The sequence below is a fragment of the Streptomyces sp. NPDC047886 genome (assembly GCF_043204435.1).
GTDB lineage: Bacteria > Actinomycetota > Actinomycetes > Streptomycetales > Streptomycetaceae > Streptomyces.
In genome coordinates this window covers 1-57127 of record NZ_JBIDCF010000012.1, presented here as the reverse complement: position 1 = coordinate 57127, position 57127 = coordinate 1, and the positions used below count along the sequence as shown (strand labels likewise).

Here is a 57127-nt window from a genome sequence, read left to right as displayed (position 1 = left end):
GTCTTCTTCGCAGCGGTCTTCCGTGCCGGGGGCGGCGGCTCGGAGGGCGTCGAGCGGCGCGCCTTTCGAGCGGCTGTGTCCTGGGTAGCCCTGGTTCGCGGCCGGCCGCGCCTGCGGGGCGGGGCTTCCTCCTCAGGTTCCTCCTCTTCCTCTTCCTCTTCCTCGGGCTCGTGGGCGTCCTCAGCTTCGCCCTCTTCCTCCTCAGGCCCTTCTTCCTCCTCGTCGTATGCCTCAGGCTCCTCGTAGCCCTCCTCGTCCTCGCCTTCGGCTTCTTCTTCGTCCTCGTACTCCTCGGGTTCCTCCTGGTCCTCTTCGTCTTCCGTTGCGCCGAGGCTGCCCAGTTCGGCGGTCCGCTGGTGCAGCGAGCCGGCGAGGTCGGCGAGCTTGCGGTTGGCCGCAGCTCCCAGAGCCTTCTTGCCTGCCTCCAGGGCTTCTCCGCGAAGCTGGTCGCTTATCTCAGCGAACTGAGGCGTCTCCTTGAGCTTGGTGAGGCCCTGCGCCATGAGCTGGCTGGGCTCGAGACCGAAGCGTCGGCCGGCGAGGTAAGTCGCCGCGGTGAACGCGAGGCGGCCCTTTTTTGTCCGTCCGAGTACGTAGCCCCCGGCCACGGCGGCCGCGAGCGCGATTTTGGTCGTGTCCTGCATGAGCTGCTGTCCCTTCACCAGGGCGCTTGCGGGCTGTATGACGCTGCCCAGGAACACCGTCTGGGTGGGTCTGCGGATGTGCCGGCTGCTGTCTTGATGGCGCCGGTCGAAGTACGCCCCGCTCGGGTGGCCTGAATGCCGCCTACCGCTAATACGGAACATATTTCGCTATATGCTGACATTGTAGATTCTGCTAGCGGTATTCCCCCAGCGGAGCGTCCGATGGCCGCAGAACCGGCACGACCGCGCAGAGCCCGTCCCCGCCCGACCGAGGAAGATGTCGAGAGGCAGGACAGGGCCCCCGCACGCCGCGCCTCCGCCACCAAGCGGAAGGCCGGGGTTCCCGGCGCGGCTTCGGCGATGCGCTCCGCAGCCGGCCAGCTGGCCCAACTCCTGGGCCGAACCCCCGACTCCGTCTCCTCCCTCAAACCGACCGAGGACGGCTGGCAAGCACAGGTGGAAGTGGTGGAACTGGAGCGCATCCCCGACACGACCAGCGTGATGGCCAGCTACAAAGTCACCCTGGATCCGGAGGGACAGCTGGTCTCCTACGAACGGACCCGCCGCTACAACCGAGGCATGATCGACCGGCCGACCTGACACCAGATCGCCGGGAAAGGAGGCGCCATGACCATGGTGCCGCAGAGCGGCAGCAGCGTAAGCAGAGGCACAAGCAACTCGGGCAACCTCTACGACGTCCTGGAACTCATACTCGACCGCGGTCTGGTCATCGACGTCTTCGTCCGCATCTCCCTGGTAGGCATCGAACTCATCAAGATCGACGCGCGCATCGTGGTGGCCAGCGTGGACACCTACCTGCGCTTCGCGGAAGCGTGCAACCGCCTCGATCTCGAAGCAGGACGCAAGGCACCCGCCCAGCTCCCCGAAGTCGTCGGAACGATGATGGAAGGCGGCGCCCGCGGCAAGTCCAAGGGCGCGCTCAGCGGAGCGGTCGACGCCGTGACCGAATCCCTGACCGGGCGACCCTCCGAGCAGGAAGAACCGGAGGAGGAAGTCGAAGAGGAAGCCGCCCCCAGAAAGCGGCGTCCCGCCAGGCGCCCGGTACGTCGCGAGAGGGAGTGACCGATGGCGCTCTACGTATACGCGATCACCGGCAAGGACCACCCGCACCGGGGGCTGGGCGGCCTGACCGGAGTCGGCTCCCGTCCCGCACCCGTGCGCGTGGTCGCCGCCGGACCCCTGTGCGCAGTGGTCAGCGACATCTCCGAAGAGATCCGTCCCAAGCGCCGGGACCTCCAAGCACACCAGGAAGTGCAGGAGCGCCTCATGGCAGGCGCAGTGGTCCTACCGCTGCAGTTCGGCTACATCGCCCCCGACGAGCAGACCGTCCGGCAGGCCCTCGAAGAGAACCCGGACGGCTACCTGGCCACTCTCGAACGACTCGAAGGCTGCGCCGAATACCACGCAAGGGCGACCCAGGCGGACGAGGACGAGCTGCTGCGCCAGATCCTGCAGGACTCCCCCCAAGCGAGGGAGCTCAACGAGCGGATCCGATCCGGCGCGCAGGATCCGCAGCTGCCCCTCACGCTCGGCGAACTCGTCGCCCGCGAAGTCCAAGAACGTCAGGATGCACTGGCCGCCGGTCTGGTCCAAGCACTGACTCCCTACGCGCGCGAGCACGTCACTCATCCGCCCTCGCCCCCTGACTTCCTCAATCTGTCGCTGCTCGTACCGCACGAGCGCGAAGACGACTTCCTGGCAGCGCAGACCGGACTCGCCGCGCAGATCAAGGGTGGCGTCGACTTCCGGCTCACCGGCCCCTTGCCCCCCTACAGCTTCGTCCAGTGACCAGCTGCGATGCTTCGCACGCGGAAGGAGGAGACGAACCATGGGACTGCTGAGCCGCCTGCTCACCCTTCCCATCGCACCGGTAGGCGCCGTCGTTTGGGTCGCCCATCGGATCGCTGAGAAGGCCGAAGAGGAGTACTACGACCCGGCCCCGATCTGGCGCGAGCTCGCCGACCTCGAGCGGCGCCTGCTGCGCGGCGAGATCGACCAGGAGACCTTCGACCTCCGGGAGGACGAACTGGTCGACCGGCTGACAGAGATCGCAGAGTTCCGCCAGCAACTCCCCTGATGGGCAAGGGAGGCTTCCCTCGTGTCTGAGCCACTACCCGACCGCCTGGGGCCCTTCCCGTCCCGCGCCGCCCCGATGCCGTACGGACAAAGCACCTCCAGCCTCGCTGACATCCTGGAGCGAGTCCTGGACAAAGGCATCGTCATCGCAGGCGACATCCGCATCAACCTCCTCGACATCGAACTACTGACGATCAAACTCCGGATCCTGGTCGCCTCCGTCGACAAGGCGAAAGAGATGGGCATCGACTGGTGGGAGCACGACCCCTCGCTCTCCTCCCGGCACACAGGCAGCCCCCTCGAGCAGGAAAACCGCCGCCTGCGCGCCGAGCTGGAGGCCCTGCGCCGCGACCGCATCGACGGCCGGGAATTCCCACCCCGCACCACCCCCGAGGAACCCGATAGCGATACAGGCGGGGGAACCGCACGGGGGCGCCGCACATGAACACGAACGACGACACCCTCACCTACGTCTACGCCGCGGCCCCCTTTACGACGGGTCTCCGCGACGCCGCCGCCGGCCTCCGCGGGATCTACGGCTCACCCGTCCTCTTCCTCGCCGCCAGCCCTGGCGTCTCTCAGCCGTCCCTGGCCTTCGCCACCAGCCACGTTCCCCACCGTGACTTCAGCGAGCACGCACTGAAGAACCACTTCGAGGACCTGGAGTGGCTCGAGAGCGTCGCCCGCGCCCACCACGACGTCGTCCAGGCACTGTCTCTGCACGCCACCGTCCTGCCCCTGCGTATGGCCACCGTCTATCAGGACGACCACCGCGCCCGCCAAGCGCTGGCCGAGCAGCACAACGCATTCGCCGCCAGACTCGCCCAGCTCGCCGACCACACCGAATTCGGCGTGAAAATCTACCTCGCCCCCACCGCCGCACCGCTCGATACCGGACCTGCCACCGGCGCCGACGCCGCCACTCCCGGCAAGGCATACCTCCAACGCCGCAGGGCCCAGCACAACGCCCAGGAAGCCGTCTACAGCCAGGCGCAGAAGGCCGCCGCAGTCATCGACGCCATCACCTCCCGATACGCCTCACAGCGAGTGCGCCACCCCACCCAGAGCGGCACCCTGAGCGGTCCCGCCGAGAACGTCCTCAACGACGCCTACCTCGTCCCCGACGCGTACGCGGAGCAGTTTCAGGCCGCCATCGCCGAGGCCGCCGGAGTCTTCGAAGGCGTTCGTGTCGAGGTGACCGGTCCCTGGGCCCCCTACTCCTTCGCCATGCCGCCCGCCGAACGCCAGAACGCGGCCACCGGCGAGGAGCGCACCCCATGACCGTCGACAGGTACGGAGAGCAGCTTCCTGGGCGCCAGGTGGCACTCGTGGACCTACTCGACCGGCTGCTCAGCGGCGGCGTCGTCATCACCGGAGACATCGTTCTCTCCATCGCCGACATCGACCTCGTCCGGATCTCCCTGCGCGCGCTCATCGTGTCCGTCAGCTCCGAGACACGCCCAGCCATCGCGCCGCAGGAGGGCGGCCCCGGTGAGTGAAGAACGCGAACGCCCCCAGCGGCTGACTCGCCGCCCATCCTCGCCCCCAGCATCCGCTCTGGAGGGCGTCGGCGACACCATGTCCCAGGCGTTCCGGCTGCTCCAGGCACCCCCCACGCCACACGAGGCAACCCCACGCCCAGCTCACCGCATGTACACCGACCGGGACACGGTCGAAGAAGACCTCCTCAAACTCGTGCTCACCCTGGTTGAACTCCTGCGCCAGCTCATCGAGCGCCAGGCATTGCGCCGCGTGGACGCAGGAGACCTCACTGACGAACAGGAGGAGGAGCTGGGAGCCACACTCCTGGCCCTCCACGACCGCCTGGCTGACCTGTGCGCCCAGCACGGCTACGCACTGGAGGACCTCAACCTCGATCTCGGCCCGCTGGGCCCCCTACTGCCGCCCCGCACCTGACGCAAGCTCCCGGCCACACCGGCCCACCAGATGCGGCGCACCGCACCTACACCTCCCTGGCACGGCGGTAGTGCCGCCATCCCCGGCCTCCGCACTGCGCACCATCCCCGCTGCTCGCCTCGGCTACCTCTCATCGCTCGGGCCGTTTGGAGCAACTCCGCTGGCCGCCGGTGGCTGCCCTAGTGGACGGTGGCGGCAGCGCCTCTTCATACGACGACGGCGTCCCCGCCGCATGCAGTAGGGAGCCCCATGACGTCCGGACGCAACACAGTCCTGCGCAGCCTCCACGATGTCGGGCTCGCCGCTTGGTTCGGCGGCTCGCTGATGGGCGCGATCGGCCTCAACGGCGCAGTGAAACACCATCCCGGGCCGTGGAAAGAAAACGCGGCACTCGCCAGCTCCGGTTGGGCTAGGTGGACACCGGTCAGCGCTGCCGCGATCGGCATGCACCTGGTCGGCGCCGGCGGACTGCTCGGCGTCAACGCTGCCCGTGTCACCACCCAGCAAGGTGTCGCCGCCTCCACCTTGACCAAGACCGTCCTCACCGGCGCCGCTCTCGCCGTCACCGCCTACGCCCGGACGCTGGGCAAGAAGATCGAGTTGATCTCCGTCGGCCTCCCCCAAGACGCAGAAGACGCCGAGGGCCGCCCCTACGACACGGTCAAAGCCGAACGTCAGCTTTCCTACGCGCAGTGGGCGGTCCCCGCTCTCACGGGCGGCTTGCTGATCCTCAACGCCCTCCACGGCGAACAACAACGGCCCACCTCCCAACTCCGCGGGATGTGGCAGCGCGCCAGTCCGCTTACTCCTCACGTACCCCACGTGCAAGACATCCAGAATTGGTACCGCACACGCTGAGGCAGCCCCAGCCGGCCTCACGGGATCTACCTACACGCCAGCCATAGCGAGCCGGCCCGTGGGCGCCTCGGCGGGCGACCCACTGAGCTGTGAGGAACTCCATCGTCCGCCGCAGACCGAAGCAGAGGAGGAGCACCGTGCCCACTGCAAATGTTCACGCGGCCGGCGCGCTGCACCGGACACAGTGGCGGAGTTGCCGAGCCACGCTGCGCAGAAGCAAGCTGGAGCGCGAGGGGATGCCCGGCCTTGGCACGCACTACCGCCGGCTTTCAGAGGCACGTGACGAGTACGGAACCTGAATGCTCCGTCGAGTAGCCGAGTGCTGAGCAGGAAACGGCTCCGCAGGGGAAGCCGTTTCGTGTGGTTGAGCCCCCGGCGCGCTGGTCAGCCGTGGCGGTGCCGGTTGCGGGTGAAGAGGCGGTAGATGCCGAGGAGGATGAGGGAGCCGACGATGGCGGCGACCCAGGTGGAGAGTTCGAAAAAGCCGTCGACGGAGTCGACGCCGAATATGACCTTGCCGAGCCAGCCGCCGAGCAAGGCGCCCGCGATGCCGATGAGCATCGTAACGATGATGCCGCCCGGGTCCTTGCCCGGCATCAGCGCCTTGGCGATGAGACCCGCCAGCAGCCCGATGAGGATCCAAGCAATGATGCCCATGATGCCTTCCCGTCGCGTCGCGTAAATCCGGTGTTAGTTCAGCTTATTACGGCCGAGTGTCTCCAAACATCCGAAAGTCTGATCGTTCTTCGAGATGCGGGAGTGGTGAACTTGGGTCCCGCAGAGAATTTCCAAGAAAGGACCTCCGCGGTGTGGGCGCCCCCTTAGACGGCGCACCGATGCCTCCGGGAACCGCCCTTCGTGAAGACCTGCACGGATGGAGCGCCCCCGCGCTTCGGCCCGCTACGCGTACGGACCGCCTACCATCACCGCAGTCAGCCTGGCGGGCGGTCCCGCCGCTGGTGGAAACACGGTCAGCCAGACCGGCATCATCATCCCTATTGCCTTCGGTCCCGGCTGCACCCGGGATCGGACCGACCTGGCTTGCATCGCACCTCCTGCACCGTCACGGCTCCGCTCCACGAACGTCGCCGTCCGGGCTGTAAGCGCGCCGTGTACCAGCCAGGCAGATGGGCGGCCTCGTACGACTACGGCGGCTGGCATCCGCAGCGGGACCTTCCAGCTCCAGCTCGCCATGTACGGGGTCAGCGCTTGAAAATTCCCTTGCCCTTCTCTTTAAGGCCCCGGCCCCTGCCGCGGGCTTCCAAGGCGGCACCCTTGGCTGCGGTGGTTTCGTTGCCAAGGGCATGAGCTACCGTCCTCACGGCCTTCCCGACCACTTGCTCCGCCTTGGCTTTGACCTTCTCGCTGGCATTCATGTCCGCACCTTCCCGTATGTGATGAGGCTTCTACCCGCAGCCGGGGGAAATAGGCGCATCCAGCTGCGCGGGCGGGGCCCTGCTCGGTTCAGCGGATGACGACCAGCGTGGCGCTGGCGAGGGGCAGGGCTCCGGCCGGTGACCTGCCCCTTCCTCCTGGCCGAGGGAGAAATTACGGTCGACGACTGCCGTGGATCGCGCACACCCGTGGTACGGAACTGGAAACCCGTCTGGATCACTCGCTGGCGCTTCGGTGAGACGCCGCCGGTGGCGGCTCGGAGCGCACCCGGCACGAGCCTCGGGTGAGCCCGGCCAGCCGTTAGTCGTCATCGTTGTCTTCGTTGTCCTCGACGGCGTCGGGGTCGCGCAGGGGGCGCAGGCGGTGATGTTGAACAGGCAGCAGCCCAGGAAGCCGATGTGCCGGACCTTGAGCGGGGAGAAGCGTGCGACGTCCTCGTCCTTGATGTCGTAGCCCTCGGTACGAAGCCGGGTGACCGCGGCGTCGAGGTAGCGGGTGTTCCACAGGACCCCGGCGTTGAGGACCAGGCCGAGGGCGGCGAGCTGATCCTCCTGGCCCTCGCGATACGCCTGGCGGATCTGGCTCCGACCGCCGTGGCAGATCGCGTGGGCGAGGCGGTGGCGGGATTCCTGCACGGTGTGCCGCCAGTTCATCAGGCGCCGTCTCGCACGACAACGTGCCCCCCAAGCTGCTGCCCCCGCCGCCGACGTACCCCGACCCGGGGCCGGGCAAGCCGTGGGGCTGGGTGCTGGAGAAGCTGCCGCAGCGTGGTGGCCGCGGCCCTGCCGAGTCCGTGCGCGTCTCGGACTGCCCCGAGGCACCGGCCGGTGCTCCCGTGCTCAAGCTAGACCAGTCCCTCACGGCCGCCCAGCATCCCCGCACCCGGACGTGCACTCTGGGCCGCGCGGCCGCCGTTCTGGACCCGCTGCTGCGGGGGTTCGGCCACGACACCGACTGACGGCCCGGCCCGGACAACGGCGGGAGGGTGCACGAGGCACGCCCCCTCCGTACGGGGCTGAGGAGCGCCCACCGGGGTATCGAGCAGCTCGGCGCCTTCGAAGCAGGCGATGCCTGGTTCGCCCGCTTCGCGGAAGCCTCCGTCGCCGGCGACGTCCTGCTCGACGAGACGATCCAACGCCGCCTGACCGCCACGATGAACGTCCACCTGCGCACCGCGGGCCTCGAGCTCCGGGAGACAGGCACCGTCGGCGGCTATCCGCGCTTCGCCCTGGTCTCCGTACAGCTCGCTCACGCCCGTACGCCGAAGAACATCAGCTTCGCCACGTCCTCGAAGCCGGACATCCGGTTCCTGTCCGCCGTCGACAACGACATCGAGGTCGTCAACGGCGACGTCCTGATCTACGACCGCACCGTCACCGACGACGGCATCCGCTGGCGCGATCTGCAGTCCTGGTGGCAGGGCAGAGAGCATCTCGCCGACGCCGGCGAGGCCAAAAAGAGCCTCTACGCGCGGCTCCTCGCCAGCCTTCCCGCCACGGACGGTCCCCCGGCAGCCCGGCCGCGAGAACCACCTCGCCGGTGCAGGCGGGTGCCAGGCGGTGCGTTCCTGCTCGCGCGGCGAACGCCGCGCCACCCGCTGTGGCAGGAGGCTCTACGTCTTCCACCGGACCGTCGCCGCGGCCGCGATCCCCGTACGGCTTCGGCGGTGATCCGCCGGGCGCTTCCCCGGATGTCCGAGGAAGCGGAGGGGCCGGGGTTCGGCGGAGCAGCAGTCGGCTGCGGGCGACAAGAGGAGTCGGGCAAAGAGGGGACGTTCCGTCGAGGAAGCGGACCTCCCAGTGACGACGGGCACGATGTGAGAGCGGAAGCCCCCTGCGGATCGCCGTGATCCCGCGCCTGTCAGAGGGGCCGGTCGCGACGGGAGTCGTACGCCTGCCGGTGCCGACAGGCGCGCCCGACGGCCAGTCCGGCGGGTCCGTCGCCACGGCCGGCCCGGTCCCCTGGCAACAGCTCCGGAACCTGGCTTGCACAAAGCACCGAACTGCCCGCAGGGGCGCAGTGCTCCGCCGTACTCTTTCTGCTCATGGAGCGCTTAGATCCCGTCAACCCTCCTGCTGTCCGGCACGCGGTGACGCATGACGCGGTGGTGATCATCCCCGGAATCATGGGGAGTGAACTCGTGGAGGCCGCCACGGGACGCGTTCTTTGGGGGATGAAGGAGGCGCTCGCCTACGCCGCGCGCTGGCACCACAAGAGCGGGATGGCGGCTCTGGCCGTCACGGAGGACGAGCGGGCCGGGAAGGTCGGGCGGGTCACTGCACGGCGACTGCTCAAGTTCGCCTCCTGGTCTCCGCTGCTGGGCGGTATGGAGCCGTACACCAACCTGGTGCGGGGGGTCACGCCCGCCGTCGCCGACCCCGCCGCGATCTGCGAGTTCCCGTACGACTGGCGGCTGCCGGTCGCCTACAACGCCCGTCGGCTGGCCGAGGCCGTCGACCGGCACCTGACGGCCTGGACCGCGCATCCCGCGTACAAGGCGGTCCGGCGCCACGACCCCGGCAGACGGCCGGCCGAAGTGGTCCTCATCGCCCACTCCATGGGTGGACTGCTGGTCCGCGAACTGGCCCAGATCCCCGGGGCGGTCGAGCGCGTACGCGCCACACTCACCCTCGGAACGCCGTTCCACGGCGCGGTGAAGGCGACGGCGATCCTCAACTGCGGCCGCGGGACGCCCGTACCGCTGCCCCACCGGCAGCTGCGCGACCTGGCCCGTACCCTCCCGGGGCTGCACGACCTGCTCCCCGCCTACCGCTGTGTGGAGACCGACGACGACATGGTCCCGCTGACCGCCGCCGACGTGGCGGACCTCGGCGGCGACCCCGAACTCGCCGCGCACTCCCTCGACCGCCTCAGGGCACTCAGAGGCGCCGCGCTCCCGGGTCACCGGATGACCGTGGGGATCGCCCAGCACACCATGCAGAGCCTGCGGCTGGATTCCGGGGTCGTCACGCCTCAGGCGTACGTGTTCAAGCGGGACGAAGACGACGAGATCTGGCGGGACGGGATCGGGCGGCCCCTCACGGAGGACCTCGGCGGCGACGGCACCGTCTACCGGTACGCCGGGCACGCGGGCGGCGTCGAGGAGGTCACCCTCGCCCAGCAGCATGGCGCCCTGGCCACCTGCGGTGGCGCAATCGACCTGGCACGCGGGCTACTGACCGGGCTGCGCCGGCTTGAGGATCTCGGGCAGCGGCTCGGGCACGGCGAGACCGGCTTGGAGGTGCCCGATCTGGTTGCCGCAGGCGAGAAGTTCGACATCACGGTGACCGGCGAGGACAACCCCCGCCGGATGAGCTGCTCGGTCCAGGACACGGGCGCCGCCGACCGGATCGTCGCGAGCCCGCAGCTACCGCCGCGTCGCGACTCGTCGGGTGGGCTGCGGGCCCAGTGCCGGCTGCGGGACCCCGGCCTGTACCGGATCAAGGTGTCCGGCGGCAGGGAACCGGTCACCCGGCTCGTCCTGGCCGCCGCCGAGGACCCGGACTTCGGCAGCTGATCCATGCACGAGGGGGAGGAAGCGGGCACAAGGCCCGATACAGAGGGCTTCGACGTCTACACCGTGCCGCTCGGCGAGTACCTCAGCGAGGAGAAGATCGCCGCCGACGAGGAGGCCCACGCGATCGGCGCGATTCTCGAACCGCTCGGCGGTGCTCTCGTCCCCTGGGAGGTGAAGCCCGAGGAGCGCGACCTGAGCCGGGTCGTCACGCGGCTCAGAGAGTGGTCCACACCCGCCGTTCTCCGCAGCTCCCTTCTGCTGTGGGTCGGTCATGGCTGGTCGAACGGCAGGAAGGCCGCCCTGTACGTCCGGGGACACGCCACGGACACGGAGGACACCGATCTCCTGCCCGAGGTGTTCGCCCACCACGTCACCGAGGCGCGCCGACAGCGCTCGTCCGACGGCCTGTGGGACGTCGTCGTCGTCGAGGCCTGCGGCGCCGAGCGGTTCGTACGGAGGGCGCTCGCGGACCTCTCGAACGGGGAGGAGGTAGCGGCCCGCGGCCTGTTGCTCATCGGCTCCGGACGGGACGAGGGCGAGGGGCACCTGGGAACCTTCCGGCGGACACTGGAGCAAGTCCTCACCCACAGCTACAGCGATCACGACACGGTGATCCCCCTCCACGATCTGGGCGCGCGCCTCGACGAGACGCGTGCGCTCTTCGTGGCCCCGCTCAACCTGGGCGGTCTGCCGCCGCTACACCGCCCCACCACCTTTCCGGTGACCGCCTCGGTGGAGATCCACGCCCGGCTGCGGGAGGCGGTCGACGCGCTGCCGGAGGCCGATCGCGCCCACTTCGCCCGCAAGGGGCTCGGCTCTGAGTTCGGCGAGCTGTCCTGGGGGTTCGCCGGACGTGCGGAGGACCGCGCGACGATCGCCGGCTGGCTCGCGGAACACCGCTCGGGTCTGCTCGTGGTCACCGGCCGCGCCGGGTGCGGCAAGTCCGCACTGCTCGGCAACATCCTGCTCCACGCGAACGCACGGCTCGGGGAGCTGCTGCCGCTGCTCTCCAGGGCCGGTCTCGAGGCCGACCCTGGTGACATGGGCCCCGAACTGCCCGCCTTCGATCTCACGCTCCACCTGACCGGGGCCACCGCCCACGACGTCACAGTCCGGCTCGCGCAAGCCCTGGGCGTGCGGCAGCGCCCGGACATCCGTTCCCCCATCGACGAGTTCAACGAACTGCTCGCCGCGCTGCGCTCAGGCTCCGGCCACCGCGAGCGCCCGTACACCGTGCTGGTCGACGCCCTGGACGAGGCACAGGAGCCGCCGCTACTCGCCGGACTGCTACGCGAGCTCGGCACACTCCCGGGCATCCGGCTGCTCGTCGGGGCGCGCCCTTCGACGTACGAAGCGCCCGACCGCCCCCCGAGCGCCGGCCACGACCTCCTCGACGCCCTCGGCGCGGCCGAGGACCATGTTCATGTGCACTGGTTACGCCGAGACGCGCAGGCCCTGGACGACTACGTCACCAGAAGCCTGGAACAGGCACGGGCCTCCTTCCCCGGCCCGCCGGAGACCTTCACGGACGCCGTCGGCCGGGCCCGCTCACTGATTGTGGGCGGCACGAAGAGCGACACGGCCGACGGCACGGAGGACCGCGACTTCCTGTACGCAAGGCTCGCCGTGCACGAGATCCTTGCCGACCCCGGCCTGCTGCTCGCACACCGCGCCCGTGAGCTCGCCTCACTCCTGCGGGGCGACCACCGATCCCTGTTCGCCACCGCCGTCCGGCGCCTCGGCGCGCACCACGCGCGGACGGGGCGGTTACTGGAAGCGCTCGCCTTCGCGCAGGGCAGGGGACTGCCCCGGGCGGACCGGATCTGGGCCACCGCGGCCGCCGCGCTCGGAAGCGCCGGACAGGAGGCGTTCTCCCCGCAGGACATCGACGAGACCCTGAAGGCCGCGGCTCCGTACATCCTGCTCGACGGCGAGGACGGCCAGAGTGTTCACCGACTGGCGCACCGCACGTTCGCGGAGCACTTCACCGCGGGGACGGCCGCGAGCAACGTGGGCGAGCGCCGACGCCGTGTAGCGGAGGAGCTCGTACGCCTGGCGGACGAGGCCGCCGAGCAACCGCTCAATCCCTATATCGCCCGGCATCTGTCCGGCCACGCCGCGGCGGCGGGAGTACCGGGGTGGGCCGCGCTGGCCGACCGCCCCGCCGTGCTCGACCAGCTGTCGGTGGAGGCTGTCGCCACCGACGTGCTGCGCGCGGTGGGCGGGAGGCGCGGACTGCCGCCCTCAGTCCTCGGCGTGCTGGACGCCGCGCATCTGCTGCGGCATTGCGGACCGGCCGACCGCGTCGGGTTGCGGCAGTTCGGTACGGCCCGCGCGGCCGGAGTCGCACCCGTACGTGAGGATTCGGCCGCCGCCGACCGGGGCGCGGGCTGGCAGGTGTGCTGGGCCCGGCTGCGGCCACGGCCGCCGCGGCTGACCCTGGCGCGTCGGCCACTGCCGGTCCGCTCCCTCACGCCCGTGGCGGGACCGGGCGGAAACACGCTGCTCGCCGGGGTCGACGACAGCGGTGGCCTGCAGGTCTGGGACCCGGCGCGCGGGTACGCCGCCACGGCGGCCGAGCCGCACGCCCAAGGCCCGGTGACGGCAGTGACCTCGGTTCCCGGCACCACCCTGCTGGCGGCCTCCGGCCACGACAAGCGCATCCGGATCTGGGACGTCGTCTCGGGGCGGCCACGGCTCCGCCGGGTGGTCGAGAACGGTATGTGGCCGCACGCGCTGCACGGTTGCCGGCTACCGGCAGTTGTCGCCGACTCGGACTACGCGAAGGACTCGGGCGGCTCCGCCGCCGTTCCCCTGGTGGCCGTCGGAGAGTTCGGCGGGGGGATCCGGTTCATCGACCCGCTGAACGGGCAGGTGTGCAGACCCTGGTTCCGGAGCCACGACAGCGGACCGGTCTGGGCCCTCACCACCTTCCAGCACGACGACGGCACCCTGCTGGTGAGCGCGGCCGGCGACGGGATACGGGTCTGGGACGCGTGCACCGGTCACCGGATGGGCGAGCTCGTGCGACGGGCCAACGCGACGGCGCGCGCCGTGGTGGCCTTCGAACGGCCGGACGGCGGCGGCACATTGCTGGCCGGCGGCTGGGACGACGGCGGAGTGCGGGTGTGGGAGCCCATCACCGGAGAGCTGGTCACCGAGTTCCGGTCGGACGGCCCCGTGAACGCCCTCACCGTATTCGCCGCCGACGACGGCCACCGCCCGCTGCTCGCCGCCCTCGGCCGAAGCGGCGCGGTCCGCCTGTGGGACGCGTTCACCGGGCGGACGGAGGACCTCACCGACCGCTCCCCGCTCGCACCCGGCCCGCGGGCCCCCAGTGCCCAGGGCCTCGCCATCACCGCCTTCGAGGGCCCCGCCGGCGGCACCCTCCTGGCGTCCTCAGCGGACGACGGCACCGTCAGCGTCTGGAATCCGTACCTCCCGCAGAGGACCGGAACGATCCCCAGCCCGCGGTCCGGCACGCCAACCACCGCCATAGCCGCTGCCACGGTCACCGCCGATCCGGCCGCGGACCACATCGAACGACTGTCCGCCATCGGTGGGCCGAACGGCACCACGCTGCTGCTCGCCGAGGTCCGCGGGGGTCGCCTCGCCGCCTTCGACGCCATCACCGGTGCGCCTGCGGCCGTGCCTCGGGGCCACCACCCCGCGGGGCCGCCGACCGGCGCCACCCGGCTGAGCGGACCGGGTGGCCTGCCGCTGCGCGCCACGTACCGCAGGAGCGAGGAGATCCAGCTCACGGTGGAGGCCACCGACCGCCCGTACGGCGGGCTGCTGACCGGTCACCAGGACTGGGTCACCGACGTCGTGGAGTTCACCGCACCGGACGGGCGGCTCCTGCTCGCCTCCTGCGGCGACGGCGCCGACGGGACCGTGCGCTTCTGGGACCCCGATCCGGCGGGACGCCGGACACCGCTGTACACGCTCTCGCTGGAGGTCCCGTGCCTCAGCCTCGCAGCCCTCGGCGACGGCCGGATCGCGATCGGCACCAAAGAGGGACTGCTCGTCATACGCATGGAGTCCTGGCTGCTGACAGGACAGACGGAAGGGGGCCGTGATGTCCGGAGCGGGCAAGGACACTGACAGGTACGCCGAGCTGGTCGACAGGCTGTTCTGTCGCAAGGCTACGGCCTCGTACGGGCCTTACAAGAGACTTGGCGAACCGGTCGTGGTGCTGCAGGACCGGCTGATGCGCGTCCGTATGCAGACCCCGGACGACGAGTACGAGACCTTCGAGATGTCGCTCTTCGCCGACATCCACAAATTCGCGGGCGAGCTGTGGGAGCACGAGGTCCGCAGCCTCCTGCGGCTTCAGGCGCTCAACCACCCCGCCCTGCCCGAGATCACCGACGGCAGTTTCGACGCGACCGAGAGCATCGCGTTCACGATGACCAAGGAGAACGGCAGCCCACTGGACATCGACTGGGCCGTCTCGTGGGCCCAGGAACACCGGATCGCCGCGTTTGAGCAGTTCAGTGTCCTTGTAGACGCACTCAGCCAGCTGCACGGCTCGGGGATCCTGCATCGCAATCTCACCCTCGGTGCGCTGCGCGTCCACACGCCACCCCACAGCGACGCCGCCGAGCATCTGGCGCTGAGCCTGGAACGCTTCGAGATGAGCACGCTGATCGGCAACCTGCTGCGTGCCATGGGCAGTTCCACCCAGGCCGACGAGGCCCAGCAGAGCATCCGGCAGCTCTATCTGACGCCGCCCACGAACGTCGAGCCGGCCCGTCACCTCGCCTACCTGGCTCCCGAGACCCACGCCTCCCTCTTCGAGGGAGCCCCCTCGTCCCGCCGCGACTGGGACACGACCGACGTGTTCGGACTCGGCGTCCTCGGCTTCGAGCTGTTCTGCGGGCCGATCCAGAGCTGCGTCCCCGTCGAGTACGCGGCCGTCGCCGCCGCCCACGACTCCGGGCTGCGCACGGCATTGAACAAGCTGCACCGGGCGATGCGCACGCATCTGGCCAACCGGCCCGAACTCCCCGGCGCACTCACCCGGGTGCTCCGGAGGATGCTGGAGGCGACCCCCAAGTCCCGTATCACCTCGTACGAGGCGGCCCGCCGCATCGAGCAGGACTGGGAGGCGATCTGCGGCGTCTGGGAGGACAAGGACGAGAACCAGCGCCCCCATCTCGTCGCCTTCATGCCCGACGAGTCCGTGGAGACGATCTACAAACAGCGCAACTGGATCTCCCGCAGCCCTGACGACGCGGCGGGCCGCGAGGAGTTGAAGGCATTCTTCGAGAAGGAGCTGCGCCAGGCGGAACTGGTCCGCTCTCCCAACGGCGCCTTCGGCTACGCCACGGGCGCCCGTGAGGAGACGCTCCGCGAGGCGGAGTGGGTCCTGATCGGCGAGAGCGCCGTCTGGTTCTGCGCGTACTTCATCGAGAACCCGACGTACCGTGACCGTCAGCGGATCTGCGACGACATGCTGGTCATCAAGTACCTCAGGGACCGCGACTACGCCCAGGAACTCGTCAACGCGCATCCACGGCGGCGCCTGTCCCGGATCGACCTTGTCGCCTACCGGACCGGTCAGGACATGTCCCACCACCGCACCGGCCGCCCGTCGTGGACCCGGCTCACCGATTCGGTGTCGGTCGGGGCACGGAGCAAGGACCCCAAGGACGAGGAGTTCCTCAAGGCACTCGACTTCCTCATCGACTACCAGGCGGTCGAACTCAACGCCCGGAAGTATCCGTTCGTCCGGACCGAGCGGTCAGCGGAGGACGCCCCGGCCGGCGACACCTCGCAGGGCACCGCCGTCCTGATGTACGACCAGCGGCGCGACGACGAGCGCAAACACCGCAACGCGCTGCTCACCGTGTACGCCATGGACCCCGGCCGCCGTCCGCATCTCGGCGACTTCGTCGCCGATCTCGGATCCAGCGACGAGGACTTCATCAAGCTGGACGTGGTGGGGACACCCGACCGGCCGCATTTCGGCCGGGACCGCATCCAGGTCAGGGTTCTGCGGCGGCTCGACGCGCAATCGATCGAGGTGCGCCGGATCGGCGGCGGGCGGATCCCCGAGTCGGGCTGGCTTCGCCCCTCCACCGACTCCGGCTCCGACATCCAGCTCGGCCGGCAGGCCCGAGCCTGGCGCTCTCTGCGCAATCTGCCCGGTCTCATCCGGGCCCTGCGCGAACCGCTCTCCTTCGACCTCGGCCGCGGCCGCTACAACGACGCCGACGACAGCGGCCTGGAGGGCAACGCCCCCAGCGTGATCCGGGAGATGCTTTCGCTGCATCCCTTCTACGCCCTCCAGGGACCGCCGGGCACCGGCAAGACCACCGTCGCCACGCACGCCGTCAGCCGCTATCTCCGGATGGAGAAAGGCGCCCGCATCCTGGTCAGCGCCCAGTCGAACTTCGCCCTCGACAACCTCGGCATCCGACTGGCGGAGGAGCTCGGCGACGGCATCGACAAGGGACAGATCCTGATGCTCCGGGAGATGCCCCAGGTGGGCGGCATCGACAAGGTCGACCCACGGCTGCACCAGCACACGCTGGAGGCGCTGACCCGGCGGGTCGTCAGCAACATCGAGCAGAAGCTGGGCAGTGGGCCCGGCGGAGCCGGCGCCCGGACGGATGTGACCCCGAGCGAGGCCGCCCTCGCGCAGCAGTGGCTCGAGCGTGTCGTGCCCGACCAGGTGGAGATCTCCGACCGGATCAAGGCGGGTGCCAACATCGTCCTGGCCACCTGTTCCATGGCCGCCACCATCACCGACACCGTCCGCGACCCGTCGGACCTGTTCGACTGGGTTCTCCTGGAGGAGGCTGCCAAAGCCTGGCCGACGGAGGTGGTGACTCCGCTGGTGCTCGGTGTCCGCTGGACCCTCATCGGCGACCACCGGCAGCTCGGCCCCCACCGGGAGAGCGACGTACGGGCTTTCCTGCACAGCCTGTACAGCCACCCGGACCCCGACGTCCAGCGCCACTACGACGCCCGCGAGAGCTATTTGAAAGTGCTCAACCTCTTCGGGGAACTGTTCCGCACCGAGCGGAAGCGGCCCGCCCAGAGCCGGCAGGTCCCGCCGCTTGGCAGTCTGGACAAGCAGTTCCGGATGCACCGGACCATCGCCGAACCGGCCAGCCGGGCCTTCTACCCGGTGGCTCCTGCCGAGCAGGATCCCGACCTGGGTCTGCCGAACAGCTTCCTCACCACCCACGAGGGGGCCAACGTGCCGCACGGCGTCCGGGAGCCCTGGTTCCTGGAGGGGCGTCCGCTGGTGTGGCTCGACACCACGGGCCGGCCCGGCTGTGCCGACGAGGGGTACTGGACCAACCTCGGCGAGGTCGACCTGGTGGACCGGCTCGTCACCGGCATGGACCCGGCCCCGTCCGACGCGTCGCTGCCCGACGCGGACGGCAGCCTCGCCGTCCTCACTCCGTACGCGGCTCAGGTGGCGCTGCTCAATCAGCGCGGGTCGCTGCGCAACCGGGTGCACACGGTCCACTCCTTCCAGGGGCGCGAGGCGCACAGGGTCGTCGTCTCACTCGTCAGATCGACCAGAAGAGGAGACGTACTGAAGAGCGTCGGACATGTCGGGCAGGCAGAGGTGATCAATGTGCTGATGTCCCGGGCCCGCCGGCTCCTCGTCATGGTGGGCAGCCTCGAGCACTTCGCCGAGCACGGCGGTCAGGACTGGCGTCTGGTGACGGACACCGTGAAGCGGTTCGGCAGGGTCGTCCACGCCGACGAGTGGGAGTGAGCATGGCTCAGGACGTCGAACTCGCCATTCCCTGCCGGCTCGTCACACTCTCCCTGCTGCTCGGCCCCGAGGACGGGCTGACCACCCTGGAGGACCTGGTCGCGAAGGCCATCGCAGCCGGCTGCAGCACCGTCGAGGACCAGGCCGACCTCTTCGCGCTGCCCCGTCGCATCGTCCTCGACGTGGTGCACAGCCTGTGGCGCAAGGGCCACATCATGGTTGGTTTCCAGGACGGCACCCTGGAGCTCACCGACGGGGCCCGTGAGGTCATCGCCTCGGGCGGCTCACTGCGGGACAGCGCCGCCAAGCAGGAGCACCGGCAGTTCCTCTTCGAACCGGTCACCGGCCGGGTCTTCCCCGCCGACCACGGCACCCGCCGGCCGTCCGTGGGCAGCCTGCGCGTACCACTGCACCAGGTTCTCAGCGAGACCGACTTGCCCGCCGACGAACTGCTGCGGGCCGTCCAGACGGCCATCCGCAACGACCGCCGCAGCCGGGGCTTCCGGAAGAACGTCCTCGATGTCGGCTTCCGCAGTCCGGTGCTGCGCCCAGCCAGCGAGCTGCGCTGGCTGAGCGCGCAGGCACAGGTGTTCCTCGACACCGACACCGGGCGGATCTCGGCCCAGTTGCTGGAGCGGAACCAGCCGGGGTGGGACTCCCGCTCGCGCGAGCGGATGCGCCAGCACCTGGCCGACCTCGCCGAGCAGCAGCCGGACCACAGGTTCGTCCAGGCGCTGCGCGGCCGGGCCGACGTCCAGCTCGTCGCGCCCGAGAGCGCCGACAGCCTGCTGCGTCGGATGGGCGAGGCGGTCCGCGCCCTGGCCGACGCCGAGCCCGAACACATCGGCGTGCGGCAGGAGTTCCTTGCCGATCTCTCTCGTCGGCTCTCGGCACGCATCGCGGAGACGGGCAGGGCCAAGGCCGCCGTTGTCGTCGTGGCCCGCGCCGCCGGTCACGAGTGGACGGTCAAGGACCTCGTCCAGTCCGCCAGGACGCAACTGGTGTTCTCCGCTCCGGACATCAGCTACGCGGCGCTCAGCGGGCTGCTGCCGGACCTTCGGAAGGCTCTGGAACGCGGAGTGCACCTGGTCTTCCTCTGGGGCAGGGGGGACGGCGACATCCTGCCCAGCCGAGTCAGGACGGCACTCTTCGATCTGGAGGCCCGCCACCCCTCCAAGGTGCTCTTCACCGACCGCAGCGCCCGCACCGCCGCCTGCGTGGTCGTCCAGGACAATCAGCGAGCCTTTGTCGGCACGCACAGCCCGCTCGGTGTCGACATCACCCGGGACACCCGGGGAGAGGTGGGCGTACTCGTCGAGGGCACCGCCCAGGACGGACCGCCCGGCACCCCGCAGTGCGTCACCGACCTGCTGATCTGGGCACGCAAATCCTTCCCGTACTGGCAGCTCGGCCAGCGCATCCTCATCCAGGACGACTCCTTCGGGCCCGTACCGGAGCGGCGGCGCGCCGAGCCCGTGGCCGCCGTTCCTCCTCCGGGCGAGGAGGAGGGACACATCGACAGGCTGCGCCACGACCCCGCGGCCCGGGCCCTGTGGGCGGAGAGCTGGGCAGAGCACCACGCGGTGCTGACCGGGGCCCTGCGCCGCGCCACCGAGGGCGACCCGGTCGTCGAGATCCTGGAGGACGGGGCGCCCCGGGATCTCGTGCAGCAGGCCCTGCACAGCGCGACCCGCCGCCTGGTGCTGGCCGACGACAGCTCCGACGCCCAGGCCTCTGACGAGCGGCTCGTCACCGCGCTCGGCGAACGGATGGACCAGGGGGTCGCGGTCCATCTGATCCGCCCGGCCGGACGCGGCCAGGAGCGGACGCCGGAGCAGCCGAAGCTGAAGGCGCTGATCCGCCGCGGTCTGAAGGTTCGCGACGAACGAGCCGGCGCGCGGGCCGCCGTCTGGGACGACGAGGCCATCATCGGCAGCCTGTCGCCGCTGCGCGACCGGCGGCGCACCCTGCGGCCGTCGGAGCGCACCAGCCACGTCGGGGTACACGTCCGGGGCGCTGTCGCAGCCACGACGATCGCCGCCGAACTCGGCGTCCCCGCAGAGCTCGGCATGGAGCCGGAGACCGCGCAGACCTTCGCCGAGCCGGGCAGCCGGCTCAGCGGTGCCACCGCCGTCGCCCTGTCACTGCTGGTCGACGCCGGTGCCGAGCGCGGCAGAGCGCGGTACGCCGCGATCGTCGCCGAACGGCTCCGCCAGGTCGACGACCTCTGGGGCGTACTGGACGTGTGGCACAGCAAGGTCCGCCCGGAAGACATGCGGCCGGTGGTCGCCGCCGCGCTGCTCCAGGAGCGGGAGAACCGGGACGAGCACTGGTCCCGCTGGGCGGGCTGGCTGGTAGCCGAGGCATGGGACCGGCGCGCGTTCGTCGAGGCGTCCCTGCTGGGCCGCCTCCTCGAGGGGACCGAAGGGACCGTACACCCGGCGGCCTGTACGGCGGCCGTGGCCATCGAGACCGGTCCACTGGGCCCGGTCCTGTCCGAGGCGGCACTGGAGCTGTCCTACAGCGAGCTGCCCGCGCAGGCGGTGGGCGCGGCGGCCGGACTCGCCGAGACGCTGCTGCGGGCCGTTCCTGACGACGGGCTCGTCGCGCTCGCACTCCTCGGAGAAGCGCTGCCGCCGTCGTGGCAGGAGCTGGCGGCGGCCGCCAAGCGGCGCCGGGAAGCAGGCAACGGGCCCCTCCCGCTCGCGCTACTCGCCTCCGAGCTGTCCCGGATGACGGAGCTCAGCGAGACGGCCGAGCAGTGGGAGGAACTCGTCGACCGCATCGACCGGATGGAGCGCCTGCATCGCTTCACCTTCGACTCCGGCAAGTTCCTGCACCGGGAGCTGTTCGCCAGGGACGGGATGCTGGCGGCGATCCGGGCCGCTGCGCAAGGCAGTGCCGAGGACTGCGCGCGGATGCAGGATTCCCTGCCCATCCATGTCCGCCGCTATCTGGACCAGATCGTGGCCGACGGCGGACGGCCCGAGATCCAGTGGGGCAACCAGCGGACCTTCCTGCAGACCATCGAGGACATCGTGCGCCGGGCCCGGTCGATCGCCCCCATGCCGAACGGGCCGGACGCCGCTGTTGCGGCCGCCCCGGAGGCGGTCGGCTGCGGGGAGCTGGCGGAACTGGTCGCGGGCAGATGGGACGCGCTGTTCAGCGACGCCAACGGCCTCGGCCGTCCGTACGCCGCACCCCTGCTGGCCCTGCTGGACCGGCTCGACCCGCTCGCCCAGTGGCAGCGGTCGCAGCGCCGAAGGAGGACGGACGACCGATGACGGACACCGACGACTCCCTGCGTGGACTCCTCGCGACATGGCCGGGACGGTTCCGTTTCCCGGGCCTGCTGGTGGCGCTCTCCGACGGGGCACCCGCCTCCCTCGAGCGGCTGGCCTTCGCCGGTCTTGAGGGCATCGCCGGGGACCACGACGAGTACCGGGCCTGTGCGGGCCTGATCTCCGCCGGTGAGTTCCAGGTCGTCGAGGAGGCGCTCGCGGAATGCCAGGCGCTGGACAGCTCCCAGATCGAGGAGTTGCGGAAGCGGCTGAGCCGACGCAGGGCCGAGTGTCTGCAGAGCCTCCTCGGGCGAGTGCAGCACCTCGTGGACCGGGCGACCGCAGCCGATGTGGCCGTCGTACCGGAGCAGGACGCGCTCACCGCTCTGTGCACGCGGTCCTGGCCCCAGGTGGAGGAGCGCCTGAGGGCGGACGAGGCGGCACTCGAACAGGCCCTGGACGAGAAGCGGGAGACACTACGGGAGCGGTGCGAGAAAGCGGCCGTACGGGACGCGGACCGGGACGGAGGACAGGGCGGGGGTACGGACGCCATGGGCGCTGTCACCGCGCTGCTGGAAGCCGGGCATCTGCGCGCCGTCGAACTGCTGCTGGCCAACGACGCCTCGCCGCGCCCGGGCCCGGAAAGCGTACCGCCGCTGCGCGGCTGGACGCAGGCCGTGGACACCCCGTCGGAGATTCTCCGGTGGCATCTCAACCCGCTGATCAGACCCGTGAGTTACGACCGCTGGAAGCCTGTGGACGAGCGGGGGCAGGAGCTGCTGGAGGCCTTCGACGCGCTCGGCAGCAGCAACGAGGCGACAGCCGCCCAGTTCGCCCGCGCGCTCGCCCGGTTCCTCAGCGCGGAGGACCACCCGGCGCCGCCGGTGCACCGCGTCGAAGGCGGGTATCTCACCACGGTCACGGGTGTGTTCGCCGGGGCGGAGACGGCGCGGTTCCGGCCCACCGACAGTGTCGAACTCTTCGTCGCCGAGCCGGACACGAAGGACAGTCCCGATCTCGGCCTGCGTCAGCCCTACATCGCGGTGGGCCGCTCCCTGCAGGCGCCCGACTCCCCCGAACGGGCCGCCTCCGCGGTGCTCGATCTCGGGCATCTCGTCGAGTTGGTCACCCTGCGGTCGCAGGTACCCGTTCAGCTGCTCAGGGTGCTGGGGCGGCAGTGGCCCCTCGACGCCTTCACCGGAGGTTCGGCGGCCTCACTCGAGGGACTGCTCGGCGGCGAGCCCGGCGAGCGGTGGCACGTCCTGCGCTGGATCGTCGATCTCGCCGGGCTGGGCGATCTGACGACGGCCGACGCCCTGTTGTTCCAGGCCGGTCCCGATCTGGCGCTGCTCCATCTGTTCCTGGAGTTCCTGGCACGCTCCAGGACCGCGGCGCGGCCGGAGCGCGGTGCGTACGGCGCCGTACGGGACTGGGCCCGGGACCCGTCGTTCGCCCGGACCGTCGAGAACGCGGCCCTCACCCCGATCGCCGACTCTGCGGCCGCCCGGGTCGCCTTCTGGGCCGCACTGTCCGCCGCCGTCCCGGGGCAGCCGGTGACCCTCGACGAAATCCTGCTGAGCGCCGCATCGGTCGCCGAGGACGGCATGCCGGAGGACGGCCACGAGCCGGAGATCCGGCGGGGCTTGGCCCGGCTGGCGGCGTTGCCGCTGGTGGCAACGGCCGACGCCGGCGAAGTCTGCTTCCACCGCTGCGGAGTGCTGCTCATCCTCGGCGGTGACGCCGATCGCAAGCTCCAGGAGACCCTCCTCCAGCTGACGGAGGAGACCGTGTCGGCCCGGGCCGGTCTCGGCGGCATACTCCGCCCCGGCGACTGGCGGCTGTATCGGCACGCCCTGCACCCCGGACTGCGGAGGTACGAGGAGCTGGCCGCGTCCCCGGCGACACCTCCCGAGGAACTGTCGGCCGCGGCCCGGGCCCTGACCGCCACAGCGGGTGAACTTCCGTCGGGTGTCTCGGTGGACGGCAACAGCGATCTCGCCGTGGCCCTTCTGGAGATGCGGGACTCTTTCACCGCCTACTACCCGGAGGTGGCACTGCAGATCCACACCCCGGACAGCGCCCCGGTGGGGGTCTCCCCCGCCGGGCTCCGGGCGATCCTGTACGAGGTGCTCACCAACGCGGCCGAGGCGGCGGCAGCGAACGGGGAGCAGATCGTCCGGACGACGGTCACCGCGGCGAGTACGGAGTTCGTCGTCGATATCCAGGACAGCGGGCAGGGCCTGCCGTACGCCGAGGGCTCCGAGTACCGGGTGTTCCGCAAGGGCGAGTCCACCCGGGGCCCGGGTCGGGGCCACGGTCTGCACATCGCACGCCGACTGGCTCGTGCGGTCGACGGTGACTTGAGCGTCCGGGCTCGCGTCCTGGGCCACCCCGTGCTGCAAGGCGCCCATTTCCAGCTGCTGCTCCCGGGGGCAGGCAGGGAACCGGGGCAGTAGGGGAACCGCCCTGCGCCCCATGAACGCGGCAGGGTCCGACCCGACTGCACAGCACCCAGCCGTAGCCGAGCAGTACCGGTGGCGCGCCCGCGCGCGCGAGCGGGCGCGCCGCCGGCGCCGGCCCCGACGGGAAGGGGGCAGCCGCGCCCGGGGCCGACGAACGCTCACGCACGGACCACCGGCCTGCCGGCCACTGCCATGGCGGAAGCGGGCGCCGCACCGGCGACTGCCCTCCGCGACTGCGCAACCCTGCTGGAGGGCATGGCTCTCACCCGGCGTGTGACCGCCGTGAGGACGCCGTCCTCGTCGGCCTGCCGGACGTCAGCCAGCCTTCGCCGACGCCTCCACGCGGCCCTGCGGCGACCCGACTTCACCGGATGGCTGACCTTTCCGGGGCCCTGTGGCCGGTCCTGGAGTGGACTCGCCGTCCCGATCGGCAGGTGCGTCGCCCCACGCGCGAGGGCACCCGCCCCGCGGCTGCCGTGGGCTCTCCGACTGACCGCACTCGTCGCCGGCCCTTCCTCGCAGGGCAGGGTCGATCTGTCGCCTGGCATGCTCTGCCCCATGCGGCCCATGAACAGCGAACGGACCCAGGACTCACGGACACAGGACTCGCAGGCGCGGGACCTACGGACCCGGGACTCGCGCGGACGGGGCTTACGGACAGGGGACTCGCGGGCACAGGAGCTGCCGCGTCAGCTGGCCCGTACGCGCCGCTTCTCGCTCGGCGTCCCGAACCTGTTCACGGTCTCGCCGGACGGCGAGCGGGTGCTGTTCGTGCGCACCGGTTCCGGCAGCGACGCCGTGGGGCGGCTGTGGGTGTACGAGGACGGGGGTGAGCGGCTGCTCGCCGACCCGGCCCGGCTCCTCGGGGACGGAGCGGGCGACGAGGTCCCGGAGGCGGAGCGGATCCGCCGCGAACGTGCCCGCGTGGTGTCGTCGGGAGTGGTCGGCTACGCCACCGACCGGGAGGCCCGCCTGGCGGTGTTCACGCTGGGCGGCACTCTGTGGGCGGTCCGCACGGACGGCGCCCCTGGGGACGGTGGTTCCGGTGGCGCGGCGCCGTGGCGGATCGGCACGTCCGGGAGCGTCGTCGATCCGCGTCCCTCGCCCGACGGATCGCTGGTCGCGTACGTGTCGGAGGGGGCTGTGCGGGTTGTCCGCACGGACGGTACGGAGGACCGGCCGCTGGCCGTTCCGGAGGGCCCCGACGTGACGTACGGGCTCGCCGAGCATGTGTCGGCCGAGTCGATCGGGCGGCTGCGCGGCCACTGGTGGTCTCCGGACGGGGACGCCCTGCTGGTGACCCGCGTGGACCACGCGCGCGTGCGGCGGTGGTACCTGTCCGACCCCGCGAACCCGGCCGCCCCTCCCCGGGCGGTGCGCTATCCGGCCGCCGGCACCGAGAACGCCGACGTGTCGCCGCACATCCTGCGCCTGGACGGCGGGCGCGTCCCCGTCCGCGTACCGGAGCGGGCGGACGCGGCGCGGCACCCGGAGGGCACCTGGACGGACCCGCGGTACGAGTACGTGACGGCCGCCGACTGGGACGCGCGGGGGCCCCTGGTCCAGGTCCAGACGCGCGACCAGCGCACCGCGACACTGCTGGCCGTGGACCCCGCGTCCGGTGCCACGCGGCCGCTGCACCACGACACCGACCCGGCGTGGGTGGCCCTCATGCCGGGCGCGCCGGGGCGGACCGGCGCGGGAACCCTGTTCCGGCCCCGCCTGACGGACGGCGACGTGCGGGGGCTGCGGATCGGCGACACGGACACGCCGCCGGGGCTGCAGGTGCGGTCCGTGCTGGGCCACGCGGGCGAACGGGTCTTCTTCACGGCGAGCGAGGAGCCCACCGAGACCCACGTCTGGTCGTACGGGCCCGGGGACGGCCTCCGGCGCGTCAGCGCGGAGGCGGGCGTCCATACGGCCGCGGTGGGCGGCGACACGGTCGTCCTGGACAGCAGGACGCCGGACGGCCAGTCGGTCACCGTGCTGCGGCGTGGCCGACCGGCCGGTCGCATCGCCGTGCTGGCGGAGACGCCGGCCGTGCCGTGCCGCCCCGTCCCTCTGGTGCTCGGCGAGCGCGGGGTGCGCGGCATACTGCATCTGCCGTCCTGGTACGAGCCGGGTCGCGGCAGGCGGCTGCCCGTCCTCCTCAGCCCGTACGCGGGCCCCGCGCTGCAGCTGGCCGTGCGGGCGCGCGGCTGGTGGAACGCGGTCGCCCAGTGGTTCGCCGAGCAGGGCTTCGCGGTGCTCGTGGCGGACGGGCGCGGCACGCCGGGCCGGGGCCGGGCGTGGGAGGTCGCCGTGCGCGGCGACCGGTTGACGCCCGCGCTGGAGGACCAGGTGGACGCGGTGCGCGCGGCGGCCGCCCGGCATCCGGAACTGGATCTCGACCGGGTGGCGATCCGGGGCTGGTCGTACGGCGGATACCTGGCCGCCGGGGCCGTGCTGCACCGTCCCGACGTGTTCCACGCGGCGGTCGCGGGAGCCGCGCCGACGGACCGGCGGCTGTATGACACGCACTGGGAGGAGCGCTTCCTCGGCCATCCGGACGTCGAGCCGGGGAACTACGAGCGGTCCTCGCTGGTGCCGCACGCGCATCGGCTGTCCCGCCCGCTCCTGCTGATCCATGGTCTCGCCGATGACAATGTGGTGGCCGCCCATACCCTGCGGCTCTCGGCGGCGCTGCTGGCGGCGGGCAGGCCCCATAGCGTGCTGCCGTTGCCGGGCGCGACGCATATGGTCACGCAGGAGGAGGTGGTGACCAACCAGCTCCTGCTGGAAGTGGAGTTTCTGAAAAGGTCCCTCGCCGTATGAACATCCCCGCCCGGCCGCCCGTACCCCCCGGTGACCTGGTGAACACCGTGGAGTGGCAGTGGAGAGGGAGCCGTCAATGGCCGGAATGACCGGATCGCAGGGGATCGCCGGAACGCCGACGCGCCGTACCGTCGTCGCGGCGGCGGGAGGGGCGGGTCTCGCCGCCGTGCTGACCGCCTGCGGAGGATCGGACAGCGTGGCCCCGTCCGCCGGGGCGCCGGCCGGAAGTGGCGGCACGGGGGGCGGCAGCGGGGGCGGCGACGCCGGCAGCGGCGGCGCGAGCGGGGGCGGCGGTGGCGGTCAGGGCGAGGTGCTGGCCAGGACGTCCGACATCCCGGAGGGCGGCGGCAAGGTCTTCGGCGACAAGGGCATCGTGGTGACCCAGCCGAAGGCGGGCGAGTTCAAGGCGTTCTCCGCGCAGTGCACGCATCAGGGCTGCGCGGTGAAGGACATCGTGGACGGGACGATCAACTGCCCGTGTCACGGCAGCAAGTTCGACGCGGCCGACGGCAGCGTGAAGGCCGGTCCCGCGACCACCCCGCTGGCCGCCGCCTCGATCACCGTGGACGGCGACTCGATCAAGCTGGCCTGACGCGGGCGCGGGACACCGCTCGCCGTGGTCGCCGCCAGCAGGCCATGACCTCGTCGGTCGTGGTGACCGTGGCGACCAGGGCGAGCGTGTGGCGGACCATCGCGCGGGTGTAGTCGGCGGGCACCCCCGCGATGGCGTCGGCGGGGACGACCGCCGTGTAGCCCAGGTTGACCGCGTCGAAGACGGCGTTGGGTACGGCGACGTTGGCGGAGACGCCGGTGACGATCAGCGTCCGCACGCCGAGGTTGCGCAGCAGGGCGTCCACCTCCGTCCCGGCGATCGGCGACAGTCCGTGCAGCCTCCGTACGACGAGGTCCTCGTCCGCCACCTCGATGGGCGCGGCGACCCGGACGGCGGTGCTCCCGGTGTGCTGCTGGACGGGCAGGCGTTCGGCCGCCCGGAAGAGCCGGGCGTTGCGGCCGGAGCCTCGGCCGTCGGGCCGGCGCTCCGCCACGGCGTGCAGCACCTGCACGCCGGTCTCGTGGGCGGCGTCGACGAGCCGGGCCACATGGCGCAGCGCGCCGGACGCCCTTGCCTCGGCGGCGAGTTCGGGCAGGGCGCTGTCACCGCCCACGACGCCCTGCTGGCATTCGACGGTGAGCAGTGCGGTGCTCACCGGGTCGAGTTGCTCCCGGAGCCGCTCGAAACTCGGCATCGGTTCACTCCCCTGGCCTCGTGGTGACGCGTGTCGGCCCTCGTGGTGACGCCCGTCCGCCCCCGTGGTGACGCCCGTCCGCCCCCGTGGTGACGCGCGAGAGTAGCCACCATTGCGTGTCGGGGGAAGAGCGCCCATGCTTTCTGACATCCCATCAGCTATGCCGGGAGGCGGGGAACATATGGCGATCACCCAGCGCAGGGGTCGGCGGATCATGATGACACCGGACGAGCTCGACGCGTTCCTCACCGAGCGGCGCACCTGCCGGGTGGCGACGGTGTCCGCCGACGGCCGCCCTCACGTCAGTGCCCTGTGGTTCGCCTGGGACGGGACATCACTGTGGCTGTACTCGCTCACCCGCAGCCGCCGCTGGGCCGAGCTGCGCCGGAACCCGTCGATCGCGGTCGTGGTGGACGACGGCGAGGAGTACGGGGAGCTGCGGGGCGTCGAGTTGTCGGGTACGGCGGTCGTCGTGGGGGAGGCACCGCGTACGGGGCGGCCGTGCGACGCGGAACTGGAGTCGGTGGAGCGGCTGTTCGCGCGGAAGAACTTCGGCATCGCCGAGATGCCGCACGACGGGCGCCACGGCTGGCTGCGGCTCACCCCGGACGCGGTCGCCTCCTGGGACTTCCGCAAACTGACGAGCTACTGACACCGACCCCGCCGGCCCGCCACCGCCCGCGCGTCAGTCCGCCACCGCCCGCCCGACCTCGCGCAGCGCCGCCACGGCTGCCCTGATCGACGGCCGGCGGTCGGCGTCCGTACGCCACACCGCGTAGATGTGCCGGCGCATCGGCTGCCGTACGGGCACGAGGGCGACGCCCTCCGGTACCGCTCCGCGCCCGAGCCTGGGGGTGACGCACACGCCGAGACCCGCCTGGATGAGCGCGAGCTGTGTGTGGTGCTCGCCCGCCAGGTGGGCGATCCGGGGTTCGATGCCCTTGGAGCGCAGGGTGAACATCAGCCAGTCGTAGCAGAACTCACCCTCCGGCCAGGAGACCCAGTCGTCCTGCGCGAAGTCCTCGAGGTCGACCTCGGCGCGCCCGGCCAGCGGATGGCCCACGGGCATCGCGACGTCCGCCGCGTCGTCCAGCAGCGCGGCCTGCGCGAGACCGCCGGGGACCGGCAGCCGCTTGTTGCTCCAGTCCAGGACGACGGCGAGGTCCACGTCTCCGCGCACGACCTGCCGGACCCCGTACTCGGGCTCCAGCTCGCTGGTGCGGACGGTCAGGTCGGGGTGGTCCCTGCGGAGCGCGGAGATGGCGCCCGGGAAGAGTCCGCGTGCGGCGGTGGGGAAACCCGCGAGGCGGACTTCGCCGACCACCTGACCGCGCTGCGCCTCGATGTCCGCCTGGGCGAGTTCGACCTGCGACAGGATGCGTGCCGCGTGGTCGGCGAGGAGTTGCCCGGCGTCGGTGAGCCGTACCCCGCGCCCGTTCTTGGCGATCAGCTGCTGCCCGACCTCGCGCTCCAGCTTCGCCAGTTGCTGCGAGACGGCCGAGGTGGTCACATGCAGCCCGTCGGCCGCGCCGCTCACCGATCCGTGGCGCGCCAGGGCGTCCAGGGTCCGCAGACGCTCCAAGTTCAACATGTAAGAGATGCTAATCGAATCGATGGAGAAAATCTCGCTTGTTCTAAGAGATCTCTCCGGCCATGGTGGCCTCATGAGCCCCGCGCCGTCCCGCCTCGACCCGTCACCGCCGACCGCCCGCCCCGGGACGCCTCCGGCCACGCCCGCACCCCCGGCCACGACCACCCCCGCACCGCGCCGACGTGTGGACTGGCGCATCCGCTTCGCCGTGCTCGCGCTGGTCTGGGGCTTCAGCTTTCTCCTCATCAAGGTGGGCACGCAGGCGTACGCGCCCTTCCAGGTCACCTTCGGGCGGCTGTTCTTCGGCACCCTGGTGCTCGCGGTCGCCATGGCGGTGAAGCGGGCCGGGCTGCCGCGCGGCGCCCGCACCTGGGGGCACCTGGCGGTGGCCGCGTTCTTCCTGAACGCCCTGCCGTTCTCGCTCTTCGCGTACGCGGAGCTGACGATCCCCTCGACGCTCGCGGGGATCTGCAACGCGACGTCGCCGCTCTGGGGCATGGCGCTGTCGCTGGTCGCGCTCTCCGAGGACCGTCCCACCCGGCGCCGCGTCGCCGGACTCGGCCTCGGGTTCATCGGCGTGCTGACCGTCCTCGGCGCGTGGCAGGGCTTCTCCGGGCTCGACGTCACGGGCACGGCCCTGGCGCTGCTCGCCTCGCTCAGCTACCCCATCGGCTGGATCTACGTGCGCCGCACGCTCGCCGGGCGCAGCGAGTCGCACCTCTCCCTCACCGGTGCGCAGCTCTTCATCGCCACCCTGCAACTCGCGGTGGTCACCCCGCTGTTCACGACGTGGCCGAGCGCGTTCCCGGTGTGGCCGCTGCTGGCGGTGGTGGCGCTGGGCGCCCTGGGCACCGGTTTCGCCATGCTGGTCCAGTACGGCATCGTCACCGAGGTCGGCCCGACGACCGGCCAGATGGTCACCTACTTCATCCCGGTCGTCGCGACCACCGCCGGCGTGACCCTGCTGGACGAGCGGATCACCTGGAACACCCCGGTGGGCGCGCTGATCGTGCTGGCCGGCGCGGCGCTCACGCAGAGCCGCGCCCGCACCGCGCGGGTGCCGCGCCGACGCCCCCGGCGGCAGCGCGCCTCGGACCCGGCGCCGCCCCGCCGGTAGGAGCGCCCGGCGGTAGGGCCGCCCGGCGGCAGGAGCGCCGCCGACGCCCCGGACGCCGCGCGCCGGCGCCTCAGCCGTAGCTGCGCGCCGCCATCGGGCCGGTCGCCGCCGCCACCGCGTCGGCGAGCGGTTCGATCTCCGAGACCGTCAACGGGGAGACGGTCAGCCGCACACCGGGGCCCGCCGCCATCCGGAACCGGGCGCCCGGTGCGACCGCCCATCCCGCGTGGAGCAGCCGGGCCACCGTGCCGGTCTCGTCGGCGACCGGCACCCACACGTTCATGCCGCTGCGGCCGTACGCCTCGACGCCCCGCGCGGCGAGCGCCCGGACGAGCGCGTCGCGACGCTCCCCGTACGCCGCCGCGACGGCCTCGCCGTCCACGGCGTCCGACTCCCACAGGTGGACGACGGCCCGCTGGACGAACCGGCTGACCCAGCCGGGCCCGAGCCGCTGCCGGCCGAGCACCCGGTCGACGGTGACCGGGTCGCCGGTGAGCGAGGCCACCCGCAGGTCGGGCCCGTAGGCCTTGGCCACCGACCGTACGAGCGCCCAGTGGTCCGTCGTACCGGCCAGGGGGTGCAGCGGCAGGTCGACGAATCCGTGGCCGTGGTCGTCCTCGATGAGCAGGACGTCCCGGTACTCGCCGAGGACGCGCCGCAGTTCGGCCGCGCGGCGGGCGCTCACCGAGGCCCCGGTCGGGTTCTGCGCCCGGTCCGTGACGATGACGGCGCGCGCCCCCTCCTCCAGGGCGTGCCGGACCTCGCCGGGCAGGGGGCCCTCGTCGTCCAGGGCGACCGGCAGGACCCTGAGTCCGAGCGCCGGCACGAGGTCGAGGACGCTGCCCCAGCCGGGGTCCTCGACGGCGACGGCGTCGCCGGGCCGCAGCCGCGCGGCGAGGATGCGTTCGATGGCGTCCAGGGAACCGGAGGTCACGGCGATCGGCCCGTCGGGCACGCCGTCCGCGGTCATCGCGGCGCGGACGAGCCGGGCGAAGTCGGGGTCCACGGGCGCCTGCCCGTACAGGCCCGGGTGGGCGTCGTAGTGGCGGGCCGCGGCGGCGAGCGCGTCGCCGAGCGGCGGCAGCAGCGACACGTCGGGGTTGCCCTCGCCCACGTTCCGTACGCCTTCCGGCGCGTCGATGCCGATGGTTCCGCGCGCGGTCGTGGCGGGGCGGGGGCGCACCCGGCTGCCGCGCCGGCCGGCCGTCTCGATCACCCCTCGCTCGCGCAGGGTCCGGTAGGCGGCGGCGACCGTGTTGGGGTTGACCCCCAGCCGGGCCGCCAACTCCCTCATGGGAGGCAGCAGTTGGCCCGGGGCCAGGTCGCCTTTGCCGACACCCCGCTCCACACTCGCCGCGATCTCGGATGCACGACGCCCGGTGATCAGATACTCTCCTAGCACAAACCAGATTATGCACTAGTGCAATGGAGGACGCAATGTCGGAGATCGCCGGAACCCCCGCGAGCCACACGCCCGCCGGGACCGCAGCGACCACCGAGAGCCGGGCGCCGGGGACGACCGCCGAGAGCCAGGCGCCCGGCGTGACCACCGAGAGCCGGGCGCCGGGCGCGCCCCCCGCGCCCGCGCTCCACGGGTCGTACGAGCCGACCGACCGGACCGTCCCCACCCGTGGCCGTCCCAGGGCCTCCTACGACCGCGCGCTGGTGCACTCGATACTCGACGAGGCGTACGTCTGTCATCTGGGCTTCGTACGCGACGGCGCGCCCGTCGTCCTGCCCACGCTCTACGGCCGGGTCGGCGAGACCCTCTACGTCCACGGGTCGACCGGCTCACGCCCGCTGCGCATGGCGGGCGAGACCGACCCCGGTCTGCCCGTCTGCCTGACCGTCACGCACGTGGACGGCCTCGTGCTCGCCCGTTCCGCCTTCCACCACTCCGTCAACTACCGTTCGGTCGTGGTCCACGGCACCGCCCACCCGGTCACCGACCCGGAGGAGAAGCGGACCGCGCTCGACGCGCTGGTCGACCACGTCGTGCCCGGCCGCTCGTACGACTCGCGGCCCGCCAACGCCAAGGAGCTCGCCGCGACCGCCGTCCTGCGGCTCGACCTCGCCGAGGTCTCCGCCAAGGTCCGCACGGGCGGCGTCAACGAGGAGCCCGAGGACCTGTCGCTCCCCCACTGGGCCGGAGTCGTCCCCCTCGTCACCCGGTACGGCACGGCCGTCCCCGACGAGGACCTGGACCCCTCCATCGCGCTGCCCGACTACCTCGCCGCCCTCTGAGGCCGGAGGCGGTGCGGGAGCGGGTGGCCGCCACCGGCCGGGCCGCTTCGGGCGCCCGACCGGTCCGCTTCGGGCGCCCGACCGGGAGCCGTCGGGCGTCAGGCGAGCGCCGCCGCTCCGCGCCGCCGTACCGCCGCCGCCCTGGCCTCGGCGACCGCCAGCCCGGCCACCGCCGTGAGCAGCAGCAGGGTGCCGACGACGGTCGCCGCGGTGAGCCGCTCGTCCAGCACGGCAACCGCGATCACCGCGGCGCTCACCGGCTCGAGGAGCATGATCACCGACACGGTGGCGGCCCGCACCACGGCCGCGCCCGCGAAGTACAGGGCGTAGGCCAGCGCGGTCGGCACGGCCGCCACGTACACGAGCAGCCACCCGACCTGGACCGGGTCGGCGGTGTGCGGCACCAGACCCTCGACGGCCGCGAGCGGGAGGAGTCCGAGCGCGCCGATCGCGAACGCCCAGGTACTCGTGGTCAGCGCGTCACCGCCGCCACCGTCCCGGCCGAGCCACCGGGTGAGCAGCGTGATCGCCGCGTACGCGGCGGCCGACAGCACGGCCAGGGCGATACCGGCCGGCCGCACCGTCCCCGACTCGCCCCCGAGTACCAGCACGACGAGGCCCGTGAGCGCTCCGGCGACCGCGGCGAGCCCGCCCCGGCCGAGGCGCTCCCCCATGGTCAGCCGGGCGCCGAGCGCGATGAGCACAGGCCCCGCTCCCAGGGTGACGACGGTGCCGACGGCGAGGCCGGTCACCTCGACGGCGGCGAAGTACGCGCTCTGGAAGACGGTGAGCCCGATACCGGTGCCCAGGATGCGCACGAGCCGCCGACGGCGCGGTTCGGCGGGCCGGGGCACGTCGCCGCGGCGGCGCAGCGCGAGCACCCCGAGGAGCAGCGCGAGTCCGCCGACGCAGCGCCAGAACGACAGCCCGAGGGGCCCGAGGTCGCTGATCCGGAACACCAGCGAGGCGGCCGCCCCCGCGGTGCCCCAGGCGACCCCGGCGACGATGAGATAGAGGAGGCTGCGTCCGACGGGGAGGCCGCCGGCGACACCGGCGGACACGTCGGCGGGCAGGCTCGTGGACGTACGGAAGTGGTTCGACACGTGACTTCTCCGAGTGAGGGAAGACGGGATGGTTGCCGCTCGGCTCCGTACGCGGGCAGCGACGATCCGCTCGGGGGGTGCCCGAGCCCGGTCTTCGTCAGGAGACGGCCGCCCGCGTTACGCGGCAGGCGGCGGAAGTACGGTCGAATGCATGATCGGCACCTTACGTGCCGGTCCGCTCCGAGGACAACCGCGTCCCGGCCGACGACGGCGGCGCGCTGTCAGGCACCGGCGCACGCAACGGCCGCCCTAGAGGCACCGGCTCCCCGAGGCACCGGCTCAGGCACGGGCACCCCTTGGCGTCCCGGCTCAGGCGCCGGCTGCCCTTCCGGCGCCGGCCCCTTCGCCGTCCGGCACAGGTTCCCGGTCCGCCGCCCGCTGTGCGTCCGGCACCGGATCCGAACCGGCCACCGGGCCCGACGGCGCCTTCGGCGTGGACGACTGGGCGATGAAGGCGCCGACGAGTACCACCGCACCGCCGATGATCTGCGGCGCCGACAGGTGCTCCCGCAGCAGCACCCAGGCCAGCACGGTGGCGATGACCGCCTCCAGGCAGGCGACCACACCGGCCACCTGCGGCGACAGCCTGCGCACGGAGATGACGCCGGTGACGTACGCGAGCACGGTCGCGATCAGCACGATCCAGCCCAGCAGCAGCCAGGCGGGCGCGGCGGTGCCGCCGAGGTCGGCCGTTCCCGCGAGGAGGGACCACTCCATGCCCCAGGGCCGGGCGATCACGGTCAGGACGGCGGCGCCGATGAGCAGGCCGTACGCGATGACGCCCAGCGGGTCGGCGGGTTCGGCCTCGTCGGCGCCGTGGTCGGACAGGACGAAGTAGCCGACCTGGCAGCAGGCGGCACCGAGTGCGAGCAGCAGTCCGATGGCGTCGAAGCCCAGCCCGGCCCAGACCTCGACCACACAGGCGAGCCCGCCGACCGCGAGGACCACACCGACCGCGGCGGCCCTGGTCACCGGCCTGCGCTGGACGAACCGGACCCAGCCGAGGACGAGCGCGGGCGCGAGGTACTCGATGAGCAGGGCGACGCCGACGGGGATACGGGAGAGCGCGGCGAAGTAGAAGGCCTGGACGCCGGCGACGGCGAGCAGGCCGAAGCCGGCCAGCAGCGCCGGCCTGCGCAGGAGCAGGTCACGGTGGCGCCAGGCGACGGGCAGCATGACGAGCGCGGCGCCGGCCACCCGTAGCCACACCACGTGCAGGGGGTCGAGCCCCGCCTCGATCAGCGGCTTGGCCGCGACACCTGATCCACCGAATGCGAAGGCCGAGGCCAGGGCGAGTCCCAGGCCGGCGCTTCTCTCCTGAGACGCGTGCATCGGCACATGATGGCAGCAGGCCGTCAGGAGCGTAAAGGCTGTGACACCTGTTGAGACGGCGGCCGGATCAGGTCGTCGATCCGCCCGGCCAGCAGCGCGGCGTCGACGCCCGCGCGGGTCAGTACGTCGACGGCCCGGCACGCGGGGTCGGCGGCGAGTCCGGCCAGCAGATCGAGACCGGTCGCCTGCGGGTCACCGCGCCGCGCGGCGCGGGCGAGCGCGCGCTCCAGGGCGGCGACGGCCGCGGGCGACCAGCCTGCGACGTCCGCGTCCGGCGCGAAGGGCACCGCGCCGGAGTCCTCGACGGCGCCGCGCCAGCGCAGACCGTAGCCGATGCTCCGCTGGACGAGATAGCCGAGCACGCGGTCGGCCTGCTCACGACCGCCGAAGGCCGCGCGGACCCGCTCGTCGGACTCGATCAGCGCATGCAGGAGGTGGGCCGTGTCGATCTGCCGGTCGCCGTCCCGCCGCCTCCTGCGGCGCGCGGCGGTCACGGCGGTGGCGAGTCCGTCCGCCGCGGCCGGTCCCTCCGCGAGGTCCGCGAGACGGTCGGCGGCGGACTGCCGGGGCACATGGGGGGTGGGGCTTGACACCTTCCCACCCCATCAGCCGTGCGCGGCGGGAGCATCCCCGGAGGGAACCATTCGCGCCTCCCACGCAGGTCGGGCGCACCGGCCTCCCGCCTCCTCCCTATGGAGGAGATCGCCCCCGGAACGCGAGCCGTGCCCGCCCGCCACGGGGCGCGCACCGCCCCGCCCCGCGCCCCGGAGGCAACCGCGCGGAGCGGGGGTACCGTCCTGGCGGGTGTGGTCTGGATGGTCGCCCTGCTGGCAGTGGACGGCCGGCAGTACGTCTATCGCGTGTACGCACCGGGGGACGCGCTGCCGGGCGATCTATTCTGGGCGGCCTTCCACTGCCATGACGAAGGCGCGCTGCCCCGCGCGTCGGACTGGTTCGACTCGGCGCGGATCTGGCCGCTGCCGACTTCCTGACGGGTCGTCAGTATTGAATGTTCGCGCCCGTGGGGCTACCACGGAGCGGAGCGGAACCCGACGGACGACGGACGGAAGAGGTGACCGCATGGCCGAGGTCAGCGCGGAGGCACGCATCGAGGCACCGGCCCGGGAGGTCTGGGCCCGGTTGACCGACTTCAGCTCGTACGAGCGCTGGAACGCCACGCACACCGGCTTCCCGCAGGGCGTCCCCGACGATCTCGCGGTCGGTGCCACCTACCTGGAGAACATGAGGCTCATGAACTTCCCGGCCGAGGTGGTCTGGACGGTCGCGGAGCTGGAGCCGGAACGGGTGCTGGCGGCCACCGGTAGGGGGCCGATGGGCGTGAGCCTCGGCATGCGCTACGCCCTGACGCCCGACGGGCACGGCGCCACCACGGTACGGGTCGACAGCGAGTTCACCGGGGCGGCCGTGTCCATGATGGCGAGCCGGCTCAAGGACTCGGCGACAGCGGCGCTCGACGAGTCCCTGCGCAGGCTCGCCGCACTGCTCGCCTGACGCCCTCGGCCGCACCGGACGCCGACGGGCCCCTCGACCGCACCAGACGCCGACGGGCCCCGCCGCCGAAGCGCGCGGGGTCCGTCCACCCGTACCCGACCGGCCGCCGCAGGTCAGTCCTCGTCGGCGAGGATCAGGTACAGCTTCTTCCGGGCGTCGTTGATGACCGACAGGGCCTTCTGGCGCTGGTCGGCGGAGCCGGTCTTCCAGACCTGCCCGAACGCCTCCATCAGCCCGAATCCGGCCTGGCGGATCTCGTTCATGGCCTCCCAGTCGATACCCTTGCCGGCCTCCTCCCACGGGGCGTCCGGCGCCGATTCGGCCTCGGCGCGACCGGTTTCGGTGAGCGCGAAGAGCTTCTTGCCACCCTCGGTCTGGCTGGCGATCAGCCCCTCGTCCTCCAGCAGCTGGAGCGTCGGGTAGACCGACCCGGGGCTCGGCTTCCAGGCGCCGCCGCTGCGCTCGGCGATCTCCTGGATCATCTCGTATCCGTGCATCGGCCGGTCCTTGAGCAGCGCCAGGATCGAGGCGCGCACGTCACCGCGGCGCGCACGGCCCCGGCCGCCGCCACGCCCCCGGCCGCCGAAGCCGAAGCCCGGCCCGCCGAAGCCGGGTCCGCCACCGAAGCCGGGCCCGAAGGGGCCGAAGGCCGCGCGGCGCCCCTCGTACTCCCCCTGACCGTGGAGGCCCGGTCCGCCGTGGCCGTGACCGCACCCCGGCCCGTGTCCCTGTCCGTGTCCATGTGAACGCATCACTACGCTCCCTCCATCGTTGATCTGTCGCGATGCTTCAACGATATATCGGAACACGTCGTTCGACAACGGCTCGGTCACGATTTCCGGTCCAGCGGGCGCGGATTGGCCTTGGCCTGCGGCTTTGTCCCGGCCATACGGTCGTGTCCATGCGGATTCGAATCGTCGACGCCTTCACCGACCGTCCCTTCTCCGGCAACCCGGCGGGGGTCCTGCTCCTGGACGCCTTCCCGGACGACCACTGGCTCCAGAAGGTGGCCGCCGAGGTCAACCTCTCGGAGACGGCCTTCGCCCATCCCCTGCCCGCCGGCGCGGACGCCGACTGGGCGCTCCGCTGGTTCACACCGGTCGCCGAGGTCGACATGTGCGGCCACGCCACCCTCGCCACGGCGCACGTCCTGCGCACCACCGGCCGCGCCACCGGCACCGTCAGGTTCGCCGCCAGGTGCGGCACCCTCGCGGCCACCGCGCACGAGGACGGCACGCTCACCCTGGACTTCCCGACCTCCACGCTGGAGCCCGTGCCGGTACCCGGCGGGCTCGCCGACGCGCTGGGCGCGGAGGTCGTCTCCGCGTACGACACGGCCGCCCACGTCGGCGACCTGCTGGTGGAGCTGCGGGACGAGAAGACGGTGCGCTCGCTCGCCCCCGACCTCGCGGCCGTCGCAGCACTTCCCGTGCGGGGCCTGATCGCCACGGCCGCCGCCGACGACCCGGCGCGCGGCCACGACTTCGTCTCCCGGTGCTTCTTCCCCCGGTACGGCATCGACGAGGACCCCGTGACGGGCAGCGCGCACACGGCGCTCGCCCCGTTCTGGTCGGCACGCCTCGGCCGGGACGAGCTGACCGGCCTCCAGGGCGGCGCCCGCACCGGTCTCGTCCGCACGGCGCTGCGCGGCGAGCGCACGCTTCTGACCGGACACGCCGTGACGGTCATCGAGGGCGACCTGCTGACCTCACCGACGGGCGCCGCCTGACGCCCCGTTCCCCGCCGTCGGCGGGCTCACGGGGTGGGCAGCCACCCCACCTTGCCCGCCAGCAGCGCGTACCCGACGAACGCGACGATGTCGAGCAGCGCGTGCGCCACCACCAGCGGGCCGACGCGGCCCCACCGCCGGTACAGCAGCACGAACACCACACCCATGACCATGTTGCCGATGAACCCGCCGATGCCCTGGTAGAGGTGGTACGAGCCGCGCAGCACCGAACTCGCCGCGAGCGCCGCCATCGGGCTCCACCCCAGCTGCCCCAGCCTGCGCAGCAGGTAGCCGACGACGACGACCTCCTCCAGCACGGAGTTCTGGAGCGCCGAGAGGATCAGCACGGGGATCTTCCACCACACCGACGGCAGCGCCTCGGGCACCACGGTCAGGTTCGCGCCCGACGCCCGCGCCAGCAGGTAGAAGGCCAGGCCGGCGCTGCCGATGCCGGCGGCGACGAGGGTGCCCCGCCCGAGGTCCGACCACGGGGCCCGCCGGTCGAAGCCGATCGCGCGGAGGCCCGCCCCCTCCCTGAGGAGGAGATGGGCCACCAGCAGGACCGGCACCAGGGCGGTCGCGATGCCGAACAGCTGCCAGGCGAGGTCGAGCCATGGACGTCCGGGCGCGTACGAGCCGTTGAGCGTCGCGGCCTGGTCCTTCAGCCCGCCGGGCTTCGTCAGCGAGCCGACGAAGCTGATCAGCGAGGAGACCGCGCTGGCGCCCAGCGAGAGCGCCAGGACGATCAGCGTCTCCGACCTGAGGCCCCTGCCACCGAGTCCCTCCGGCGGCGGGAAATCCGCCACCCGTCGTGCCTGTGCCCGCACACGCGCCTCCCGTCCGACGAACCCCACGCCGTCCCAGCTTGCCCGACGGCCCCACGAGGACCGAGGAGGGGGTCGCCCACGGACGTCGGCGCGCCCGCACCGTCAGCCGTCACGCCGCCCGCACCGTCAGCGGTGGCGTTGTCCGTACGGTCAGCCGTCATGCCGTCCGTACGGGGTGGGGAAGCCTGTCGGCCAGGTGTGCACGGGGTCTCCGCGGTGCGACAGTTCGCGGTAGCGGCGGGTGGTCGCGGCCAGCGCGGCGTCCCGGTCCAGTCCCGCTTCGAGGGCCCGGTGGTAGGTGTCGACCTGCCAGGAGGCGCCGTTCACGCGCCGCCTGCACCGCTCCTCGATGATGCGGAGGCTGCGGTCCCGGTCGGCGGGCTCTATGCCCCAGGCGTCCAGGCCCGCGGCCGCGAGCGGCAGCAGTTCGTCCCGTACCAGTTTCACGGCCGGGACCGTGGTGATGCCGCCGCCGCGTCCTGGGCGCGGCCAGCGCAGCTCGGCGTCGATGCCGTACCGGCAGGCGGCGTCGAAGTTGCCGGCGGCGTCGGCGAACGGCATCCGCTTCCAGACCGGCCGGGGATCCTCGGCGAGCGCGCGCACCAGACCGTAGTAGAACGCGGCGTTGGCGATCACGTCGTCCACGGTCGGCCCGGCGGGCAGGACCCGGTTCTCGACCCGCAGGTGCGGAACGCCGTCCATGACCCCGTAGACCGGCCGGTTCCAGCGGTAGACGGTGCCGTTGTGCAGGACCAGCTCCTGGAGCGTGGGGGTGCCGCCGTCGTCGATGACGCGGAGCGGGTCCTCGTCGTCGCAGATCGGCAGCAGCGCGGGGAAGTACCGCAGGTTCTCCTCGAACAGTTCCAGCGCCGAGCCGACCCACCGGTCGCCGAACCAGGTGCGCGGCCGTACGCCCTGTGCCTGGAGCTCGGGCGGCCGGGTGTCGGTGGCCTGCTGGAAGAGCGGCGGCCGGGACTCGCGCCACAGCTCACGGCCGAACAGGAACGGCGAGTTGGCGCCGACGGCGATCTGGACGGCGGTGACCGCCTGCGCCGCGTTCCACACGTCGGCGAACCGCGCGGGCGTGACCTGGAGGTGCAGCTGCACGGAGGTGCACGCGGCCTCGGGGGTGATCGACGAGGCGGTGCAGCGCAGCCGTTCCACCCCGTCGATCTCCAGGGTGAAATCCTCGCCCCTGGCCGCGACCATCTGGGTGTTGAGCAGCATGTACCGGTCGACGTCCGACAGGTTCGCGGACACCAGGTCCTGCTGCGCGATCGTCGGCAGAATTCCGATCATCACGATGCCGGCGCCGAGCTCCTCCGCTTTGCGGTGCGCGTAGCCGAGGCCGGTGCGCAGCTCTTCGGCGAGCCGGTCGAAAACGCGCCCGCCGAGCCGGTGCGGGGCGATGTTCACTTCCAGGTTGAACATTCCGAGTTCGGTCTGGAAATCGCGGCTCGCGATGCGCTCCAGCACCTCGGCATTCATCATGCGCGGCAGACCGTCGGCACCCGCGAGATTGAGTTCGATCTCCAGCCCCATGAGATTGCGGGGCCGGTCGAACCGCTCCTCGGCGAACAGCCGGTCCAGGGCCGCCAGGCACTGCTGGAGCTTCTTGCGGTACCTCTGCCGATCGGACAGGTCCACTCCGCCTGCCACGACCTTCTCCCCCATCGAAGCGTCCCTCCTCGAGTGGGCGGCACGCGGCATCGGCCGCTCGCGTCACGGACGATGATGCCCAGCCGGACCGATCCGTAACGCCCCCGCGGGGACGGCGTGACCGGTAGGCTGGAGAGGTCGGCCAAGCGGCACATTCGCTCGGCATCCGACGGCCGGCAAATACCAGCGGCGAGAGCCCGTGAATTCCGCCGACGATTTTCGGCCGACCAGCCCCGGGGCGAGCGGGCAGACCGGCGCTCCCGGTTCACCGGAAATCCGTAGGAACTCCACAAAATGCAGGCCGGATTCGGCCGTGCCGCCGCTTTCGGGACAGTCCGCGGAAACACGCTGTGAACATGTGTCGTATAAACTCCGCTCACGAGGCAGAGAGTCGTCGCCCGACCGTGGCCCCTCGGGCCCCCTCTGGCCCCGTCGCTGACAGTGCCGTCCGCATCTGCCCACGCTTCACCCTGTCTCTTGAGTGAGAGGCGACCCACCATGCCGCTCCATGTCTCCCAGGCACCCCCGCCTGCCCTGCGCACTGTTCTCGTGGCCCTCGACTCCCCCGTCGCCGTCCGCGAGACCCGCACCCCCGCTCTCCGGTCCGTCCAGGGACCACTGAGCCCCGAACTCCCGCTTCCCGTCCATGTGCTGGCCGTCGGCGACCCGCTCCTCGGGTCCGCCGACGTCCCGCGCACCCGGCTCACCGGCTGGCGGTTCATGATCCGCGGTGGAGAGCTCTCCATCGCCGCCGCCGACACGATGCTCACACCTGACGGCTGGTCCTTCTCGCACTTCTCCGAAGGCCCCTACATCGCCTCGACGGAACGGGCGCTGCGCCAGGCCGAGGCGTCCCAGACCGGCTGGCAGCCGCGTCTGCTGTCCGTGCCCGAGCTGTACATGCTGACCCTGTGGCTGCACGGCGACACCGAAGCGGATCCCGCGTCGGGCGCGCCCGCCCCGGCGGACGTGCTGATCCCGCTCGCCCCCGCACCGCCCGGGATCGCCGCGCACCGGCCGCAGCGGGTCGCCGATCTGATGCCGCTGCTGTCGCTGCGGCTGGCGCCCCCGCCGCTGCTCGGTTCGACGGCCTGAGGGGCGGCGCGGCGCGTTCACTCCGTACGGCCCAGCCCCACCCGATGCCCCGTGTCGCCGTGACGCGGGGCATCGGGTCATCCGCGCGCTGGTCCTCTGCCCATACGGACTAGTCAACCCCGGCCACCCCGAACCACCCGAAGGGACAGGGTGGTTGACCTGAACCATCCGCGCGGGTGATACGTCCTTCAGCAAGAGGAAGTGCTGCCGTGAAATCCCTGCGGATCGACGCCCGTGGGGCAACACTGGGAGAGGACCGACCGAAGGACGGGGGGCGGCCATGAACACCGCATCGAGCCGCAGGACACACACCACATCGCAGCGAAAGAACCCACCCATGTGCCAGCACCAGCCAGCCTGCCCGACTGCCGACTCCGCGGACCGGGAGGCCGCCCGCCTGGTGGCGCACCACCCGGAACAGGGCTGGAGCCTGCTGTGCAACGGCGTTCTCACCTTCGAGGACACCGGTGAGCTGCTGCCGGACGGGCAGATCATCGCACCGCACCGGCCGCTCAGCGCCGCCCAGGTCATGACCGCCGCCTAGACGCGGCGGCAGGCGGTACGTACGAGGAAGGGGCCGGTGCGGAGTCGTCTCCGCACCGGCCCCCACGCATGTCAGCGCGCTCGCGGCCGTCAGGCGTCGTACGCGCCCGTCATGCCGGTCCTGCCCGGCAAGCGTGCGTCATACGGGCCCGGCCCGTCAGGCGTCGTACTCGTCCAGCGGCGGGCAGGAGCAGACGAGGTTGCGGTCGCCGAAGGCGCCGTCGATCCGGCGCACCGGCGGCCAGTACTTGTCCGCGGCCGAGACGCCGGCCGGGAAGACCGCCTCCTCGCGGCTGTAGGCGTGGTCCCACTCGCCGCCGAGCGCGGCCGCCGTGTGCGGGGCGTTGCGCAGCGGGTTGTCGTCGGCGGACCACTCGCCCGACGCGACCTTCTCGATCTCGCCACGGATCGCGATCATCGTGTCGCAGAACCGGTCGAGTTCGGTCAGGTCCTCGCTCTCGGTGGGCTCGATCATCAGGGTGCCGGCCACCGGGAACGACATCGTCGGCGCGTGGAAGCCGTAGTCGATCAGGCGCTTGGCGATGTCGTCGACGCTGACGCCGGTCGCCTTGCTCAGCGGCCGCAGGTCGACGATGCACTCGTGCGCGACCAGCCCGGCCGGGCCGGTGTACAGGACCGGGTAGTGCGGCTCCAGGCGCTTGGCGATGTAGTTGGCGGCCAGGACGGCCACCTGCGTGGCCCGCTTGAGGCCCTCGCCGCCCATGAGCCGGACGTACGCCCAGGAGATCGGCAGGATGCCGGCCGAGCCCCACGGCGCCGCCGAGATCGGGCCGACGCCCGTCTCCGGTCCGGCGGTCGGCTGCAGCGGGTGGTTGGGCAGGTAGGGGGCGAGGTGCTCGCGGACGCCGACCGGGCCGACGCCCGGGCCGCCGCCACCGTGCGGGATGCAGAAGGTCTTGTGCAGGTTCAGGTGCGAGACGTCGCCGCCGAACCGGCCCGGCTTGGCGAGACCGACCAGCGCGTTGAGGTTGGCGCCGTCCACGTACACCTGGCCGCCGGCGTCGTGCACCTGGGCGCAGATGTCCGCGACGTGCTCCTCGAACACACCGTGCGTGGACGGGTAGGTGATCATCAGCACCGAGAGCTCGTCCCGGTACTGCTCGATCTTGGCGCGCAGGTCCTCGACGTCGATCTCGCCGTCGTCGGCGGTCTTGACGACGACGACCTTCATCCCGGCCATCACGGCGCTGGCGGCGTTGGTGCCGTGCGCCGACGACGGGATCAGGCAGACCGTGCGCTGGGCGTCGCCGTTGGCCCGGTGGTACGCGCGGACCGCGAGCAGACCGGCCAGCTCGCCCTGCGAACCGGCGTTGGGCTGGATCGACACCTTGTCGTAGCCGGTGACCTCCGCCAGCCGCTCCTCCAGCTCGCGGATGAGCGTCAGATAGCCCTGCGCCTGGTCGACCGGCGCGAAGGGGTGGACCTGGGCGAACTCCGGCCAGGTGACCGGCTCCATCTCGGTGGTCGCGTTCAGCTTCATCGTGCAGGAGCCGAGCGGGATCATGCCCCGGTCCAGCGCGTAGTCGCGGTCGGCGAGCTTGCGCAGGTAGCGCAGCATCGCGGTCTCGGAGCGGTGGGCGTGGAACACCGGGTGGGTGAGGTACGCGTCGGTGCGCAGCAGCGCCTCGGGCAGCGCGTCCTCCGTCGCCGCGTCCAGGGCCTCGATGTCGCCGGCCACACCGAAGGCGCCCCAGACGGCCGCGAGCTGGGCGCGGCCGGTGGTCTCGTCGCAGGCGGCGGAGACATGGTCGGCGTCGACCAGGCGGATGTTGACCCCGCCCTCGCGGGCGGCGGCGACGATCTCGGCGGCCCGGCCGGGCACACGGGCGGTCACGGTGTCGAAGAACGAGCCGTGGACGACGTCGACGCCACCGGCGCGCAGGCCCTCGGCGAGGATCGTCGCATAGCGGTGGGTACGGCTCGCGATCTCCTTGAGGCCCTCGGGGCCGTGGTAGACCGCGTACATGCCCGCCATGACGGCGAGGAGCACCTGGGCGGTGCAGATGTTGCTGGTGGCCTTCTCGCGGCGGATGTGCTGCTCACGGGTCTGCAGCGCCAGCCGGTACGCCTTGTTGCCGTCGGCGTCGACGGAGACGCCGACGAGCCGGCCGGGCAGGCTGCGGGCGAAGGCGTCGCGCACGGCCATGTAACCGGCGTGCGGGCCGCCGAAGCCCATCGGGACGCCGAAGCGCTGGGTGGTGCCGACGGCGATGTCCGCGCCGAGCTCGCCGGGCGAGGTGAGCAGGGTCAGGGCCAGCAGGTCGGCGGCGACGGTGACGATCGCGCCGAGCTCATGGGCCCGGTCGATGAGCGGCTTGATGTCCCGGACCGCGCCGGAGGCGCCCGGGTACTGGAGCAGCACGCCGAAGACGCCGCGCTCGGCGACCTCGGCGGGGATGCCCTCGCTGAGGTCCGCGACGACGACCTCGACGCCGGTGGGCTCGGCGCGGGTCTCGATCACGGCGATGGTCTGCGGCAGCGCGTCGGCGTCGATCAGGAAGACACCGTTCTTGACCTTGCCGACGCGGCGGGCGAGCGCCATGGCCTCCGCGGCCGCAGTGCCCTCGTCCAGCAGCGAGGCGCCGGACGTGGGCAGACCGGTGAGGTCGGCGACGACGGTCTGGAAGTTGAGCAGCGCCTCGAGGCGGCCCTGCGAGATCTCCGGCTGGTACGGCGTGTAGGCCGTGTACCAGGCGGGGTTCTCCATGACGTTGCGCAGGATGACGGGCGGCGTGAACGTGCCGTGGTAACCGAGACCGATCATCGGGGCGAGGACCTGGTTGCGGTCGGCGAGGGAACGCAGCTCTGCGAGGACCTCGGCCTCGGTGCGCGCCTCGGGCAGTCCGAGCGTCTCGGCGCTCTTGATCACGTCCGGCACCGCGGCAGCCGTGAGCTCGTCGAGCGACCCGTAGCCGACCTGCGCGAGCATCTTGGCGCGTGCCTCGGCATCGGGCCCGATGTGACGGTGCTCGAAGGGTGTGCCTCGCTCCAGCTGGGAGAGCGGAATACGGTTGGCGGTCATGTACGGAGGCCTCCTGGTCGATACGACCTGCGAGGGGCACCACGGCGCGGGTGCCCGGACGGCCTCCCCCTCTGTCATCTCAACCTGAGAGCTTCACCGGGCACGCCAGAGGCGCGTCCGGCTTTCACCGTCGGTGAGAGCGGATGCCGTCCGACGCCCGCCCTGCTTTCCAGAGTGACCTCGTCCGTGCGGTACAGGGTGCCTGAGAGATTCCGGGGAGGATTTGCTCCTTCGGCGCCTCCGAAAGGTTTCTCCGGAGGACTCTCCCGCACGGGGTCAGCAGCCGATTGCCAGCGTACCAGCGAGGTTCCCGCCCGATCCCTCGAGTGGCCGACGTCACCGATGTGCACTTTCGTAGTGATGTGGAGCCTCTGCGACCCGTGGGAGGGACCGTGCAGACCGACATCGATCCGCGCAGCCTGATCGGCCGCAAGACCTTCGACCGCGACGGCCACAAGATCGGCACCGTGGACGAGGTGTACCTGGACGACGCGACCGGCCGGCCCGAGTGGGCGGCCGTGCGCACCGGTCTGTTCAGCCGTGACGCCTTCGTCCCACTGGAGCCGAGCGACCTCGTGGACGGCGCCCTGCACGTCCCGTACGAGCGGTCGCTGATCAAGGACGCGCCCGACTTCGGGGTGGGCCGCCATCTGTCGCCGGAGCAGGAACTCCAGCTCTACCACCACTACGGACTCGACCTCCCCGTGCCGTCGGACGACTCATCCGCCCCCTCTCCGCCTCCCGACCGGGACTTCGGCAAGCTGGCGGGCCAGGACGACTGACCCTCCCCCGGGCCCTCGTCCCGGCCGCCCTCCGGGTCCTCTCCGCCCTCCCGCGGTACGAGCGGCAACGGGTCCGACAGCTCCAGCTCCGGGTCGTCCGTCCGGAACGTCCGCACCCTCCCCGGTGGCGAGCCCGGCTGCTCGAACCGCACCGTCACGCGGCCGAGACCGCTGCCCTGCACCCACCCGGGACCGTGGACGGCGTGCCGTACGTCATGCCCGGCCGGCCACCGCCGCTCGGCCACCGGCCCGCCGCCCCCCGCGTCCACCGCCCCCGTCCCCGCGCCCGCACCCGTCCCCACGCCGGTCACACCGTCCTGGCCGTCCCCTCCGCCCACGCCGGGCGCGTCGGCACCCGCACCGCTCCCTGGAAGCTCCGCCAGCCCCCCGCCCCCGGCCTCCTGGCGGTCACCGCCCTCGTCCCCCGCCGCCCCGGCTTCGCCCACGGCGGTCTCCGCCTCCGCCGCCGCGGCCTGCGCGAACAGGTCCTCCTGCGTGTAGTCGGCCAGCCCGCTCACGCCCACGCCGAGCAGCCGGACACCGCCCGTGGTGTCCACGGCGTCCAGGAGCCGCGCCGCCGCCTCCCGGACGACGGCGGGGTCGTCCGTGGGCCCGCGCAGCGTCTCCGACCTGGTCAGCGTGGAGAAGTCGTACCGCCGTACCTTGAGCACTACCGTGCGGCCCGACCGGCCCGCCTCCCGCAGCCGGCGCACGCACCGGTCCGCGAGCCGCTCCACCTCCCACCGCACCCGCACCCGGTCGTGCAGGTCCACGTCGAAGGTGTCCTCCACCGACACCGACTTGGCGTCCCGCTCGGCCACCACGGGCCGGTCGTCGTGACCCAGCGCCATGTGGTGCAGCGCCACCCCGTGCGCCTTCCCCAGCAGCCGCACGAGCTCGTCCTCGCCCGCTTCGGCCAGGTCCGCCACCGTGGTCATCCCGGCCCGCCGCAGGTGCTCCTCCGTCGCCGGGCCGACCCCGGGGAGCGTCCGCACCCCCATCGGCCCCAGCAGCGCCCGCTCCGTGCCCGGCTCGATCAGCACCAGTCCGTCGGGCTTGGCCTGCTCGGAGGCGATCTTCGCCAGCATCTTGGACCCCGCCAGTCCCACCGACCCGGTGAGACCGGTCACGGCGAGGATGTCCCGGCGCAGCCGCTCACCGGCCTCGCGGGCCGTCGCCGCGTCATGGGCGGATCCGCCCGCCTCCAGGTCCACGAACGCCTCGTCCAGGCTCAGCGGCTCCACCAGCGGGGACAGCCTCCCCAGCAGCTCCATGACCTGCTCGCTCACCGCCCGGTACAGCGAGAACCGCGGCACCAGATACGCGGCGTTCGGCGCGAGGCGCCGGGCCTGCGCCATCGGCATCGCGGAGTGCACCCCGAAGCGTCTCGCCTCGTACGAGGCGGTGGCGACGACACCACGCGGACCGAGGCCCCCGACCACGACGGGTTTCCCGCGCAGACTCGGCTTCGCCGCCTGCTCGGCGGCGGCGAAGAAGGCATCCATGTCCAGATGCAGGATCGTCGGCGCGGCTCTCACACCACCGATGCTCCCGCACACCACTGACAATCGGCCCGTACGCCCGTACGAAACGCCGTGCGGGCAGGGGTCGGTTCGCGCTTCAGACGGCCTTGTCGCGTCTGCGTCTGGCGAGTTCGTCCGTGGGGTTGTGCCCGACGAGGGTCTCGCCGGTGTCGACGCGTTCGCCGTGGAGCTGCGAGAGGGCGGCCTCGACGTCCCGCCAGACCACGCCGACGGCGATCCCGAAGATGCCCTGGCCGCCTTGGAGGAGGTCGACGACCTCGTCAGGCGACGAGCATTCGTACACCGTCGCGCCGTCGCTCATCAGCGTCATGCGTTCCAGGTCCCGCAGGCCGCGGCCGCGCAGATGCCGGACCGCCGCCCGGATGTTCTGCAGGGCGACACCCGTGTCCAGGAACCGTTTCACGATCTTGAGGACGACGACGTCACGGAAGCTGTAGAGGCGCTGCGTGCCCGACCCGTAGGCGGGACGGACGCTGGGCTCGACCAGTCCCGTACGGGCCCAGTAGTCGAGCTGGCGGTAGGTGATGCCGGCCGCCGCACACGCGGTGGGACCCCGGTATCCGACAGTGTCGGTCTCGGGTGGCGAGTCGGCCGCACTTCCATGAAGCGGGTACGGCCCGTTCTCCCCCGGACTCTGCCCGGGGAGACCCCCTGCCGTACCGTCGCCGCTGCTGATCACGCCGACCCTCCGTCCTTGACCTGCCTCCTCGACGGTAGGCAGTCACCAGGGGTGCGTCAACGATCGCCACACTCGCCACGCCGAGTGATAATCACCCTGAGAGTGGTTTCCCGTGTCCCAGAACCGGGAAAGGCTACTCGAATGTGCCGAAAGCGACGTCACCGGACGGACGCGTCATCGATGCCGGGCTTCAACGATCGCCGGGCGTCGTCGATGTGGCCATGACGGCCCGGCGTCACTGGTTGCTGGTCCCGAAGTCCTCCGGGGAGATCTGGTCGAGGAACTCGCGGAACTTCTCCACCTCGTCCTCCTGCTCGTCCGGGATCGCGATGCCGGCGTCGTCCAGCACGCCGTCACTGCCGTAGATCGGCGTTCCCGTGCGCAGCGCCAGCGCTATGGCGTCGGAGGGCCTGGCGCTGACCTCGACCCCACTGGCGAAGACCAGCTCCGCGTAGAACACCCCTTCCCGCAGGTCCGTGATCCGGACCTCGGTGAGCTCCTGGCCCACGGCTTCGAGGACGTCCTTGAAGAGATCGTGGGTGAGCGGCCGCGCAGGGGCCATCCCCTGCTGGGCGAAGGCGATCGCCGTCGCCTCCCCCGGACCGATCCAGATGGGGAGGTACCGATCGCCTCCCACTTCACGCAGGAGCACGATCGGCTGGTTGGAGGGCATTTCCACCCGGACACCGACAACATCGAGCTCGTTCACACAGCAACCCTAGGACGTGCCGGACCGGTTTGGGTAGTCGGGCTGCCCCAAGATCAGTGGAACCTGACCCCGAGGGCCGTACGGACCAGTGCCGCGTGGAGCCGTACGGACAGGGCCGCGAGCTCCCTCACCGTCGCCTCGGCATGGGCTCTGGTCTGCGGATTGCGGTGCCGGCGCAAGGGCGCCACCACCTGTTCGACGAGCCCCGCCTCACGATCCGCGGCGGCCTTCACCGCCCGCAGATGGCGCGGCTCCAGACCGAACCGGCCCAGATCCGCGACCAACCTCGCCACGGTCACCGCCTCGGCGTCGTACCCGCCGTCGGCCGCGGGCACGATCAGCCCGTACGACTCCCACTCGGCGAGCTCGGCCTCACCGACCTCGGCCGCGGCGAGCAGCTCCTCCCGGCCCACCCGGGCGGCCGTGGGCCGGTCCTGCTCGGCGTCCCACGGGGCGCCCTCCGGCGGCTCCCCCGGGGGGCTCTGCGCGGGGAGCTGCACCTGTTCACCGCGGGCGAGCGCGTCCAGGTGCTCCCGGATGACCTTGAGCGGCAGATAGTGGTCCCGCTGCATCCGCAGGATCAGCGCCAGCCGCTCCACGTCGTGGCGACTGAACTTCCGGTACCCGGAAGCCGTCCTCTGCGGCTCGACGAGCCCCTCAGCCTCCAAGAACCGGATCTTGGAGATGGTGACTTCGGGGAACTCCTCACGCAGCTGGTTGAGCACCGTACCGATGCTCACCAGCCGGTCGCCCGCGTCGGCGGTGCCGTGTCCGGCACCGCCCGTCGGTGTTCGCAGCATGGACCTTCCTTGAGGTTCCCCCGGACGAGTCCGGAGGAGGGTCACACACCCCGCTGGCTCGCGTAGAAGACCAGCCGGTACTTGCCGATCTGCACCTCGTCGCCGTTGGTGAGCAGAACCGAGTCGATCGGCTCACGGTTGACGTAGGTGCCGTTGAGGCTGCCGACGTCCGCCACGGTGAAGCTGCCGTCGTGTCCCCTGCGGAACTCCACATGACGCCGCGACACCGTCACGTCGTCAAGGAAGATGTCGCTCTGCGGGTGGCGCCCGGCCGTGGTCAGATCACTGTCCAGCAGGAACCGGCTGCCGGAGTTCGGACCGCGCCGCACCACCAGGAGCGCCGAGCCGAGCGGCAGCGCGTCCACGGCCGCCTGCGCCTCGGGCGACAGCGACGGAAGCTGCGTCTGGCCGGTGGCCTCCGAGTCGTACGCCTCGAGACCGGAGATCGAGATGGTCGACGTCGTCTCGGACGCACGCTCCGCAGGAGCTCCGCCACGCAGCGGCGCGCCGCAGTGGGAGCAGAACCGGCTGGCCTCGGCGTTGCGGTGGCCGCACCTCGTACAAACCGGCATGGACGCATCCTCCTGCCGCGGCTGACCCGCGTGTGCGCTGGTCGCATACGGATCGGAGGCAAATCCTCCATCCGCACTCGAGGTTGATGGTTCCCCGAAACCTATGCGGCCGGGACCGGCAGGGTCAACAGAAGACGCGCCCTGTCCGTCCGGAATGTCACCGCCCGGACCAGCGACCTCGTCACGGAACAGTGGGCGCTCGCCGCCCCGCTGCTCCTCGTTCTCACCGTGGCGCGGCGCGCGGTGCCGGGCGCTGCCGCCGTCCTCGCGTGCGCTCTTGCCGAACAACTTCCCAAACAACTTCACGGGCGATTCCCCTTGAACGAAACAGACCCGCCCGTGGGGCAGGACGAACCCTGAATGAACACACCTGCCGACCCGGACATCTTCACAACGTCCGTATCCTCCGGACAGTTTCCACCACACACCACGGTCATGGTGCGCCGACCCCCCGCAACCTCCTGACCCGAGGCGTATCCGGCGGATCTCACCGCGCTCGCTCCGCCTCCGCTCCTCCTCGGAACACCGGGAGACAGGGCTCGCAGCCGTGTCACCGCGACGACGACCGAGCGTAGTCAGGCCGCTTCACCGGTCGCAAGGCGTCCACAACGATCTTCTCCGAGCGCGTCACCGTGGCTGTGGCCTGCTCCTTCTCCAGGGTCTGGACGACGCCGCCCGGAATGTTCAGCGCGGGCTCCAGGTCCTGGGGCTTCCCGATGGCCTTGAAGCGGTACGGCGCGCTGATCCGCTGCCCGTCCACCTCGACGGCACCGGCGTCCCCGGAGATGTAGGTGTCCGCGACGACCCGGACGTCGTTGATCTGGATCGCCTCGGCGCCGGCCGCCCGCAGCTCCTGGACCGTGTCGAGGAGCTTGTCGGACTCGACGGCCACGGCGGTGTCCTCGATGGTGAGCGTGATCCCCGGCCCCTGCGCCGCGACCGTGCCGGCGAGGATGCCCAGCTGACGCTCCCTCTCCTGCGTCTGCCTGCGCGCCTCCTCGGCCTGGTTCGAGCTGTTCTCCAGCTCGGTGCGCTGGGCGTCGAGGCGCGTCTTCTCGTCCTCGAGCCGCTGCGTACGGTCGTCCAGTTCGTCCAGGATCCTGACGAGGTCCTCCTGCCGGGCGCCGCGCAACGCGCTCTCGTCGTTCGTCGAACGGACCTGGATGGCCAGGCCCAGGCCCAGCACGAACAGCAGCAGCGCCACGACCAGTTGTGCCCGTGTCACGCGCGGCGGCCACAGCCCGGCGATCAGCCGCTGCCGACCGTCCTGCGGCTCCTTGGCCGGCGCCGCAGGGCCCGGACCCGGCTGGGGACCGGAGCCAGCGCCGGAGGCGGCGCCCGATCCGGAGCCGGGAGCAGGCTCGGCACCGGCTTCGGGCCGGGGCTCCGGCCGGGGCTCGCGGCCCTCGGAGCGACCCTCCGGGCGGGGCTCGGGGGTCTTCGATGTCTCTTCGTCGTCGTTCATCGGCTCGGGTTCGTCGCTCATCGGCCTCACGCCCGGAACACGTGGCGCCGGATCGCGGCCGCGTTGGAGAAGATACGGATGCCGAGCACGACGACCACGCCGATGGAGAGCTGCGAGCCGACGCCGAGCTGGTCGCCGAGGAACACGATCAGCGCTGCCACGACGACGTTCGACAGGAACGAGACGACGAAGACCTTGTCGACGAAGATCCCGTCGAGCATGGCCCTGAGCCCCCCGAAGACCGCGTCGAGCGCCGCGACGACGGCGATCGGCAGATAGGGCTCGACCACCGCCGGAACCTCGGGCCGGATCAACAGCCCGACCACGACTCCCGCGACGAGGCCCAGTACGGCGATCACGATGTGCCCTTCCCTGTGTCGGCCGCGCTCCGCCCCTCACCCGTCCCGGGTGCGTCGGTCGCCGGCTCTGCTGTACGGACGATCAGGCTCGGTGCGGCAGGCAGACGCACATCGTCCTGGTCGGAAATGGCGGTGCGGATACCGAAGTTCTCCCGCAGCGCGTGGAGGTACCGGCCGTCGTCGGTGTCCTGGAACGCGGTGCTCAGCTTCTTACCGTTACCGATCGCCAGGACGGTGTACGGGGGCACCAGCGGCTTGTTGTCGACCAGTATGGCGTCGCCCGCCGCACGGATCGCGGACAGGGCCGTCAGCCGCTGCCCGTTGATCGAGATCGCCTCCGCACCCGCCTGCCACAGACCGTTCACGATCCGCTGCATGTCACGGTCCCGTACCCGGCCGGTGTCGGAGAAGCCGCTGCTCTCGCGCGGACCGCCACCGCCCTGGTCGGTGCCCTTCGCGTCGTCCACGACGAGCTTGACTCCGGGCCCCCGCACCTCGGTCGCGCCGGACAGCAGGGAGACGAGACCGCTGCGGTCCCCACCGTGCTGCTCCAGCGCCTTGCGCTGGCGCTCCCCCACCTCGGCACGCAGATCCTCGATCTTCTTCTCCAGGGCGTCGGCCGCCGACGTCTCCGCCTGGATGCGGTCGATGAGCTCCTCACGCTCCTTCGCCACCACCGGCGCCGATATGCGCGCCTGCGCGGCACCGAGGGTGACGACCACGGCGGCGAGCAGCAGCCCGGCCGCCAGACCGAGCTTCGCGCGGAGCGGACGTGCCAGTGCGCCGCCCTCGGCGGCCCTGCGGGCCGTCGCCTCCGCGTAGCCCTCGTCCAGCGCGTGGTCGATCACATTGGTCAGCAGCGACATGGACGCATCGGGACGCGGAGGCGGGGAGCCTGTGCTCCGAACGGGGTGCTGCTGCGACATGCCGCACATCGTCGCATGTCGGAGCGGCTACCACCGAATGGCCCCACCGGTGTGCCAGGAGACGTCCGCCGACACCTCCTGGCACACCCGTCTCAGCTCACCGGCCGGCGCTGTCCACGACCGCCGCCCACTCGTCGAGGAGTGCCTGCGCGGACGCGTCGTCGGGGCCCTCGGCCCACAGATGCGTCACGGCTTCCGCCGGGTCGGGCAGCACCATCACCCAGCGGCCGTCGGCCTCCACGACCCGTACGCCGTCGGTCGTGTCCACGTGCCGCTCTCCGGCCGCCTCCACGACCCGGCGCATGACCAGGCCCTTGACCGCCCACGGGGTGGCCAGATCACGCCGCAGGACATGCGCGCGGGGTATGCGCGCGTCGATCTGGCTGAGGGTGAGCTGCGTACGCGCCACCAGCCCGATCAGCCGGACGAACGCCGCCGTACCGTCGAAGACACTGCTGAACTCGGGAACGATGAACCCGCCCCGGCCGTCTCCACCGAAGATGGTGGACTCCTCCCGGCCGACGCGGGTCAGGTCGTCCGGCGAGGTCGTCGTCCACTCGACCTGGGTGCCGTGGTACGCGGCGACCTGCTCGGCGATCCTCGTGGTGGTCACGGGCAGCGCCACCCGCCCGCTGCGCCGCTCGGCGGCGACGAGGTCCAGCATCACGAGCAGCGCCCGGTCGTCCTCGATGATGCGGCCCCGCTCGTCCACCAGGGACAGCCGCTCACCGACGGTGTCGAACCGTACGCCGAAGGCCGCGCGCGCCGATGCCACGATCTCCCCGAGCCGGACGAGCCCGGCACGGCGTGATTCTGCGGACTCGGTGGGCCGCGACTCGTCGAGACCGGGGTTGATGGTCAGCGAGTCCACACCGAGCCGGCCCAGCAGGCTCGGCAGGACGAGGCCGGCGCTGCCGTTGGAGGCGTCGACGACGACCTTGAGGCCCGCCTCGGTGATGCCGGTGGTGTCCACGTTCCGCAGCAGAGAGCCGGTGTACGAGTCGAACACGCTGGACGGGAAGCTCAGGTCCCCGATCTCACCGGGGAACGCCCGCCGGTACTCCTGGCGCGCGTACACCCGGTCCAGCTTGCGCTGTCCGCCCTGGGAGAGGTCGGCGCCGCGTTCGTCGAAGAACATGATGTCCACGGAGTCCGGCACGCCGGGAGTGGTACGGATCATGATGCCGCCGGCGCTGCCACGCGCCGTCTGCTGGCGTGCCACGGGCAGCGGTACGTTCTCCAGGTCCCGTACGTCGATGGCGCTGGCCTGCAGCGCCGAGATCACCGCGCGTTTCAGCGCCCGCGCGCCCCGGGAGTGGTCGCGGGCGGTGGTGACCGTCGCCCCCTTCTTCAGGGTCGTGGCGTAGGCGCCCGCGAGCCGTACCGCCAGCTCCGGTGTGATCTCGACGTTCAGGATGCCGGAGACGCCGCGTGCCCCGAACAGATGGGCCTGTCCACGGGACTCCCAGATGACCGAGGTGTTGACGAAGGCGCCGGCCTCGATGGTCTTGAACGGATAGACCCGGACGTTCCCCTGGACGATCGATTCCTCACCGACCAGGCATTCGTCCCCGATGACGGCGCCGTCCTCGATCCGGGCGGCTCTCATGATGTCGGTGTTCTTGCCGATCACGCAGCCGCGCAGGTTGCTGTGCGGTCCGATGTACACGTTGTCGTGCACCACGGCCTTGTGCAGGAATGCGCCGCTCTTGACGACCACGTTGGATCCGACGACGGTGTGCTCGCGGATCTCGACGTCCGCCTCGATCTTGGCGTAGTCCCCGATGTACAGCGGCCCGCGCAGAATGGCGTCCGGGTGCACCTCGGCGCCTTCGGCGACCCATACGCCGGGCGAGATCTCGAAGCCGTCGAGGTCGACGTCGACCTTGCCCTCGAGTACGTCGGCCTGCGCCTTGACGTAACTCTCATGGGTGCCGACGTCCTCCCAGTAGCCCTCGGCGACATAACCGTAGATCGGCTTGCCTTCCTTCATGAGCTGCGGGAAGACATCGCCGGACCAGTCGACCGGAACGTCGGCTTCTACGTAGTTGAAGACCTCGGGCTCCATCACGTAGATGCCTGTGTTCACGGTGTCGGAGAAGACCTGCCCCCAGGTGGGTTTCTCCAGGAAGCGTTCGACCTTGCCTTCTTCGTCGACGATGGTGATGCCGAATTCCAGCGGGTTGGGGACCCGGGTCAGGCAGACCGTGACCAGGGCGCCCTTCTCCTTGTGGAAGGCGATGAGGTCGGTCAGGTCGAAGTCGGTCAGCGCGTCGCCGGAGATGACGAGAAACGCGTCGTCCTTCAGTGCCTCTTCGGCGTTCTTGACACTTCCCGCAGTGCCGAGCGGCTTTTCCTCATTGGCATAGGTGAGCTCCATGCCGAGCTCTTCGCCGTCGCCGAAGTAGTTCTTGACGAGCGAGGCGAGAAACTGCACGGTGACGACGGTCTCGTTGAGTCCGTGGCGCTTGAGGAGCCGCAGCACGTGCTCCATGATCGGTCGATTGGCGACCGGCAGGAGCGGCTTGGGCATGCTTGAGGTCATGGGGCGAAGTCGGGTTCCTTCGCCCCCGGCCATCACGACGGCCTTCATGTCGGAAGCGTCCTCCTTGAAGAGACGACGGTCTAGCCGACTTCACCCATCCGGACAGTGGTCCTGTGACGTCGCACCGGTGCCGGCGGATTCATCACCGCACGGCACCGGGACAGACAGGCTCAATCGGCCGTGGCATCCGCCTTGACAAGTCGGCGGACCTGAACCACGTAGAGGATCCCTGCCCACCAATACAGGGTTGTACCCCATCCGGCGAAGGCCCACCCGAAAACTTCAGCGAGTGACGCAAGCCAGGTGTCTCCGTCACTGAGCAGCAGCAGGGGGAAGGCGTACATCAGGTTGAACGTCGCGGCCTTACCGAGGAAGTTCACCTGCGGCGGCGGATAACCATGCCGGCGGAGGATTCCCACCATCACCAGGAGCATCAGTTCCCGCGCCAATAGTGCCGCGGTCAGCCAGATCGGCAGGATCTCGCGCCAGGTCAGCCCGAGGAGGGTGGAGAGGATGTACAGCCGGTCGGCCGCCGGGTCGAGGATGCGGCCGAGGCTGCTGATCTGATTCCAGCGCCTGGCCAACTTGCCGTCGAGGTAGTCGCTGACGCCGCTGAGGGCCAGGACGAGCAGCGCCCAGCCATCACTGTTCTGCCCGTCGAACTCGGGGCGCAGAATGAGCCACAGGAACAGCGGAACACCAGCAAGGCGAGCCATGCTCAGGATGTTGGGGATGGTGAGGACCCGGTCGGTCTGAACGCGAGTCTCCTGTACCTCCACCCGGGGGCCTCCGTGGGAACGTGTCAACGATGCCCCCTGACCTTACCGTCAGCCCGGTCCGGCCCATGCACAGGGGTCGCACGGCCGAGGAACGGCGTGCCCGAAACGCAGAAAAGCCCCGTACCTGACGGTACGGGGCTTTCCCACAATGATTGTTCGGCGGTGTCCTACTCTCCCACAGGGTCCCCCCTGCAGTACC

50 protein-coding genes, 1 pseudogene and 1 riboswitch (1 of these 52 cut by a window edge) are annotated in these 57127 nt (G+C 71.5%); of the genes and pseudogenes, 27 read left to right on the top strand and 24 right to left on the bottom strand.

Going from position 1 to position 57127, the window contains the following annotated elements; translation table 11 throughout:
* On the bottom strand, window positions 1–644 hold the 5' portion of the coding sequence (locus ACGF5U_RS28820) for a histone protein (RefSeq protein WP_392717143.1). 232 nt of this gene lie to the left of the window's left edge; 644 of the gene's 876 nt are visible here — the first part of the coding sequence; the start codon lies at window positions 642–644; its stop codon lies beyond the left edge, outside the window.
* 222 nt (window positions 645–866) lie between these two features.
* On the opposite strand from ACGF5U_RS28820, the gene ACGF5U_RS28815 reads away from it, so the two are divergent.
* From ACGF5U_RS28815 to ACGF5U_RS28775, 9 genes are all read left to right on the top strand, one after another.
* Window positions 867–1244 carry a gas vesicle protein gene (locus tag ACGF5U_RS28815; RefSeq protein WP_392717145.1) on the top strand — a complete coding sequence of 126 codons (378 nt, stop codon included), beginning with the start codon at window positions 867–869 and terminating at the stop codon, window positions 1242–1244.
* 27 nt (window positions 1245–1271) lie between these two features.
* Window positions 1272–1727, top strand: a complete 456-nt coding sequence (locus ACGF5U_RS28810) for a gas vesicle structural protein GvpA (RefSeq protein ID WP_392717147.1) — start codon at window positions 1272–1274, stop codon at window positions 1725–1727.
* Window positions 1728–1730: 3 nt separating this feature from the next.
* A complete protein-coding gene (locus ACGF5U_RS28805; RefSeq protein WP_392717149.1) occupies window positions 1731–2453 on the top strand; it encodes a GvpL/GvpF family gas vesicle protein in 723 nt (240 codons plus the stop codon).
* Between the two features lie 40 nt (window positions 2454–2493).
* Window positions 2494–2742 carry a gas vesicle protein GvpG gene (locus ACGF5U_RS28800; RefSeq protein WP_392717151.1) on the top strand — a complete coding sequence of 83 codons (249 nt, stop codon included), beginning with the start codon at window positions 2494–2496 and terminating at the stop codon, window positions 2740–2742.
* 75 nt (window positions 2743–2817) lie between these two features.
* Window positions 2818–3186: a gas vesicle protein gene (locus ACGF5U_RS28795; RefSeq protein WP_392717240.1), complete on the top strand. Its 369-nt coding sequence runs from the start codon at window positions 2818–2820 to the stop codon at window positions 3184–3186.
* Window positions 3183–4022 (top strand): GvpL/GvpF family gas vesicle protein, encoded by an 840-nt coding sequence (locus ACGF5U_RS28790; protein ID WP_392717153.1) that lies wholly within the window; start codon window positions 3183–3185, stop codon window positions 4020–4022. Before ACGF5U_RS28795 ends, ACGF5U_RS28790 begins: the two co-directional genes overlap by 4 nt.
* Window positions 4019–4240 carry a gas vesicle protein gene (locus tag ACGF5U_RS28785; protein WP_392717155.1) on the top strand — a complete coding sequence of 74 codons (222 nt, stop codon included), beginning with the start codon at window positions 4019–4021 and terminating at the stop codon, window positions 4238–4240. The genes ACGF5U_RS28790 and ACGF5U_RS28785 overlap by 4 nt, the downstream gene beginning before the upstream one ends.
* A 79-nt stretch (window positions 4241–4319) precedes the next feature.
* Complete coding sequence (locus ACGF5U_RS28780; protein WP_392717241.1) at window positions 4320–4658, top strand: gas vesicle protein K; 339 nt, start codon at window positions 4320–4322, stop codon at window positions 4656–4658.
* A 249-nt stretch (window positions 4659–4907) separates the two neighbouring features.
* Entirely contained in the window at window positions 4908–5516 is a 609-nt protein-coding gene (locus ACGF5U_RS28775; protein ID WP_392717157.1) for a hypothetical protein, read from the top strand.
* A 384-nt stretch (window positions 5517–5900) separates the two neighbouring features.
* On the opposite strand, the gene ACGF5U_RS28770 is transcribed toward ACGF5U_RS28775, so the two are convergent.
* The 3 genes and pseudogenes from ACGF5U_RS28770 to ACGF5U_RS28760 form a co-directional block, all read right to left on the bottom strand.
* The gene (locus tag ACGF5U_RS28770; protein WP_392717159.1) at window positions 5901–6173 is read right to left on the bottom strand and encodes a GlsB/YeaQ/YmgE family stress response membrane protein; all 273 of its coding nucleotides are present in this window, start codon (window positions 6171–6173) and stop codon (window positions 5901–5903) included.
* Between the two features lie 545 nt (window positions 6174–6718).
* Window positions 6719–6892: a hypothetical protein gene (locus ACGF5U_RS28765; protein WP_392717161.1), complete on the bottom strand. Its 174-nt coding sequence runs from the start codon at window positions 6890–6892 to the stop codon at window positions 6719–6721.
* 319 nt (window positions 6893–7211) lie between these two features.
* Window positions 7212–7573 (bottom strand): annotated as a pseudogene (locus tag ACGF5U_RS28760) (Tn3 family transposase); the annotation flags it as partial.
* Between the two features lie 14 nt (window positions 7574–7587).
* On the opposite strand from ACGF5U_RS28760, the gene ACGF5U_RS28755 reads away from it, so the two are divergent.
* From ACGF5U_RS28755 to ACGF5U_RS28715, 9 genes are all read left to right on the top strand, one after another.
* Window positions 7588–7869, top strand: a complete 282-nt coding sequence (locus ACGF5U_RS28755) for a DUF6233 domain-containing protein (protein WP_392717163.1) — start codon at window positions 7588–7590, stop codon at window positions 7867–7869.
* A 27-nt stretch (window positions 7870–7896) separates the two neighbouring features.
* Window positions 7897–8760, top strand: a complete 864-nt coding sequence (locus ACGF5U_RS28750; RefSeq protein WP_392717165.1) for a hypothetical protein — start codon at window positions 7897–7899, stop codon at window positions 8758–8760.
* A 195-nt stretch (window positions 8761–8955) separates the two neighbouring features.
* Window positions 8956–10428: an esterase/lipase family protein gene (locus tag ACGF5U_RS28745; RefSeq protein WP_392717167.1), complete on the top strand. Its 1473-nt coding sequence runs from the start codon at window positions 8956–8958 to the stop codon at window positions 10426–10428.
* A gap of 3 nt (window positions 10429–10431) precedes the next feature.
* Complete coding sequence (locus tag ACGF5U_RS28740) at window positions 10432–14532, top strand: hypothetical protein (RefSeq protein WP_392717169.1); 4101 nt, start codon at window positions 10432–10434, stop codon at window positions 14530–14532.
* Window positions 14507–18169 carry an AAA domain-containing protein gene (locus ACGF5U_RS28735; RefSeq protein ID WP_392717171.1) on the top strand — a complete coding sequence of 1221 codons (3663 nt, stop codon included), beginning with the start codon at window positions 14507–14509 and terminating at the stop codon, window positions 18167–18169. The genes ACGF5U_RS28740 and ACGF5U_RS28735 overlap by 26 nt, the downstream gene beginning before the upstream one ends.
* A 2-nt stretch (window positions 18170–18171) precedes the next feature.
* Window positions 18172–21453, top strand: a complete 3282-nt coding sequence (locus tag ACGF5U_RS28730) for a hypothetical protein (RefSeq protein WP_392717173.1) — start codon at window positions 18172–18174, stop codon at window positions 21451–21453.
* A complete protein-coding gene (locus tag ACGF5U_RS28725) occupies window positions 21450–23906 on the top strand; it encodes an ATP-binding protein (protein WP_392717175.1) in 2457 nt (818 codons plus the stop codon). The genes ACGF5U_RS28730 and ACGF5U_RS28725 overlap by 4 nt, the downstream gene beginning before the upstream one ends.
* Window positions 23907–24479: 573 nt before the next feature.
* Window positions 24480–26726, top strand: a complete 2247-nt coding sequence (locus ACGF5U_RS28720; RefSeq protein ID WP_392717177.1) for a prolyl oligopeptidase family serine peptidase — start codon at window positions 24480–24482, stop codon at window positions 26724–26726.
* An 85-nt stretch (window positions 26727–26811) separates the two neighbouring features.
* Complete coding sequence (locus ACGF5U_RS28715) at window positions 26812–27318, top strand: Rieske (2Fe-2S) protein (protein ID WP_392717179.1); 507 nt, start codon at window positions 26812–26814, stop codon at window positions 27316–27318.
* On the opposite strand, the gene ACGF5U_RS28710 is transcribed toward ACGF5U_RS28715, so the two are convergent.
* Entirely contained in the window at window positions 27305–27973 is a 669-nt protein-coding gene (locus ACGF5U_RS28710) for a cysteine hydrolase (protein ID WP_392717181.1), read from the bottom strand. The two genes, ACGF5U_RS28715 and ACGF5U_RS28710, sit on opposite strands and share 14 nt — an antisense overlap.
* Before the next feature lie 181 nt (window positions 27974–28154).
* Between ACGF5U_RS28710 and ACGF5U_RS28705 the strand changes: the two genes are divergently transcribed.
* On the top strand, window positions 28155–28625 hold the full coding sequence (locus ACGF5U_RS28705; protein WP_392717183.1) for a pyridoxamine 5'-phosphate oxidase family protein: 471 nt from the start codon (window positions 28155–28157) through the stop codon (window positions 28623–28625).
* 33 nt (window positions 28626–28658) lie between these two features.
* Here ACGF5U_RS28705 and ACGF5U_RS28700 read toward each other — a convergent pair whose 3' ends face one another.
* Entirely contained in the window at window positions 28659–29564 is a 906-nt protein-coding gene (locus ACGF5U_RS28700; RefSeq protein WP_392717185.1) for a LysR substrate-binding domain-containing protein, read from the bottom strand.
* Between the two features lie 73 nt (window positions 29565–29637).
* On the opposite strand from ACGF5U_RS28700, the gene ACGF5U_RS28695 reads away from it, so the two are divergent.
* Window positions 29638–30681, top strand: a complete 1044-nt coding sequence (locus ACGF5U_RS28695; RefSeq protein ID WP_392717187.1) for a DMT family transporter — start codon at window positions 29638–29640, stop codon at window positions 30679–30681.
* Between the two features lie 70 nt (window positions 30682–30751).
* Here the strand turns inward: ACGF5U_RS28695 and ACGF5U_RS28690 are convergent, their stop codons facing one another.
* Window positions 30752–32083: an aminotransferase class I/II-fold pyridoxal phosphate-dependent enzyme gene (locus ACGF5U_RS28690; protein ID WP_392717189.1), complete on the bottom strand. Its 1332-nt coding sequence runs from the start codon at window positions 32081–32083 to the stop codon at window positions 30752–30754.
* A 23-nt stretch (window positions 32084–32106) separates the two neighbouring features.
* Between ACGF5U_RS28690 and ACGF5U_RS28685 the strand changes: the two genes are divergently transcribed.
* Window positions 32107–32925: a pyridoxamine 5'-phosphate oxidase family protein gene (locus tag ACGF5U_RS28685; protein ID WP_392717191.1), complete on the top strand. Its 819-nt coding sequence runs from the start codon at window positions 32107–32109 to the stop codon at window positions 32923–32925.
* Between the two features lie 98 nt (window positions 32926–33023).
* Here ACGF5U_RS28685 and ACGF5U_RS28680 read toward each other — a convergent pair whose 3' ends face one another.
* The 3 genes from ACGF5U_RS28680 to ACGF5U_RS28670 all read right to left on the bottom strand — a co-directional run bounded on the left by ACGF5U_RS28680 (window position 33024) and on the right by ACGF5U_RS28670 (window position 35953).
* Window positions 33024–33986, bottom strand: a complete 963-nt coding sequence (locus ACGF5U_RS28680; protein WP_392717243.1) for a DMT family transporter — start codon at window positions 33984–33986, stop codon at window positions 33024–33026.
* Window positions 33987–34337: 351 nt separating this feature from the next.
* Complete coding sequence (locus tag ACGF5U_RS28675; protein ID WP_392717193.1) at window positions 34338–35360, bottom strand: DMT family transporter; 1023 nt, start codon at window positions 35358–35360, stop codon at window positions 34338–34340.
* A 23-nt stretch (window positions 35361–35383) separates the two neighbouring features.
* Window positions 35384–35953 carry a Clp protease N-terminal domain-containing protein gene (locus ACGF5U_RS28670; protein WP_392717195.1) on the bottom strand — a complete coding sequence of 190 codons (570 nt, stop codon included), beginning with the start codon at window positions 35951–35953 and terminating at the stop codon, window positions 35384–35386.
* Window positions 35954–36175: 222 nt separating this feature from the next.
* Between ACGF5U_RS28670 and ACGF5U_RS28665 the strand changes: the two genes are divergently transcribed.
* Window positions 36176–36352 (top strand): hypothetical protein, encoded by a 177-nt coding sequence (locus ACGF5U_RS28665; protein WP_392818933.1) that lies wholly within the window; start codon window positions 36176–36178, stop codon window positions 36350–36352.
* An 88-nt stretch (window positions 36353–36440) separates the two neighbouring features.
* On the top strand, window positions 36441–36872 hold the full coding sequence (locus ACGF5U_RS28660) for an SRPBCC family protein (RefSeq protein ID WP_392717197.1): 432 nt from the start codon (window positions 36441–36443) through the stop codon (window positions 36870–36872).
* A 113-nt stretch (window positions 36873–36985) separates the two neighbouring features.
* Here the strand turns inward: ACGF5U_RS28660 and ACGF5U_RS28655 are convergent, their stop codons facing one another.
* On the bottom strand, window positions 36986–37624 hold the full coding sequence (locus tag ACGF5U_RS28655; RefSeq protein WP_392717199.1) for a PadR family transcriptional regulator: 639 nt from the start codon (window positions 37622–37624) through the stop codon (window positions 36986–36988).
* A gap of 149 nt (window positions 37625–37773) precedes the next feature.
* Here ACGF5U_RS28655 and ACGF5U_RS28650 point away from each other — a divergent pair, with 149 nt between their 5' ends.
* On the top strand, window positions 37774–38601 hold the full coding sequence (locus ACGF5U_RS28650) for a PhzF family phenazine biosynthesis protein (protein WP_392717201.1): 828 nt from the start codon (window positions 37774–37776) through the stop codon (window positions 38599–38601).
* A gap of 26 nt (window positions 38602–38627) precedes the next feature.
* Here the strand turns inward: ACGF5U_RS28650 and ACGF5U_RS28645 are convergent, their stop codons facing one another.
* Together ACGF5U_RS28645 and ACGF5U_RS28640 are read right to left on the bottom strand one after the other, a co-directional pair.
* Entirely contained in the window at window positions 38628–39428 is an 801-nt protein-coding gene (locus tag ACGF5U_RS28645) for a CPBP family intramembrane glutamic endopeptidase (RefSeq protein ID WP_392717203.1), read from the bottom strand.
* A 150-nt stretch (window positions 39429–39578) separates the two neighbouring features.
* Window positions 39579–41102: a glutamate-cysteine ligase family protein gene (locus ACGF5U_RS28640; RefSeq protein ID WP_392717205.1), complete on the bottom strand. Its 1524-nt coding sequence runs from the start codon at window positions 41100–41102 to the stop codon at window positions 39579–39581.
* 483 nt (window positions 41103–41585) lie between these two features.
* On the opposite strand from ACGF5U_RS28640, the gene ACGF5U_RS28635 reads away from it, so the two are divergent.
* On the top strand, window positions 41586–42182 hold the full coding sequence (locus tag ACGF5U_RS28635; RefSeq protein ID WP_392717207.1) for a hypothetical protein: 597 nt from the start codon (window positions 41586–41588) through the stop codon (window positions 42180–42182).
* 337 nt (window positions 42183–42519) lie between these two features.
* On the top strand, window positions 42520–42726 hold the full coding sequence (locus ACGF5U_RS28630) for a DUF5999 family protein (RefSeq protein ID WP_392717209.1): 207 nt from the start codon (window positions 42520–42522) through the stop codon (window positions 42724–42726).
* Between the two features lie 156 nt (window positions 42727–42882).
* Here ACGF5U_RS28630 and gcvP read toward each other — a convergent pair whose 3' ends face one another.
* On the bottom strand, window positions 42883–45768 hold the full coding sequence (gene gcvP, locus ACGF5U_RS28625) for an aminomethyl-transferring glycine dehydrogenase (protein ID WP_392717211.1): 2886 nt from the start codon (window positions 45766–45768) through the stop codon (window positions 42883–42885).
* 179 nt (window positions 45769–45947) lie between these two features.
* Window positions 45948–46047: riboswitch (glycine riboswitch) on the bottom strand.
* A 113-nt stretch (window positions 46048–46160) separates the two neighbouring features.
* Between gcvP and ACGF5U_RS28620 the strand changes: the two genes are divergently transcribed.
* Entirely contained in the window at window positions 46161–46550 is a 390-nt protein-coding gene (locus tag ACGF5U_RS28620; RefSeq protein WP_392717213.1) for a PRC-barrel domain-containing protein, read from the top strand.
* Here the strand turns inward: ACGF5U_RS28620 and ACGF5U_RS28615 are convergent.
* From ACGF5U_RS28615 to ACGF5U_RS28570, 10 genes are all read right to left on the bottom strand, one after another.
* On the bottom strand, window positions 46454–48088 hold the full coding sequence (locus ACGF5U_RS28615; RefSeq protein WP_392717215.1) for a DNA polymerase IV: 1635 nt from the start codon (window positions 48086–48088) through the stop codon (window positions 46454–46456). The two genes, ACGF5U_RS28620 and ACGF5U_RS28615, sit on opposite strands and share 97 nt — an antisense overlap.
* Before the next feature lie 82 nt (window positions 48089–48170).
* Window positions 48171–48770, bottom strand: a complete 600-nt coding sequence (locus ACGF5U_RS28610) for a MerR family transcriptional regulator (protein WP_392717245.1) — start codon at window positions 48768–48770, stop codon at window positions 48171–48173.
* Between the two features lie 238 nt (window positions 48771–49008).
* Window positions 49009–49482: a bifunctional nuclease family protein gene (locus tag ACGF5U_RS28605; protein WP_067026588.1), complete on the bottom strand. Its 474-nt coding sequence runs from the start codon at window positions 49480–49482 to the stop codon at window positions 49009–49011.
* Between the two features lie 53 nt (window positions 49483–49535).
* Window positions 49536–50282 (bottom strand): MerR family transcriptional regulator, encoded by a 747-nt coding sequence (locus ACGF5U_RS28600; protein ID WP_392717218.1) that lies wholly within the window; start codon window positions 50280–50282, stop codon window positions 49536–49538.
* 41 nt (window positions 50283–50323) lie between these two features.
* Window positions 50324–51280: an FHA domain-containing protein gene (locus tag ACGF5U_RS28595; RefSeq protein WP_392717220.1), complete on the bottom strand. Its 957-nt coding sequence runs from the start codon at window positions 51278–51280 to the stop codon at window positions 50324–50326.
* A gap of 124 nt (window positions 51281–51404) precedes the next feature.
* Window positions 51405–52319, bottom strand: a complete 915-nt coding sequence (locus tag ACGF5U_RS28590) for a DUF881 domain-containing protein (RefSeq protein WP_392717247.1) — start codon at window positions 52317–52319, stop codon at window positions 51405–51407.
* Between the two features lie 26 nt (window positions 52320–52345).
* A complete protein-coding gene (locus ACGF5U_RS28585) occupies window positions 52346–52678 on the bottom strand; it encodes a small basic family protein (protein WP_392717222.1) in 333 nt (110 codons plus the stop codon).
* Window positions 52675–53604, bottom strand: a complete 930-nt coding sequence (locus ACGF5U_RS28580; protein ID WP_392717224.1) for a DUF881 domain-containing protein — start codon at window positions 53602–53604, stop codon at window positions 52675–52677. The genes ACGF5U_RS28585 and ACGF5U_RS28580 overlap by 4 nt, the downstream gene beginning before the upstream one ends.
* Before the next feature lie 97 nt (window positions 53605–53701).
* Window positions 53702–56197, bottom strand: a complete 2496-nt coding sequence (locus ACGF5U_RS28575; RefSeq protein ID WP_392717226.1) for a sugar phosphate nucleotidyltransferase — start codon at window positions 56195–56197, stop codon at window positions 53702–53704.
* Between the two features lie 122 nt (window positions 56198–56319).
* Window positions 56320–56928 (bottom strand): CDP-alcohol phosphatidyltransferase family protein, encoded by a 609-nt coding sequence (locus ACGF5U_RS28570; RefSeq protein WP_392717228.1) that lies wholly within the window; start codon window positions 56926–56928, stop codon window positions 56320–56322.
* Window positions 56929–57127 lie beyond the last annotated feature (199 nt).

Excerpts from the sequence above, each read along its gene's own strand:
- ACGF5U_RS28815 (WP_392717145.1), top strand. The coding sequence starts at position 867 with ATGGCCGCAGAACCGGCACGACCGCGCAGAGCCCGTCCCCGCCCGACC.
- ACGF5U_RS28810 (WP_392717147.1), top strand. The coding sequence starts at position 1,272 with ATGACCATGGTGCCGCAGAGCGGCAGCAGCGTAAGCAGAGGCACAAGC.
- ACGF5U_RS28805 (WP_392717149.1), top strand. The coding sequence starts at position 1,731 with ATGGCGCTCTACGTATACGCGATCACCGGCAAGGACCACCCGCACCGG.
- ACGF5U_RS28800 (WP_392717151.1), top strand. The coding sequence starts at position 2,494 with ATGGGACTGCTGAGCCGCCTGCTCACCCTTCCCATCGCACCGGTAGGC.
- ACGF5U_RS28795 (WP_392717240.1), top strand. The coding sequence starts at position 2,818 with ATGCCGTACGGACAAAGCACCTCCAGCCTCGCTGACATCCTGGAGCGA.
- ACGF5U_RS28790 (WP_392717153.1), top strand. The coding sequence starts at position 3,183 with ATGAACACGAACGACGACACCCTCACCTACGTCTACGCCGCGGCCCCC.
- ACGF5U_RS28785 (WP_392717155.1), top strand. The coding sequence starts at position 4,019 with ATGACCGTCGACAGGTACGGAGAGCAGCTTCCTGGGCGCCAGGTGGCA.
- ACGF5U_RS28780 (WP_392717241.1), top strand. The coding sequence starts at position 4,320 with ATGTCCCAGGCGTTCCGGCTGCTCCAGGCACCCCCCACGCCACACGAG.
- ACGF5U_RS28775 (WP_392717157.1), top strand. The coding sequence starts at position 4,908 with ATGACGTCCGGACGCAACACAGTCCTGCGCAGCCTCCACGATGTCGGG.
- ACGF5U_RS28770 (WP_392717159.1), bottom strand. The coding sequence starts at position 6,173 with ATGGGCATCATTGCTTGGATCCTCATCGGGCTGCTGGCGGGTCTCATC.
- ACGF5U_RS28765 (WP_392717161.1), bottom strand. The coding sequence starts at position 6,892 with ATGAATGCCAGCGAGAAGGTCAAAGCCAAGGCGGAGCAAGTGGTCGGG.
- ACGF5U_RS28745 (WP_392717167.1), top strand. The coding sequence starts at position 8,956 with ATGGAGCGCTTAGATCCCGTCAACCCTCCTGCTGTCCGGCACGCGGTG.
- ACGF5U_RS28740 (WP_392717169.1), top strand. The coding sequence starts at position 10,432 with ATGCACGAGGGGGAGGAAGCGGGCACAAGGCCCGATACAGAGGGCTTC.
- ACGF5U_RS28735 (WP_392717171.1), top strand. The coding sequence starts at position 14,507 with ATGTCCGGAGCGGGCAAGGACACTGACAGGTACGCCGAGCTGGTCGAC.
- ACGF5U_RS28730 (WP_392717173.1), top strand. The coding sequence starts at position 18,172 with ATGGCTCAGGACGTCGAACTCGCCATTCCCTGCCGGCTCGTCACACTC.
- ACGF5U_RS28725 (WP_392717175.1), top strand. The coding sequence starts at position 21,450 with ATGACGGACACCGACGACTCCCTGCGTGGACTCCTCGCGACATGGCCG.
- ACGF5U_RS28720 (WP_392717177.1), top strand. The coding sequence starts at position 24,480 with ATGAACAGCGAACGGACCCAGGACTCACGGACACAGGACTCGCAGGCG.
- ACGF5U_RS28715 (WP_392717179.1), top strand. The coding sequence starts at position 26,812 with ATGACCGGATCGCAGGGGATCGCCGGAACGCCGACGCGCCGTACCGTC.
- ACGF5U_RS28710 (WP_392717181.1), bottom strand. The coding sequence starts at position 27,973 with ATGCCGAGTTTCGAGCGGCTCCGGGAGCAACTCGACCCGGTGAGCACC.
- ACGF5U_RS28705 (WP_392717183.1), top strand. The coding sequence starts at position 28,155 with ATGGCGATCACCCAGCGCAGGGGTCGGCGGATCATGATGACACCGGAC.
- ACGF5U_RS28700 (WP_392717185.1), bottom strand. The coding sequence starts at position 29,564 with ATGTTGAACTTGGAGCGTCTGCGGACCCTGGACGCCCTGGCGCGCCAC.
- ACGF5U_RS28695 (WP_392717187.1), top strand. The coding sequence starts at position 29,638 with ATGAGCCCCGCGCCGTCCCGCCTCGACCCGTCACCGCCGACCGCCCGC.
- ACGF5U_RS28685 (WP_392717191.1), top strand. The coding sequence starts at position 32,107 with ATGGAGGACGCAATGTCGGAGATCGCCGGAACCCCCGCGAGCCACACG.
- ACGF5U_RS28675 (WP_392717193.1), bottom strand. The coding sequence starts at position 35,360 with ATGCACGCGTCTCAGGAGAGAAGCGCCGGCCTGGGACTCGCCCTGGCC.
- ACGF5U_RS28665 (WP_392818933.1), top strand. The coding sequence starts at position 36,176 with ATGGTCGCCCTGCTGGCAGTGGACGGCCGGCAGTACGTCTATCGCGTG.
- ACGF5U_RS28660 (WP_392717197.1), top strand. The coding sequence starts at position 36,441 with ATGGCCGAGGTCAGCGCGGAGGCACGCATCGAGGCACCGGCCCGGGAG.
- ACGF5U_RS28655 (WP_392717199.1), bottom strand. The coding sequence starts at position 37,624 with ATGCGTTCACATGGACACGGACAGGGACACGGGCCGGGGTGCGGTCAC.
- ACGF5U_RS28650 (WP_392717201.1), top strand. The coding sequence starts at position 37,774 with ATGCGGATTCGAATCGTCGACGCCTTCACCGACCGTCCCTTCTCCGGC.
- ACGF5U_RS28640 (WP_392717205.1), bottom strand. The coding sequence starts at position 41,102 with ATGGGGGAGAAGGTCGTGGCAGGCGGAGTGGACCTGTCCGATCGGCAG.
- ACGF5U_RS28635 (WP_392717207.1), top strand. The coding sequence starts at position 41,586 with ATGCCGCTCCATGTCTCCCAGGCACCCCCGCCTGCCCTGCGCACTGTT.
- ACGF5U_RS28630 (WP_392717209.1), top strand. The coding sequence starts at position 42,520 with ATGTGCCAGCACCAGCCAGCCTGCCCGACTGCCGACTCCGCGGACCGG.
- gcvP (WP_392717211.1), bottom strand. The coding sequence starts at position 45,768 with ATGACCGCCAACCGTATTCCGCTCTCCCAGCTGGAGCGAGGCACACCC.
- ACGF5U_RS28600 (WP_392717218.1), bottom strand. The coding sequence starts at position 50,282 with ATGCTGCGAACACCGACGGGCGGTGCCGGACACGGCACCGCCGACGCG.
- ACGF5U_RS28590 (WP_392717247.1), bottom strand. The coding sequence starts at position 52,319 with ATGAACGACGACGAAGAGACATCGAAGACCCCCGAGCCCCGCCCGGAG.
- ACGF5U_RS28580 (WP_392717224.1), bottom strand. The coding sequence starts at position 53,604 with ATGTCGCAGCAGCACCCCGTTCGGAGCACAGGCTCCCCGCCTCCGCGT.
- ACGF5U_RS28575 (WP_392717226.1), bottom strand. The coding sequence starts at position 56,197 with ATGAAGGCCGTCGTGATGGCCGGGGGCGAAGGAACCCGACTTCGCCCC.